We start from the raw sequence: 57,671 nt of genomic DNA, 5'->3' as shown, positions 1-57,671 counted from the left end.
TGCTTGCGAATGCGGGTTCGCCTGCCGCTGGCAAGGGACAGGCTATGTATGATCTCGGCGTTAAATACGGCATTGATCCTGTGTACGCTCTCGCTTTCTATCAGCATGAAAGTACCTTCGGCACGCGGGGCGAGGCTCAAGCAACTCTTTCGCTGGGAAATTTGCGCTGCATTCCTGACCGCGAATGCATCGATCAGGATCGAGGTGGCTATGCCAAGTTTAGAAGTTGGGAGGATGGCTTCGAGTCCTGGTATAAATTGATTCGCAATCTCTATATCGCACAGTGGGGCCTGAATACGATTGATAAGATCATTCCCAGATACGCTCCAAGCGCTGACAATAACAACGAGCAAGCATACATCTCATCCCTAAAGACCGCTGTCAATGCCTGGCGCGCTGGCAAGCTATAAGAAACCTTTTCCTATGTCTCAATTAAGCCCTGGGCAAGCGCTTTGCTCAGGGCTTCAGTACGCCCTGAAACATTTAGCTTCTGATAGATGTTGGCAAGATGGAAATTCACCGTACGCTCGCTAATGAAGAGATGGGCTGCTATCTCCTTGTTCCTTAGTCCGCGCGATAGGAGGCGCAAGACCTCTAGCTCTCTCGCCGTGAGCATTTCACCTCGCGCTCCCCGTTCGCGTCCCACCCGCGCCAGAATACGCCCCGCCAGTTGCTGTTGTACAAGAACCTCACCCCGAGCTACGATGCGAATGGCCTCCGCCAGGTCATCAGGAGTTACATCTTTGAGCAAGTAGCCATCAGCTCCAGCGCGCAACGTTTCATAAAGATAATCCTCGCGCTCTTCAATAGAGAGTAGAAGCACATGTGTATTGAGGTTGAGTTGCTTGATCTGACGCAAAGCTTCGAGACTCTGGCCTTCGGGGAGTTGAGCATCCAGAAGCACAACTTGAGGGCCCAGTTCGAGCGTTTCGCTGACGGCGTGCACTCCATCGCTAGCTTCGCCTACCAGCAGCAAGTCGGGATAGGCATCGAGCAGGCGATGCAGTCCAGCACGAACTACTGGCTGACCGTCTACGATGAGGACGCTTGTGCGCTGTGGATGCACTTCTTGATTCTCCAACTTGGCACGCGCCTGGAGAGACGGAAGTCCGATCCCAAATGTGGTGCTATCCAGCTCTGGAGACTGATAGGGCACGCGCACTTCGACCCGCGTTCCATGCGGAGCAATCTCGCGTATGAGTGAGCCCCCCATATAGGTAAAGCGAGCACGCAGGTCATCGTATACCGAATCAGAGAACGCAGTATTTTCACGGGTATTCTGAGCAAAGGGTAAGATGTTCTCGCTGGCTGGGGTCCTATCGTCGGAAGCAATATTGGAGGCAGGCACACCGTCATCTTCAATGACCAGACGTACCTCATCGTGACCATAGGCAAAGTTGAGGCGCAGGCGCCAGGCATGTTGGTGCTCGCGGACCTGAAAGAGCGTCTCCTGAGCCAGGAGGAAGAGCAGATGCTCAGCCTGAGTAGACAGATGAGCCGCCACTTCTGGCTTTCCCTGCTCATCAACACCAGAGAAAGAGACACGACTGGAAAGCCCTAGCTCTTCAGCTGTGGTGTCGATAAGATGCGAGAGAGCCTCTACGAGAGTGCTATTCTCTAATTCGGGTAGAGGCAAATGCGCACCCGATGTCCGCACAATGTGCAGGGCTTGCCGATTCATCTGCTCAAGGCTTGCCAGACGCTCAACCTGAGGTCCCTGCAAGCCAGGATCGTTACGCAAGGCTTCGAGCTCAATGAGAGTGGCGCTCAGAATCTGTAGTAGCTGTTCGCGCTGTCGCGTCAGTGAGAGCTCATTATCGCTAGCCAAAGACACCTCCTGGTCATCCCCATAAACCTGAGCTTGTATCTATACACCGTCAACACGCCACGAGGAGAGAATATTCCTGCATTGATGAAGGCACATGTGGGCTTGCCATTTTGTGTTATACTTGCCTCATCATGGAAGAGAATGAGCATCAAACAACGACCGGAGTAGCCTCCTCTCATAACATATTTCCAGAGGATGCGCAAATGGGCGCGGCTATAGAAAGTCTGCTCTTTGTCTCCGGGCGGCCACTGGAACGTACAGAGTTACGCAAACTACTTGGAGTCGATGATGCGCGCCTAGATAATGGTCTTTACGCGCTTGAGCATGCTCTGGCAAACTCAAGTCGAGGCATCCGCCTACAACGTCTGGGCGAACAAGTGCAATTAGTAACCGCGCCAGAAAACGCCCAGTATGTTGCAGCCCTATTGGGACTTCCCATGAGCGCCAAGCTCACAAATGCGGCCCTGGAGACTCTGGCAGTGGTTGCCTATCGCCAACCTATTACACGTGGGCAAATTGAGGCGGTACGCGGCGTGAATAGTGATCGCGCCCTGGCAAGCCTGCTACAATATGGGCTGGTGGTCGAGGTTGGGCGCGCGCAAACAGTAGGACGCCCGGCACTCTTCGCTACCACCCCCGATTTTTTGCAACAGTTTGGCCTGACCAACCTGGAAGAGCTTCCTCATATGAATCTTACCGCCCAGCAAACTGAGAGCACTTCCGAAGAGACACCAGCCCCAAATAACAATCATCAGGCCAATGTCCGCCAGCCAGATCTGCCAAATTTTCAACCATCCCAGGACGCAAGCTAAGATCTTTTGCGAACAGGAAGAAGATATTATGCGTATTGGACGACATATGCCCACAGGCTCTAAGCCTGTAAAAGCGACAGAGCTTGCTGAGCAAATTGGCTGCGATGCCATTCAGATCTTTGCCAGCAACCCTACAGGTTGGAAACCACCTGTAATGGATGAGCAGAGTGGGAGCGCCTTCGCCTCTGCAGCCCGTGAACATCACCTGGACCCAGTTGTGCTCCATGCGCCCTATTTGATTAATCTGGGCACTCTCGATGAGACCATCTGGGAGAAGTCAATTCTCCTGCTGAGTGGTACGCTGCAACGTGGAGCGCAATTGGGGGCTTCCTACGTGGTCTTCCACACTGGCAGCCATCGTGGCGCGGGCGTGCCAACAGGACTGGCGCGTATTGCTCAGGGAATCGAGCGTGTCATGGCTGAGACGCCAGAAGAAGTCATGCTACTCCTGGAAAATGATGTAGGCGCGGGTAACTCGCTGGGGCGAGATTTCGAGTCCCTGGCGACAGTTCTGGCCCACCTGCCGCAATATCGCGGTCGCCTGGGTGTCTGCCTGGATACAGCACATCTCTGGGGCGGAGGGCATGATATTGGTAGCCCCGAAGCGGCGCAACAGGTTCTTCAACACTTCGATGAGACAGTTGGATTACAGCGCTTACATGTCCTGCACCTTAACGATACCGAAAAGGCATTGGGTAGTCATCGCGACGTACATAAGCGCCTGGGAGAAGGGATTATTCCCACAGAGGGTCTGCGTACCCTGCTCCGCGACCCACGTATGGCACACGTCGCGCTCATTCTCGAGACTCCTATTCAAACGGATGAGCAGGGCAAAGAGGATTGGGAACACGACGCGGGCCAGATCGCCTACGCTCGAAGCCTGTGCGCTATAGAGCCATCACCCACCCACAGCAATTAAGGCGCCTTTGACACATTCAACCAGATTTTGTGAGGATCTTCAGCAGTAGCTTCACTCAGGGGGTGGGGCTGCTGCCGGGCGTAGTAATGTCAGGAACAGTGAACGTTACAGTGAGCGTCTGGGGGTTGCCTTCTATATATGAGCCTCCTGTTGAGGCATCGAGTTGAATGGTAGCGGTATAAGTACCAGGGCCTAGCCCAGTAGCGTCGACGGTAAGCATAAACGTCACACTATCACCAGGCGCGACCGAGGATGTCGGCGACATAATGGTGAGCCAACCGTTGCCATTATCGCTGTAAGCCACTTCAGGCATAAAGATAACATTGCGCATACAGGTATTGGAGACGGAGACAGTAAACTGCCCACTCGCATTCTGCGGCGTAAGATCAAGCCTGGATGGTGTTGTAGCCTTAACGCTACAAGGAGCCCCAACCATCAAAGTGACAGTAATTGTGTTCGCAGCCCCAAGATCCTGACCGGTTTGACGGTCGTAGCTCGTTACGGCGATACTACCTCGATAGGTTCCTGGCGCGAGTTGTGAACTTGTCACCAAAGCTCTTACCACATCTGATTCCCCCGGCGTAAGAGTCCCATTTTGATCGCTCACCTGAAGCCAGTTTCCACCACTAGTAACGCGAGCACGCCAGGCTAATTTTGCATCACAGTTTTCTTGTTCACTCAAAGTAAAAGTTCGTTCGACCGCTGTAGTTTGATATGCGCTCGTTGTAAATGTTAACGAGCCAGAACCCACACTCAGAGCGCAGGAGGAACGCACAGTCAGACTAATAGGAATTGTGCGCATGCCACCTGCAAGTTGGGAGCCAATACTATCAGTCCCACTAAGGGTTAGCGTACCATTGTAGACGCCTGATCCCGAGTTTATGGGCAGCATCGCACTAAGTGAAAGTTGCTGCGATGCACCTGCCTCCAACGTTCCAGAAGCTGGAGAGACACTCAACCAGGAACCACCTGAGGTTGTTGTGGTCGTAGCCTTCCAAGTGAGCTGTCCTTTTCCAGTATTGGTCAGCACAATGCTTTGTTGCGCCGGGCTGTCCTGGCTGGTAAGTGCCGAAAGCGAGACATGTGTTGACGAGAGTGTCATAGCTGGCGATGGAGTAGCATTCAGAGTCAGAGTCACAGGCAGTACCTGCACGCCTGTGGCAGAGCTCAAAGAGAGCGCGGCGGAATAGGTTGCAGGCAGAATCGCGGGTTGCAACGCAGACGTGTCGACGCTTATCGCAAGTGAGCTAGGTGTTGTCCCATTTGAAGTACTCAAGTGCAGCCATTTCGCATCCGATGATACGCTCCAGTTCAGCGCACCAGGGCAACTGTGTAGAGCACTTATCTTGAGCGTCTGAGTGGCTGGGAACGTTCCACCCTCCATACCAGAAAACGAAAGGGTATTAGGGACAGTTTGTAAAAGACAGCCTTGTGTCACCGTAACAACCACATATATCTTCTGTATGCTCCCTGGAACCTCCTGCCCATCCATACCGAAGCCACGCACTGTCACTGTCGCGCGATAAACTCCGGGCAACATAGCATGTGAGTCCACAGCGAGGCGGAGCGGCTTACTCTCGCCAGGAACGAGCGTATTTGTAGCGGCCAGAACTTTGAGCCAACCGACATCTGCTGATGCATCCCATGTCAACAGGCCGACACCGGGATTGAAGAGAGTCACATCTTGCGGCGAGGGCGAAGCCCCTCCATCATGAGCGATATAAGAGAGCACAGGAGGCGTAACTCCCAGCGCCCCCATGTTAAGCGGGCGTAAGTTTCGGGCCTCCATCCGTACCGCAAGCACATTGTTGCCAGCATTCGAGGTAAAGGTAATCTGGCCCATGTAGACGCCTGGTGAGGCATGGGAACGATCAACCGCAACCGAGATGTGCATATCCTGCCCGCCCACAAAGGATCCGCTGGTAGGGCTAATCTTGAGCCAGTCATGATTGCTACGGGCCTGCCAGCTGATCTGCCCGCCTCCAGTATTCAAGAGCATAAGCGTCTTCACACTGTTGGTAATGGTATCGCCCACGCCAAAATCGAAGCTTTCGCTCGAAGTACGCAGATGCGCGGGTCGTAGAGCTTGTCCATTTCCTGTGAGCTTGATCGAAAAGGTCGCAGCCTTGTGAGTGAGAGAATCTTCGGCATGCAATGTATGTGAACCGCTATGCCAATCGGCCAGCGCTACAACAGTATCGGTAAAATTTCCTTGAGCGTCAGTACGAACGACAGAAGACCCCGCTGTATCCAGAATGGGGATGCCACGGTCGATGGAGAGGCCGACAAAGCTATGTGGCGAGAAATGTGTACCACGTAATGTGATCGTCGCACCAATCGCGACCACACCTGGCGATGCCTGCAAGGCCATCGTGGTATTGCCTGCTCCGAAGGCCGAAAAAACGCCAAAACCTCCCCCTAACACTAATGTAGCGATAATCACGCAAGAGAACCAGAAGAAAGTCACAGGAGGCACACGTCGGTACCAAGCAAGCGATGGTTGCGCAGGTGGGCGTGGAACATAAAATGGCTTGGAGTCCCCCGACGCAGAGTGCACTTCTTTATACCACGTACTAGAATGGATATTTGTGGGCAGGCTAGAGGTTGATGAAAGATCAGAGACTACAGCTTCGTCTTCTGGGCGCACATCCAACATGGCACCAGGAGCAAGCAGCGCCTTCAGAGTAACGGCCTCACTCTCATCGAAGTTACCTGCTTCGCTCAAAACTGGAGGGCAGACTTCGCGCAACGGCAAAGTCTCTGAGGGGCTCCCCTGATGTATATGCTCACAAGGCACAACTGATCCCCCACAGACAGGGCAAAAGATAGCATCTTCCCCCACCTCGGTCGCACAGTGAGGACAACATATCTGCATGCGTAGAAGCCCCTCTTCTTCCAATCTTAGAGCGCAGACGGTGTATATGTATCTTTATGCATGTATTTCTGACCAAATTGTAAGGGACTGAGTTTATTTCTGTCAATATACCCCATACAGCTAACACACCTTGATGAAGCGTGGGTTAGAAGACATAAGAATCGCGTCATTCCCCTGGTAAGTACCGTCAGACGCAAGCAGTACCCATGCGGAAATCCCCCACTAATAAAGACGTACAAAGCCTGGATTTGTTACGCCCAATTTCTCACCCCATCCACTTCTCTTATTATTGTATGCACACCACGGTTCAGGAGGGCCATTAGCCATATCGCTTCGTAGCTTTAACATCATCCATATATCTTGGACAAATACCTCGCGGTAGCAATATATACCCCTGGAAACATAGCCTATATATCTGAGGACATATGACTTGACAGAATGGATGAGAACAGGGTGATGTCGCTATTTTAGATATGGTGCAAAATTCTTTGTCGCCTTCACGCATTGCTATTCTTGGGTATAGCAGTCTACAATAGTAGTGTATTCCCTATATATTGATCGCGCTCAGTCGCGATTTTGCATGAAGGAAGGCGCACCCACCGCCTACTGGTCTATTTAGCAGAAGGAAGGAAGCACAGCACGATGATACGAGTTGCAATGGCGAGTTTCTGGCATGTCCATGCGCATGATTATTTGCGCCAGGCCCAGGAGCACCCATCAACCCAGATTGTAGCTGTCTGGGATGAAGAGAGCGAACGAGGACGTCGCGAGGCTATGGAGCTAGGAGTCCCCTTCTACGACAACTTGGAGGAGATGCTTAGCAAGGACGACATTGACGCAATCATTGTCGATACTCCGACCAGTATGCACCGCGAAGTCATGGTTGCCGCCGCACGCGCGGGTAAACATATTTTCACCGAAAAAGTTATCGCGACTACGGCTCACGAATGCAATGAGATCATACGCGTAGTCGAAGAGGCACGTATCAAGTTAACGGTTTCGCTCCCCCGACTTTATGAAGGCTATACCCTGGCAATTCAAGAATTGCTGGCCCACAACGCTCTGGGACAGCTAACGCTGGTCCGCACACGCCTCTCACATAATGGCGCACTTCCAACAGAGCAGCGACCTAATGGCTGGTTGCCAGACCACTTCTTTGACAAGGATTTGTGTGGTGGCGGAGCACTGATCGACCTGGGATGCCATCCCATGTATCTCGCACGTCTCTTCCTGGGCATGCCAGAGAGCGTAAGTGCCAACTTTGGCTATGTGACCGGAAAAGAGGTCGAAGACAACGCGCTAGCCACTCTACATTATGCTAATGGCGCTATTGGCGTCGTCGAGGCAGGCTTTGTCAATCGCTATTCCCCCTTCACCATTGAAATTCATGGAACCGAGGGAAGCCTTTTCTTTGGCACACCAGAAGAGAAACTCATTATTCGAAGCGCCACATATGGCGATGGCAAAGATTGGAGCACCGTCATCGACTTGCCGACCAGTCAGCCGCGTGCCTTCCAACAGTGGGTCAAGCATATTGAAGAGGACACCATCGCCTCCACGAATATTCAGATGGCTGTAGACCTGACAACGCTTATGGATGCCGCTAATCAGGCTGCACGTGAGCGCCGGGCTATTAACATCGCCGACCTGGCACGCTAGAACAAAGAACATTTCTAGTAGACACTGTGAGCAATGAAGCAAACCTTCCATTGTTCTAAGCATCGCAGCAGGAGGCTTTTATGGCAAAAACGGCCCAAGAAATGAAGCAGAGTGCCATCCTGGCCTTTCGCAAGAATAGTAGTCCTTTTCTCTTCGCGCCAATGCAGGCTGAACCCGATGCGCTTGACCGTCTTGACATCAGCTTCCGCTGGGGTCGTTACGGCATTCGCTTGTTACGCTGTCATCTGGCAACCTTCCCGGCGGGTAATATCATTCCCAACCACAAACATCGCGACTATGAATTTCATTTCATTCCGCGAGGCCAGGGAAGTGTGACGCTAGCAGATGGAGAATATCCCCTGCACGCTGGCATGTTCTATCTGACCGGCCCACAGGTGATGCACAAACAGGAGGCGAGCCCACAGGAGGCGATGTACGAACTATGCCTGCATATCGACATCACCCCTTTGGACGAGATAGAACATGCACCCCAAGGGGAATGGAGCGAGCAATGGGAGATCGCTGAAGCCGAAGCCTGTATTCAGCAACTACGAGCCATGCCCGCTACTCCTGCCCTCGATAAGTATAACGCCATGAACTGGTTTCTGGTGGCTTATCAGACATGGCAAGAGCGTGAGATTGGCGCGTTCACTACTATTCGCCAGGCAATCATTCAAATCCTGCTGCGGGCAGCACGCGTCTATCATCATTCATCGCAAGCGCAACCGGCACTACCCGCACGCGATATGAATATGCACCGCTATCAGTTAGCGACACGCTATATTCGCGACAACTACGCGCGTGCGATTACGCTGAACGAAGTAGCCGAGACCTTGCATATCTGTGGACGACAGCTCCAACGCATTCTAGATCAATATGCTAATGATACCTTCAGTGGTTACCTGGAGCGCTACCGTCTGGCTCAGATCTGCCTAGCTCTCACGCACTCAGAGCAAACAGTTGAGCATCTGGCGCTTAACCACGGTTTCTCTAGCGGCAGTTACTTGCATTACGTGTTTAAGAAGCGATTGGGTATGACACCAGCCCAATATCGCCAGCGCCAGCAAGAAACATTGCTCAGTCAGCACGCCTAGAAGTAAGGAATGCGCAGGAAAGACCCGCTCTCTCGCCAGGGAGCGAGATGTGCCCTCCATCCCGTTTGTGAATGGCATCAATTACTCTATCAGGAGATATAAATATGACTATCAAAGTAGGACTCATCGGTTGTGGCGGGATCGCCGCTGTACATGTCAACGGTTATTCTAAATTGACCGACGCCAAGATAACCGCTGTATGCGATGTCGTCGAAGAGAGCGCACGCGTTCGCGCCGCAGAGGCTGGCGGGGCCGATGTGTATACTGATCTGGCAAAGATGCTCAAAGAGGCAGACATCGACGCCGTTGACATCTGCCTTCCACATCACCTGCACAAAGATGCCATCGTCGCAGCCGCTCAGGCAGGCAAACATATTCTTTGTGAGAAGCCACTCTGTCTCACGCTGGAAGAGGGCGAAGAGGTGCGAAAGGCCGTCGAGGCAAACGGTGTCACGCTCATGTGCGCCCACAACCAGCTCTATCTTCCTGCAGTACAGTATGCCAAGCGCCTGATTGCTGGTGGTACTATCGGTGACGTCTATGAGATTCGCACCACTGATTCGTTCTATCACACCTTCGACCCCAAAACCATTGGCTGGCGCGGCAATCGCCAGTTTATCGGCGGTGGTGAATTGATCGATACAGGCTACCATCCCTCCTACCTGCTTCTCTACTTGGCGGAAAGCAAGCCCGTTGAAGTCACAGCGATTCTGAGTAATCATCGTCTGAACTTCATGGATGGCGAAGACTCAGCTCAGGTCCTTGTACGCTTCGAGAACGGCGTCGTCGGTAACATCGTCACAAGCTGGGCCTACGAGCCAAGCGACAACACTGAGAAGTTCAGCATTGTTGGTCAAAGAGGCTATGCCTATAGCAAGGGAGCTGATCTCACCTATAAGATGCGTATGAACAATCCGCCTGTCGTCAATACAGTTCAGCTCAAATCAGTAAACACCTTCGAAGCTGAGATCGCGGATTTCATCTCCTGCCTCAAGGAGAACCGTCGCCCAATCAACAATCACGAAGACGGTATTGATGTACTCAAAATCATCCTCGGTGCCTACCGATCAGCCGAAGAGAAGCGCACCATTACATTCTAGCGCTCTCAACAGCAAAGAATTCCCCATTATGTCAAAAGAGGCTCGCCAGATCTCGTCCTGGCGAGCCTCTTTGTGTCTGATATCTGAAGCGTGAAGGTACATTCTTTGCCGCTATGAGAAAATATGGGCTATAATCAAATCAGGTTTATAGGCAAGTCACCCAGACAACTTTAAGGTCCTATGCAAACCAGGGTAATTGCCCGCCATGCCTTCCTCAGAGGATCACAACGCCACTAGCGGAACGCACACAGCAGGCTAAGGTTTTCGGATAAGAAGTAAGTAAGAAACGGAGCACAGTGCAGAAACGACGACTTTCTCTTAAGGCACGCTTCTGGCTACAGCAGGCACTAGCGATCCTCTCATTGATAGTTAGTACTCTAGTGTTGGGAGTTATCTTCCGTTCCTGGCCTATTGCCATCGCCTTTATGCTTCTACTTCTGGTACATGAAATGGGACATCTGTTAGCCTTACGAGTGAAGAAGCTTCCCGCCCGCGGTCCTTACTTCATCCCGCTTATTGGGGCTTTCGTTACCATGCCACGCCTCCGTAAACCAGTGGATATCGCCTTTATTGCGCTGGCAGGGCCCTTTCTCGGCGGCCTGGGAGCGCTGATCTGCTATGCGATAGCCTGGTTCGCAAGCGCGCGAAGTTGTCCAGGCATGATCATCCCTGGCGCAGATATACTCGATCTACGCCTCTGCTTTCTCTTTGGCGAAGGACACTTCTGGCTGGTTCTGGCGAATATCGGCTTCTACCTCAACCTGCTCAATCTCCTCCCTATGCATCCACTCGATGGGGGGCGTGTCGCGCCACTCATCTCCAAATGGCTTTTTCTTCTTGGGATTCCACTCGGGATCTATCTTGTATTTGATACCTTCTCAGCCAGAACAAGGCTTGAGAGCGCCATCAGCCTCATCACCCTGGTTCTGGTCATTGCCAGTGTCATCATGACCATCATGAACCTGCGCAGGCCAAGTTACCGTATACTCCCGGCAAGCGGCAAGACAAAACTAACGATTAGCCTGGTATACCTTCTTATGGTAGGTGTGCTAGGTGCTGGCTGGTTCATGACCTACCATTTAATGAATGCCGTCAACGGATTCCCAAATTAAGTAGTGCATCCCCTCCATCTCAGTTGAGAGTCCTAATCAAGAATGGGGAAAGGAGGCTGTTCAAACGAGTCGCGCCACTCATCTTCCAGGACGCTATAGACCAGGGTATCCCACCAGCGCGATCTCATCCAACCATTCTGGCGTAGACAACCCTCGTAGCGCATACCAATCTTTTCGAGCACATGAGCCGAAGCGGTATTCTCGATGACACAGTGAGCATATATGCGATGCAGGCGAAGTTCCGTGAAACCAAACTCCAGCAAGGCATGTGCGGCCTCAGTAGCGTAGCCATGGCCCCAGTGAGAACTGGCAAGCTCATAGCCAATGTTCGCCTCCCAGGGATGGGCATGAGCAGAACGAATACCACAATTACCAATCAGCGTATGATTGTCTGATAATTCAATGGCGAATTGATAGCGATAGCGCGGTCGCTCTTCACGCCAATCGGTAAACATACGCACAAATTCAAGCACGTCTTCATCTGTACGATAGGTCCAGGGTGTATAACGCAGATAGAGAGGGTCGTTCTGATAAGCCTGTACAGCACGCCAATCCTCCTCTGCGAACTCACGCAGGCGAAGGCGAGCGGTCGATAGAAACATTACACGATCCTTTACTCAACACCGATATCCCATGCCTGCTGCAAATCAGTTCGCGAGAAGCATTTAAAAGCCATCAAGGTATGTGTCTTCTCAATTGAGGCTATTTGCTGCATATGAGCTGTTACCACTGTCGACAAATCGTCATATTGCTGCACACGTACCAGCGCGACCAGGTCATATTCGCCAGTCACGGAATAGACGTCAGAGATGCCTTCAATCTCCAGTAGGCGTTGAGCGGTCTCGTTGACCTGTCCACGCGCCACATTGATTAACACAATTGCGGAAAGCATTGATCTTGTCCTTTCTAAGGTCTTATGCGAAAACCAGCGTCGCTATCGCTGAGCACCCAGATTTTCAGGAGTCATCAGATGACCTGTGAGGATAGTCGTGATTACTCCTATGCGCTCTCAATTGTATTCACTCTACCATGCTACACATCTCGAGACAAGGTGGGTGAATCAGTGTTACAGCCACTGAACGTACTAATGATGATAACACCTATCAAGCGTCGATAGCTCATATGATAAGGAGAGTCAACATGCCTTCTACCGAAACGTTCTCGCTCGGGGTTGAAGAAGAATATCAGCTCATCGATCCAAGAACGTGGGATCTCTGCCCACTGGCGGAGGAGGTGATGCAGGAAGCTCAGAAGACGCTGGGCAAGGATGTACAATTGGAGATCCAGCTCTCGCAAATTGAGGTCGCGACTCCTGTATGTACCAGCCTGGCAGAGGTCAGAGCCAACCTGGCACGCCTGCGTAGTTCTGTCATAGCCGCTGCCACCCGGTTCGGCGCTGATATCGCTGCCAGCGGTACACATCCTTTCTCACAGTGGCACAAACAATCCTTTACACCCAAAGATCGTTATCTGGCACTTGAGCGAGACTTTCAGCAACTAGCACGCGAGCAGGCAATCTTCGGCTGTCATGTCCACGTTGGCATCAGTAATCGAGAGTTGGGTCTACAGATTATGAATCACGCGCGTACCTGGCTCGCTCCTCTCATCGCCTTAACCGCCAACTCTCCCTACTGGTGTGGGCGGGATACAGGTTATGCATGCTATCGCATCCCCCACTGGGGTCGCTGGCCCCAATCGGGTCTACCAGGCTATTTTAAAGATCTCGCAGAATATGATGGCCTGCTCAACTTGCTCACCCAAACACATAGTATTGACGATCCAACCAAGATTTATTGGGATATTCGCCTCTCCGAACGTTTCCCCACCATAGAAGTACGTGTCACAGACGTCTGTACGACACTCGATGAAGCTGTTATGGCTACAGGTCTTGTCCGGGCACTCATCCATACCTGTTACAATCTTGTAATGAATGGAAAACCAGCCGAGCCGATACGTGGGGAGTTATTGAGGGTAGCTCATTGGCGCGCCGCTCGCTACGGGCTGGGAGGGGATCTACTTGATGTTCATGCACAAGAGGCTACACCTGCACCTCACTTAATTGAGCGTTTTCTGACCTTCCTACGTCCCGCTTTGCAGGATGCAGGTGACTGGGATGAAGTGTCAGGGCTCGTCAATCAGACGCTTCGTGAAGGAAATGGAGCCATACGCCAACGGCGCGCTTTTCAGCAACGTCAGCGTCTGGAAGACGTGGTAGAGTATGTAAGGCGTGAGACCGCCAGAGGTGCCGATAGCGGAAGTATTGATCCATCGATCTATCGCTATCTTGAGCATCCTCCAGTGAGTGGAGCCGAAACAGGTCCTATGTGACGCATGGCTCACATCGATCAGATCAGTAGACCTACATCAAAGCAGAGGGCATCATCGTGCGCCAGGGGGTTGGAGGCGAAACGATGACAGCAGGCTCCCAACCAGGCTCGCCGAAGAGTAACGACTCGTTCCAGGTTTGGTTCTTATGGAAATAGTGATAACGAACCTGCCAGTGTCGCCCGATCTGCTTCTTCTCATGGCAAGCTGTCGCTATGTTGAGATGAAAGGCTAATAAACGTGCATAATATGGTTGCAGGTTGTATTCCATCTCGTCAGTATCCAACGAATGTTCGGTAAAGGATGATTGGAGATTGAAGCAGTAAGGATACTCTCTGACTTCAGGGTCACGTTCATCCTCTTCGGTACGCTGCACAAGCACAAACATACCTAGCGTCTCAAACTGACAATAAGGCGCGCCCACCAGGGATTGATTGGTGAATGGTGGCAGGTTGAGAAGCGCACGTATCTCCGTAGCAAGCTGCTGCAATGATTGGTGCGTTTTGATACAGATCTGCAATGACATAGAACGGCTCCTTAGCGATACGGAGATTTACGTATACGTTCCATGAAAATATGTATTCAACATCTTACGACTGATAAGGAGCGGTGTCAAGCAGAGAAAGAAGAGGATACAAGAGGATTAGTGGATGACTTTTGAGCAGTACCTCACCAATCGCAACAAGCAGTTGCGGCAAACTCCTGAGACTGCTATACTCAAACGACACGCGCGGTTTATGCCGTAGATAACGACTGGTTGTTACTCCCTATGCGAAAACCTGAGCTCGTTTGTTGCAACGAACATCAACACTGCTGGTTTTCGGTTAAGACCATAAGACCTTAGAACGTAAAGCGAGTTTGTAATGGGAAGCACACATAACAACAGGCAGGACAGTAAGAGCGTGCGCCCCAAAAGCCGTCGTCTGCCAGCTCCTCCAGAGATGAACGGCTCCTACCTGATCCACGGTGACCAGGAAACCTTAACTCACTGGTTACTCCACTATTGGCCCAAATTCAATTTGCCTATGCAGGAGCTTGACCATCTTGCCATTACTCAGGATCGTCAGGAATATATACATTGGATGGGCAAACGCATGCAGCATATGGTTATAGGGTGTTATTGTTACATAACGTTGGACCGGGGCAAGAGTAAGGAATACTGGCACATCATCTTCATTGAGCCGAATATGCTACCCAAGGCTACTGAGGTCACACTGGCACATGAGCTTATCCACATGGCTGATCGTGTCAAAGGTATTCCCCGCAAACATCACCACCATGGCTATGACTCCATCGCTGTCGACGAGGCTGCCCTCACAGGCAATAGCATGGAAGAGTTGCGCGCGCTGGTAGCCGAGGCAAGCAAGAACCGCGAGCAATCTCTGCGCAAGCGCAACCCTATTCGCTATATTTACGAATGCCCTGGCTGCGGCATGCAATACCCACGTACCCGGCGCTATAGCGCTCCTGTCTCATGCAGCCAATGTGATAAAAAGGATTACAACCCTCTCTATCGCCTCAGAATAAGCAACGCTGAGCCAGCATAGCCGCACACTACCAGGATCATTTAGCCCACTGCATGAGCTGGCTACTCGTCCAGCTTCATTTGTGGGAAGTTCCACGTATGTATACTAAGAAAGGATGCCTTGGTAAGATTGACAAGCCGGGCACCAGCCTGCTACGCTAAAGTTAGAGTGTAATGCTGGTGCCGATACAAATTGAGCGTTTACCTTCCCCTCTCCCCACATGGAGATACAGATAAGGAGCGAGAACGATGGACCTGCCTCTCAAAGCCATACGAGTCCTGGACCTGTCGCGCCTCCTTCCCGGGGCCTACGCCTCTCAGATGCTGGCAGACTTTGGAGCGGATGTCATTCGCGTGGAAGAGCCTGCAAGCGGAGATTACACCCGCACCGTTCCCCCTTATGGACCAGACAACATAAGCCTCTATTTCCTAGCCATCAATCGCAATAAGCGCAGCATCGCCCTGAATTTGAAATCTGAGCGGGGGCGAGCAATCTTCTTACGTCTGGTACAGGATGCAGACATCATACTGGAAAGCTTTCGCCCCGGAGTCATGGAGCGCCTTGGGTTAGGCTACGAGCGCCTCAAACAAGAGAAGAGAAACCTCATCTATTGCGCGATCACGGGCTATGGCCAAAATGGCCCCTATCAGCAGCGAGCTGGGCACGATCTCAACTATGCTGGCTATGCTGGACTGCTCCACTACCAGAGGGATAGTTCCGGTAAGCCCCTGATGCCTGCCACCCAGTTTGGTGATCTGGCTGGAGGAAGCTACATGGCAATTATGGGTATCCTCACGGCGCTGGTTGGGCGGGCAGCAAATGGAGAGGGTCGCTTTGTAGATGTCGCCATGAATGAGGGCGTCATGTCATTGATGCCACTGTTGATGGCTGCTTATTTGAATACGGGAAAGCTTCCTATACCAGGGCACTCCTCACTGGATGGCGGCTTACCCTGCTATAACATTTATGAAACCAAAGATGGTGAGCACATAACCCTCGCGGCTTTAGAGCCAAAATTCTGGCACACCTTCTGTACTCGCATTGGACATCTCGAATTGTTGCCTTTCCACTCGCCTGTTGGACGAGGAGAACGTGAGCAAGCCATGGAGGTGTTGAGCTCCATCTTCAAAACCAGAACACGCGACGAATGGCTAAGCGAGTTCAGTGATGTGGATGCTTGTGTTGGCCCCGTCTACACACCAGAGGAGGCACTACGCGATCCCCAAATCCAGGCTCGAAAGCTCATCCTTGATAATGATGGGTACAAGGCACTCACAAGCTTGCCCCATATCTTAGGCATAGAAGTTGAACAACGCTACTCGCCGCCAACCCTGGGCGAACATACTAACGTGATCCTGCGTGAAGCGGGTTATAGCGGTGAAGAGCTACAGCAGTTACGAGGAGAGGGAGTCATTGAATGAAACAGCACTCGCGTGAAGAGCAGGCTGAGCAGACACTTCCAGCACTATTACACGATCTGAAAACCATTGTGAATATCGACTCTGGCACATACAACAAAGCAGGGGTTGACCGAGTGGGAGCTTATCTGGCTCGTCGCTTCCACGATCTAGGCTTCAATACCACCTTCAATGAGCAAAAGGAATACGGTAATCACCTGATCGCCACGCGCAAGGGCGGCAACCCCTCGGGAGCACGTGTACTACTAATTGGACACATGGACACAGTCTTCCCAGATGGCGAGGCTGAGAAACGCCCTTTCTCGCACACCGTACAGGATGGTATGCAGATTGTCAAAGGGCCGGGCGTTCTGGACATGAAAGTGGGACTGCTCATGGGCATGTATAGCGTTGAGTTACTGCATCAGAACGATTGGAACGCCTATCAGAGCATTACCTTCTGTTTCAACAGTGACGAAGAGGTTGGCTCACCCGCCAGCAAAGAGCTTATCATACGCCTGGCGGAACAGTCCGACGCGGCAATTGTACTGGAACCAGGGCGGAAGCTAGAAACGGTTACATCATCACGCAAAAGTTCTGGGCTCTATCGCATCGAAGTTTGGGGGCGCTCGGCCCACGCAGGCGTCGAGCCGCACCTGGGACGAAACGCCATTGTCGAGCTAGCTCATCAGGTGCAAGCCATGCAGACGCTACATGAAAGCATACCGGGCGTCTCGCTAAACGTGACGATCATTCATGGCGGCGACCGCGCCAATGTCATACCAGACTACGCCTACTGTGAGATGGATGTACGCGCGACTAATATGGCGGGCGTACATGCCATTGAAGAGGCTATGCAGCACGTTAGTCGGGAACGTCTGATCCCAGAGACGGAAGTCAGGGTTAGCGGCTCCATGCTTAGCCTACCCTTTGAGCCCTCAGAGACCAATGCTCCTCTAATCCAGATGGTGAAAGAGGCCGGCGCGGAACTGGGCATTGAGGTTCGGGATCTTCCCAGCGGAGGTGCCTCGGATGCCAACAATACCTCGCCTGTTGGTGTACCAACCATTGATGGGCTTGGCGCGGGTGGTGGACTAGCCCACAATCCCGATGAATACGTTGAACTCGATTACCTACCCAAGCGCATTGCATTGCTCGCGGGACTGCTTGAACGAGTCTGCCAGCAAAATAACTCTAAATAGCTTTATTGATGAAAACCAGAGCGCGTCAGCGCTCATAGGATCCCTAATACGACCACCCAGGCAGCATTAGGGATTCTATAAAACCTAAGCACTAGAAACCAGGAACCAGTTATGAAACGTGGGACAGAAGCAACCTTTACCATACCAGAAAACGGCTTTGGTATCGTCAGCGCATACGCACGCCAGTTGGAGCTAGAAGCCCAGGCACGCGGGGAGCACCGACCAGCACCGAGGCCTCTACAAATGGGTGAACCAAATTTTCTCACACCAAAGCACATTCGCCAGGCAGCTATCGAGACGCTTGAGCAAGATATTATTCCCTACGGACCATCGTCAGGCTGGCACTGGCTCCGTGAACTACTCGCGGAGAAAATTGAGCGCGTCAATGGATATCATGTCGGCGCAGAGAATGTGGCCGTCAGTATGGGAGGCACCAACGCGCTCCAATCTATCTTCCATGCGATTGTGGGGCATGGCGACGAAGTGCTGGTCCCCGACCCATGCTGGCCGCTCTACTATAACCAGTTGCTAACCTGTGGCGCGACTGCCGTGCCTTATGTACTGGATGCCGCCAACGAATGGCTCCCCTCAATCGCGGATCTGGAGCGTCTTGTCACGCCACGCACACGCATCCTACTCATCAACACACCGGGCAATCCCACAGGGGCAGTCTTCCCACGCGCACTGATTGCCGACTTACTGGAATTCGCGCGACGGCATGACCTTTATCTACTCTCGGATGAATGCTATGATCAGATTGTCTTTGAGGGTGTGCATGTCAGCCCTGCGACAATGCTTAACGAGGAGGAAATGGAACAGGGACGCTTTATCGGAGTTTATACCTTCTCGAAAACCTATGCGATGACTGGCTGGCGCGTAGGCTATGCGGTCGCAGGCAAAGCTCTAATTAAGGATATCATCGGCGTACTAGCTGCCAATCATACCAATGTTAGTCTGATTGCTCAACGCGCGGCAGGAGCTGCACTTAAGGGACCTCAGGACTGCGTCAGCACCATGCGCGACGCATATCATCGGCGTCGGGATCTGGCGACAGACCTGCTCAAAGCTCACGATCGCTATATTTACACTCCACATGGGGCATTCTATGCCTTAATCGACGTCCGTGACAGAAGTGGGCACACCTCGCGTAAGGGAAGTCAGTTTTCGCTTGACCTGTTGCGTGAGTATAACGTAATGGTCACACCGGGCAGCAGTTTCGGGGCTACAACGGGTGACTTTGTCCGAATCTCGCTTGCGGCTTCTGATGAGGATGTTGCGCACGGTGTGCGAGCCATTTGCGAGTTCGCCGAGCGATAACATTGAAGGTGTGGGGAATCCCCCGCACCCCATCCCTACTTATATGCCAGAATGCCAAAGGCTTCGGGGCGACGCACCACGCGCTTGAAACCCGCCTCTTGTAAGCGCTTGAACGCGCCGCGTGCCACAGTGCCGCTCGACTTACTCTCCAAGTTGCCGATGTAATGGAAAAGGCGTCCACCCTTCTTGAGTACGCGGTAGAGTTCGCGGTAGAATGTCGCAGAGTAAAGTTGACCCGCGAGGCTGAAGACAGGAGGATCATGGACGATGCGATCAAAGCTATTCTCCGCGAAGGATGGTACGATCTCATAGGCATCACCCATCATCTGCTGAATCTTCGGATTATCAAAGAGCTCACGCGACCAGGGATTACGCCGCGCGATGTATTGTGCGCCCGGATCAAACTCAATCGTAGTGACATGCTCAGCAGTGTGAGCGGCGGTAATAGCCGTATACCCCAGGCCCGTGGTGGTATCTAGCACACGACCCACAACAGGCTTAAGGGTCTCCATCTTCTTGCGCGTATCTTGCATAGGATCAATATCCACAATACGGTGCATGGTAAAGCCAGCGATGAGCATGGTTGGTGCCCCACGGGTAGGCATCAGGCTACACATGCGGCTGGTATCCTCCGAGAAGTACTGGATAGCATGGATATCACCATCCTCAAGCTGAAAACAATTTATCTCTGATCTCGCGATCTTCTCAACTCGCGCCCAGTCCAGATGCTCCCCTATCGCGAAGGTCACCCCGCTATCAGATAGTTTGACTGTCTCATGCGAGATTCCCAGGTCTGGCGAAATTGTGGTCTCAGGCATACCACTCGCATGCGCCGCGAGCAATACTTCTGCCTGGGCAGAAGCCAGGATCACAGGTGTAGAAACCATATTTATTTACTCCCAACGAAAATCACCTGGCACTGTAGCATATTAGCCACCCCGGCGCAACACGGAGCCGCCCCCCAAAGCGAAGGCAAGTACATAGTCTATGTACTATAATGGCGGTGTATTCTTTGTCGGAGGAAGTTACATGCAGATAAGTGAGCCAGCGGAGTATGCGCTCCTGGGACTGCTTCAAAAAGAGCCAATGCATGGCTATGAAATGTTCCAGCAGTTCGAGCGAGCAACGCTAGGCGAGATTGTCCATCTTGAGATGAGTCAGATGTATGCTTTTCTCAAGAAGCTTGAACGCCTGGAGTATATCGAAGCGGAAATTGAGGCGCGGGGAACACGCCCTCCACGCAAGGTCTATCATTTGAAGGCTCAGGGGAGAGAGGTCTTTCGCGACTGGCTCCTGGAACCAGTGGAGAAGCCACGCGATATTCGCATTCTCTTCCTAATCAAGCTCTACTTTCTCCAGCGCCATATGCCTGAGCAAGCCGCACCTTTAGTACGCCGCCAGGAAGAGGCATGTCAGCGCTTTCTCCTGAACCTGGAACAGCGCCAGCAAGAGAGTGCGCAAACAGAAGAAGGCGAACGCTTCCTTGAACATGTCGTCCTACGCAGCCGTATCTACCAGACTCGCGCCTTGCTTGCCTGGCTCCAAGAGCTCTCTACAGAGATGTCTCCTCATATCCCTTGACCCCGCGAGCCACCACAGAGAGGTGGTGGTACCTGAATCATAATCAGAGACACTATCTTAAACAGACACTAGAGAGGCAAACGTTATGACACTAGCAATCGCTATTCATGGAGGGGCAGGTAAGATCGGGAAAGAACGGATAGGCATTGGCATGGAGGGATGCCAGGAGGCGGCGGAGATTGGCAAGCAAATCCTGAAGCAGGGAGGCACTGCGGTGGAAGCCGTAGAGGCTGCTGTCAGGGCCATGGAAGATAACGCAAACTTCAACGCCGGGACCGGATCATGTCTGACTTCAGAGGGCAATATCGAGATGGACGCAGGCATGATGGAGGGACACACCCTCCAGGTGGGAGCTATCGCAGGTATCGAACTGGTCAAGAATCCTATTACGCTGGCACGCCATGTTCTTCGGAGTCGACACGTTCTACTGATCGGACAAGGCGCGCGCCAGTTCGCGGAAAAGGAAGGCTTCGAGTTTTGTCGCCTGGAAGATTTGCTTACTGAACGCCAACGCACCAACTGGCAACGTGCGCAGGCACTTACAGCGCATACTACTGAAGCGGAAGATGTAACGGATGAGAAGAAGCATGGCACGGTTGGCGCGGTAGCTATCGATGGCTATGGACATCTGGCAGCAGCCACCTCAACTGGCGGCATTATCAACAAGCATCCAGGACGTGTGGGTGATTCACCGCTCGTTGGCTGTGGCTTCTATGCCGATAAGAACGCAGCTATCTCCTGCACAGGCTATGGTGAAGACTTTACACGCCTGCTGATCGCGAAGCGCGTTGCGGACGCAGTGGGCCAGGGCAAAACAGCCCAGGAGGCCGCAGACGAGGTTATAGCCTTCCTGGGAACCCAAACAGAAGAGACTGGGGGGCTCATCGTCGCAGATAGGCACGGTAACACCGGATATGCCTGGAATAGCGAGAATATGATGTACGCCGCTCTTCAAAATCAATAACATCTTATTTGCCACGCGAGTGGGCAGAGGAGGTCAGGCAATATTTCAATGCCATCCTCTCCCACTCACATCAAACAAGATCTCAATGCAAGAACATCTGTGCCAGGAAATACCCAATTACGAAAAAGAGGGCAAAGAGCAGCAAGCCTGCGACAATCAGTACGGGCATATTCACACGCCTGGGGGCCGACTGAGCCATTGGAGTGTAACCATATGCCTGATCGGGGAAAGATGGGTTCACTAGCTGCGGGTCTGATGATGTTGCTTCAGCTACACGTCCCGGAGCATCGGAGACTGCCAGTCCAGCATCCGGACGATAATGAGAGAGTAAGCCAGATTGGGCGCGCTCCTGAGAGACCATGACCGATGCCGCGCTCAACTTCCCAGTCCCACCCGTGGGTAGCATCTGATGCGGCTTCATCACATCCTCTGACTTGAAAGAGGTAACAGGCTCGTAGGGCTCCAGGGCGTCAGCAATAGCCTTCAGTTCAGCATAAAGTGCGTCGGGTGTTTCAAAGCGCTGTGGATGTTGACGAATGAGAGCACGAGCCACAATATCACAGAGTTCAGGAGGCACATTGCGATGAAAACGCAGGCGACCGTCGGAGGGTGGCTCCACTGACGTTGCCCCCTGGGGGCGACCCGAGAGTAACTGATAGAGCAGAATACCAATGGAGCGAGTATCGTCAGCGAGGCGTAACTCACTCATCTGGCCCCAGGGCGTCTCGCTATCGGCAAGCGCAACTCCATCGCCTCCCACAACACTCCAGCCATTGAAATAGGTAAGATCAGAGGGAAGAGCGAAGTTGCTGACACGAATAGCGCCACGCCGATCACGCAAAATAGAGGATGGAGTCAAATCACCATGACAGACTTTGCGTGAAGACGTATTAGCATACATGAGGGCCTGACAGATCTGTCGGCCCATATCGGCAATCTGGTAGATTGTAGGTTGCGAGAGAAGCAGAGCGGCAAAGTCCTCGCCCTCCACATGTTCCTGGACAATATAGAGGCCGTCGCTTTCAGGAATGACATCATAGACCCCAATGATATTTGGATGGGAAAATTGGGATGTCAATCGAAGAGCGGCGCGATACGTGGAGACCTGCTCGGCAGGAACAACCTTGATCGCAACAATACGCTGCAAGACCTGGTCGAATCCCTGATAGACAACACAGACCTGGCCCTGCTTCACCAGATGTTGAAGCAGGTAGCGCCTTTGTATGACTCGACCTGTTTCTACCATAAGCCCCTCAAGATTCTGCATTATTCCCTATATGTCATAGATCCTGGAGAGCCAGAGTGACAGCGCCCATCAGGTTAGCGTCAACACCCAGGCTTCCCTGCACGACACGCAACTCACGTCGAGCCTCAGGCAGGCATAGCTTCTGGATCTGCTGTTCCAGTGGTTGAACGAGGAGATCGCCCGCTTGGGCAACCGACCCTCCCAGGATAATCATACTAGGATTGATTACATGAACAATATTCGCAAGCGCAATACCCAGATAGGTATGCACGTCGTTCACGATATGTCGCGCAACCTGATTCCCCTCTGCGGCCAGGTGAAAGACCTGAGCGGGAGTGAGGCGTTCTATGTGCCCATCCGTCATGCGCTCCATAATAGAACGAGCTTGAGCGTCTTCCGCCGAATGCTCAATCATAGCGCCAGTAATAGCACGCGCGGACGCGATAGCTTCAAGGTGACCATAGCCACCACAAGAACATCTGGGGCCGCCCTCCTTGACCAATATATGGCCTATCTCGCCAGCCACAGAAGTCACGCCATGATAGACTTTCCCATTGATGACCATCCCCCCACCAATACCGCGCCCCAGACCAACATAAAGCACTACACGCTCACGGACGCCGCTTCCTCTATGATATTCCGCCAGAGCTGCGGCATTCGCATTATTATCGATAATGCAAGGAGCATCTAGGCGTTCCGTGAAATAGTCCTGAAGTGGATAGTTATCCCATCCCTGAGCATGGTAGAGGGTGCGTACAAGACCTTGGGAAGCATCAACCAGACCTCCAACAGCAACTCCCACTCGCAGAATACGCCCATCTACAAGTCGCTCAGGCGAAGTCACCTCAGCGATCATCGCGTCGATCTGCTGCAAAACAGTCGTACTATCAGGAACAACCTCAAGGGGCCGGCTCACTCGCAGCAAGATCTCGCCATCCAGATTCGCTAGCGCAACAGATTGGCGCAAGCCGCTACTGCTGATCTCGATCCCTACAACGTGACCATGAGTGGCAAGAAGCTTCTCTGTAATCCTTTGAGGATTTACCTGTCCTGTCACCAGGGCTCCTGTCGATACATTGGAAGAGTGCTGTCTAGACATGGCCGTTCTCCCTTTCACGCTATCCTAACTGCTTAGACACGCCCTACCTACATTATGCTTTACATGAATCAATACACGTGCACATGGGCAGCAAGGAATACTACCTTACCGGGACAACGTGTTCAGTATATCATACTGATAGGGCAACGCAAAGAGCGCTAGGATGCCTGTCCCAGTTTTTGGCTTTCTCCTTATTCGAAACCCTGAACACGCTCGGGTTGATACAAACATCAACCCCATCTGAACGGTGGTTAGCGCTCATGCGCTCGGATGTTTGCATCATAAGGAGTTCGTGCTGACCTCAATAGCAGTATTGGGTTTAGCATAAAACCATGTTGCATTGTTTCCTCCCTGTTGTTACAATACCTGTTATAGCAAAACCTTGTGAGCATACGTCAATGTATGGGGAGCATTTCTCATGGCATCATCTCCTGCATCCCAAAAGCAGGTCTTTATAGGACCCGGTCTCAGTCGCTTTAAGCTTGTCGTGACCATTCTGGGCCTCATCGCTATCACAGGACTGGTACTCTGGATTGCCATCCATCAGGGAGCCTCGGTGATCGTTAGCACGATCCTGGCTATCCTATTTATTTTAGGTTTCGCGGGCTATCTGCGCATTGTAGCTCCGATCCCTTTTACAATCGCCCTGGAGCCAAATGCTCTGGTCAAGCATAATAAAGGCGGCGAGGACATTGTCATTCCCTGGGAAAACCTGATTAAGATCCGTGAGGAGTTCTTTCCCAATGGGAAACGCATCGCAGTCCTGGCGTATCGCAAAGTCACCGAACCGGGACAGAAGCCCAAAGCCTGGGCAGTATATCGCGATGATGTAAACGACCTGGACGCGCTGGCAGAGGCGCTCAAAAACGCTCGCCCGGAGACCTGTGAGTGGGAGAGTGAAATCGTCCACGAATAGGTTACAAGAAAAATAACAGATTATACAAAAGCCAAAAGATCTTTTGGCTTTTGTATATGGAGGGGACACAGTCTATATCTTCATTACGTAGAAGTTGCGCTTTTGTCAATGCCAGATCCTGCAACTCAATCCATCCTCAATTCTGTTTTAGAGATAGGCATGTGTGGCAGAGGCTTTAAAGGAGGCATAGACCAGTTGCCCCTCCTCAAATGCCAGGCGGGCGGCGGAGGTGCCTGTAATCTCGGCAGTCAGAGGGGGCAGAGAGACCCCATCCAGGGCGATGCTGACACGTACCAACCCACCCGATGCGGAAGGTAGATTTAAAATTTGTACAATGCGGCCTTGATAACTATTGCGCGCTGAACTCTCTGGTGGCGTGAATTGGAGTGTGATATCACGGGGATCGATGACCACACAGACATCAGTGCCAGCAGGAAGCACCTCAGAACCATTTTCCCCCTCCTCAAATCTTACCGTCATCTCAAGTGTGGGCTGTGTCTGTGAAAGCTCGACAATACAGGAGCCATCAGGAGCATAACGCATCAGGCAGGCATGAAAAAAATTCATGCCCACCAGTTCCGCGACATAGGTTGAGCGTGGATGCAACGCCAGATCAGATTGTCCTCCTTGCTGAATGACTCGTCCCTGATCCAACACCAAAATATGCTGTCCAAAAACAAGAGCATCAATATAATGATGAGTAACCAGCACGGTCGTAATACCCGTCTCGGCGAGAATGCTCCGCAGTTCCTGGCGAACTTCGCGGCGCGTTTGCACATCCAGGGCAGCCAACGGCTCATCCAATAACAATAAAGATGGTCGCAAAGCCAGCGCGCGCGCCAGGGCTACCCTCTGCTGTTGCCCACCTGAGAGTTGGTGTGGTTGACGCTTCTCGAAACCGCTCAGATGTACCCGTGAGAGAGCCTCGCTAACGCGCTCACGGACAATAGGGCGCGCGAGATGCTGAGCACGCAAGCCAAAGGCGACATTCTCAAAAACCGAGAGGTGAGGAAAGAGCAGATACTCTTGAAAGACATAACCAATAGGGCGATCCTGTGGAGAGAGAGCAATCCTACGCTCGCTATCCAGGTACACGATTCCATCAAGGGAGATATGGCCTACGCGAGGCTGCAACAACCCTGCAAGCAGGCGTAACACAGTGCTTTTACCCGCTCCACTCTCACCGAGCAGCACCGTCGTGGTTCCCGAGGCAACAGAGAAACGCATGTCGAGCCCAAAGGTATTTAGTTGAGTCGAGAGGAATACATCCAGCATAACCATAGTGTAGCACAGGGCAACTCAAATGTCGTGCTATAGCCCCTCAGCTCACTTACTTACTTTTTAAATGTAGCCATCCTTGCCTTAGAGAGCAAAACATGGTATACTACCATGTAATTCGAAATAAAAGGCTCTGTATACCTATTGGTACAAAACAACGTACCTGTGAAACGGCAGGTAAAGCAAAATGGCAATGAAGCAAACATCTTCCATAGCATCCACTCAGGAATCGCTACCACGCATGTGCCCACGTTATGAACATGCGATTCACATACTGGGAAAGCGTTGGACTGGCCTGCTCTTGAGCGCGCTACTCAGTGGACCACGACGCTTTGGTGAGCTTACAATGCTCGTCGAAGGACTCTCTGACCGCGTGCTCAGCGACCGCTTGCGTGAACTGGAGAGCGAGGGTATCATTAAACGGGTTGTATATCCTCAGATACCTGTACGTGTTGAATATGAACTGACAGAGAAGGGCAATGCCCTCAAGCCCGTCGTTGATGCTATCCATGCCTGGGCAGAAGGCTGGATTCCCGTCGAAACTGCGGAGAAAGCCTGCGAAAAGGCCCAAGCCCTTCAGGAGACAGACTGCAACGAAGCGTAAAGCGACCGCGAGCACATTTTCTGACGGCCTCTTTACGCTTTTCTCACATCAACATACCCTCTCCTTTCCTGTTAATTCAGGAAAAGGCTTGTCTCGGCGTCTCTATATCATCTTCAGCCCTCCTCCGTAACTTCTCTTCAAACGCTATAATAATTAAAGATAACAGTTCAAAGCTGTCGCGGGTAGCGGCGGCTCGTCAAGATCAAGGGATATATGCAAACATAGTGTACTAATACACTATGTTTGCATATATCCCTTGATCCTACAAAGTTCTTGAGGGCCGAGATAGGTCTAAAGATAATATTGGTCCAATCAATTATATAGAGGATTTTGTATGAAAAATTTATGGGCACCATGGCGTATGGCCTTTATCCACCCCAAAACCGAACCCAAACCCGGCTGCATTTTCTGTACGCAGCCAGCAGAGAACCGGGATGAGGAATATCACATCCTCTATCGCGGCGAGCGCTGTTTTATGATGCTCAACTTATATCCTTATAGCAATGGACACCTGATGATCGCGCCCTATCAACATATTGGCGAACTAGAGAAGCTCGATCCAGAGACATTAGCAGAGATGATGGCACAGGCTCAGCTTGCGCTCAAAGCCTTACGCCAGGCGATGAATCCCGAAGGCTTCAATATGGGCTTTAACCAGGGCAAGGTCGCGGGCGCGGGCTTCGCAGAGCACATCCACTTCCACATTGTGCCACGCTGGAATGGCGATACAAACTTCATGCCCGTGCTGGCGGATATTAAGGTCATGCCGGAACACCTGGACAATGTCTATCACCAATTGAAAGAGGCTATAGCCCAGGTACAACAGGATGAGGTAAGGTAGCCATAGTTATTGGTTACGCTCCAATCCAGAAAAACCGTCAAAATGGTGCAAAAAAATGTTGTGCACAACATTTTTTTGCACCATTTTGACGGAATGGGGAAGCATTAGCACAATGTAACTCATTGCGCTATGATTTATCAGAAATCGTCAGGTTGTAAGAACAGATGAAAGGTGATGCCAAGAAGCCATATGCCGGACCTCTGGGACAAAGAGCATGAATTAGAGGACAGATTTGTCGAGATCGCGGATCTCAATGACGAATCGCAAGGTAGAGACCACAAAGCAGAGAACAGCAATCATAGTCAGACGCGCAGACTCTGGCTCGGTTCGAAACTCACGCGCCAGCAGAAACGACGACGCCTCCTATGGACGATTGGTACCATATGTTTGACACTAATCATCTTCCTTGCCAGTCTACCTTCAGTTCGTGTATTGATCACAGATAGCCTGAGCGGAGAGAATAAACCTGCTCCTGGCGCGCATAACCTGTACTTTGTTCAGGTCTTACCGGGCTGGGGAACATTGACCATCGATGGCAAAACGTATACACCTCTTCCAACCCTGTTCAACGACCACCCCATTCAACTCACAGCAGGAAAGCATGATGTCAAGTGGCTCGGTGAGCCTTTTCAGGAGCTTCAATGTACCTTGATTGTCGCCTCTAGCAACCAGGCGACGACCAGCCAGCAAACCTGTCGTACCTCAACCGCGAACAATGATCAGTATCAGGCGACAATGATTATCTTTCCCCAGGCAGCCAATTTAGAGCGCCTGCCAGGGCATGAGCAAAAAGCACTGCGGTCAGCAGTTCAAAGCTTCCTTACAAAGATGCGTACCGGCGAAACCGTCCAACCTGGCGAACGTTACAAGCTGGACTACGACGCGAAGGAGACCTTTACTGCTCGCCAGGAGCTTCAAGCTACGCGTAGTTTCCAGCTTGATACAGACACCCATCAATCTGGACAATGCCAGGGACCAACTGTAGGACCTGGCTGTATGCTGGAGATGCAGGACTGCCGCCTCTTCTGTAGCGTCGGCGTTGGCAATGATCATGGTGTCAGTAGCCCGAGGCGTTGGGATACTTTCGTCGTTGTGCGCGAGCACTGGGAGTTCCAATCCACATCCAATCCAGAGATCAGGCAGCAGTCGAAGCTTAGTGAACAGTTCTTGCTTCTGCTACGCATTACGCGAGAGCAAGGACAGTGGCATATCGCCTTCCAACCACAGGGTTATAGTGGCTTCAATAATCCGTCCTGCACGCTGACCATGGGCACCATCTTTGGTGACGACATTTATCGCAAGATAGCAAACAAACAGCAAAGTATAAGCTGGCAATTCGTCAGCAGTGGAACCGCTGGCTGCGTAGGGGCTGGTCATTTCACGGGCAATGGCGCTAACGCCTCGGATCAGCAAGAACTACAAACCTCTGACGTCTACCTTCTCACGCGCTTCAATGTCCTTCTGGTCGGAAATGACAAGGCTCATGCTCTCTGGCCTAAACTTCCGCAAACCAGCAAGCACACCTATCAGATCATTGAGGAGATCCTCCAGCACCCCCAAACTATTTCGTGAACAAGACTGCTTATACCCATGTAATTATGCCGCCACTCAACTTCAAAGAGAACCCATTTGACAACGGTTGTACCCCAGGGCTATGATGGCTAGTAAACGAGTCTTTTGCCTGTAGAAGATGCAAGGCACAACATAAGGTCGTTCGGAGGCGAGGCTTCACGTGTAGCGGGGTGGCGCAGCCGAATGAAAGGAGCATGACATGTCAGAGAGCCAGGCAAACGCGAATGGCGCTGTCTTTCATACCCACCAATTGAGCAACGGCCTACAAATTGTGGGCCAGCCAATGCCCGATTTTGAATCGGTTGCAATCGCGTATTATGTGCGCACCGGATCACGGGACGAGTACGATCCCACTATCGCGGGCGTCTCGCACTTCCTGGAGCATATGGTCTTCAAAGGCACGCAAACCCTGGACTGGCAACAGATTACGCTCGAATTCAATAAGATTGGAGCGGAGCTTAACGCCTTCACCTCACACGAGGCGACGGTCTTCTATGCGCGCGTCCTGGGTGAGCATCTGGAGAAAGCGATGGGCCTGCTGAGCGATATGATGTATCCCCGCCTGGACGAGAACGATTTCACGATGGAAAAAGAGGTCATCGTGAACGAGATCGCACGCTCAGAGGATCAGCCATACAATCTGACCTACCGACGCATGATGCAGACTTATTTCGGAGATCACTCTCTGGGACATGATGTGCTGGGGACACGCGAGAGCATTCGCAACATGCACATCGAACAGATGCGCGAATACTGGCAACGGCGCTACGCTGCCAACAACCTGATTCTCACGGTAGCGGGTAACTTCGACTGGGATCACCTGGTCGAATTGGCGGAGAAGCATTGCTCTAGCTGGCGCACAGGTGATGCCAGCCGCGACGCGCAGCATTACGAGCCAGCCCAACCCATCAACAACATCGTGATTGATCCTAAACTCAAGCAGCAGATCATGATCCTGGCGATGCCCGCCGTCGATGTCAAGCACCCCGATTACTATGCCGCGATGCTCGGTGGCAGTATCCTGGGAGATAGCGATGGCTCCCGACTCTTCTGGAACATCTACCAGCGCGGACTGGCAGAGTCCGCGAGCGCGGGCCTCTGGGCAATGGAGGGCACCGGCATCTTGCTGATGGAAGCTAACTCTACCCCGGAGAACGCGCCACGCGTGCTCAAAATGCTGGGTGAGGAGATCGATAGCCTGCTGGCCGATGGCGTGCATGAAGATGAGCTGCGCCGCGCGAAAGATAAGCTCATTAGCAGCATGGTCATCAGCAATGAATCAACCTTTGTACGCATGCGCTCGCTCGCCAGCGATTGGGTTGTAGAGGGTCGCCTGCTCAGCATCGAAGAAGAAGTAGAGCGCATTGAAAAGGTAACTCCTGAAGATGTCATACGCGCGCTGCATAACTTCCCCATGAGAGAGAAGCAAGTGCTCACTGCTCTCGGACCTCTAAGCGAAGAAGAGCTACTCGCCGAGGTGCGCTAAACAGCTTCATTAAAAAGGACGAGGTGGACGGAGTTACTACACTATGACTCCATCCACCTCGTCCTTTTTCTTATGAATGCGGGACACGCCAGATGCAGAGTGTAGAGGCGCTACAGGATGCAAGGCAGGCACTATCAGGAGACCAGGCCAGAGCTCGAATCCAGACACGATGCATGCCCAACGTACGAAGGGTCGTGCGCGGCTCAGAAGCGAAGGGCGAATGCACATAGACCAGAGCATCATGCCCCGCAGAAGCGAGGCATGTTCCGTCCGGGGACCAACGGAGAGCCTTGATGGGGCGAGTGTGTAAGTCCAGAATCTGGGGAACCTGAGAGGGCTCAGGTGCATTCACAGATGGGGGCGTCCAGAGATGCAAGGTAGCATCCTCTCCTGCCGAGGCCAGGTAGCCATGCCTTGCTGACCAGTCCAGCGCGTATATAGGAGACCTGTGCGCCTGATAGATATGCACGGGCTCACCGCCAAGCGCGGACCAGACATGCGTGGTCCCATCAAAGCTAGCAGAGGCGATATATTCACCATCCGGCGACCAGTCCAGTGCGAAGATGCGATATTGCGCGGTATATGTATAGCGAGTCTGCCCGGAAGTTGGTGACCAGATCTGAACGGTACTATCGCCCAGGTCACCGCCTGAAGCAATAGACATTCCATCTGGCGACCAGGCGACGGTGCGCACAAAGCGGCGATGTCCGCGATAGGTCAGAATGGGTGTCTCGCTTCTCGTCGGCACGTCCCAGAGATAAACCGGGCCAGCAGTACAGCCCGCCGCCAGGTAGCGCCCATCTGGCGACCAGGCCAACGAGAGGAAACAGGATGAGGCGGGATCATGATATGTTGCCTGAAGTGTTCCGGTCGTGATATCCCAAAGGCGTACCGTACTATCACGCCCAGCAGAGGCCAGGAGGTCGCCCTTAGGGGACCAAGCCAGAGCAAAAATGTTATCGCTATGGCCCTCCAGCCGTGTACAGCTCACTGATTGCTCATGCATAGCGCGTCCTCCTCATTGACGACGCCTTTCACGCTCACTCTTGATACGAAAACCTGAACACATCAACAGCATCGATATGCATTGGCTTCTTAGTGCTCTCTGGGACCCTCAGTAAGCAAATTCATGGCATGGGGAAGTACTTCTAGAATATACTCCAGGCATTCTTTGACGGCCTTCGGGCTACCCGGCAAATTGACAATGAGCGAACGACCACGCACCCCTACAACACCACGCGAGAGCATCGCCATCTTTGTAAACTGTAAACTCTGAAAGCGCATAGCCTCAGCAATGCCAGGAGCCTCGCGCTCAATCACGGAGCGCGTCGCTTCAGGGGTCACATCACGCGGAGCCAGGCCTGTACCCCCAGTCGTCAAGATCAGATTGAGATGTCGTATATCGCACCATTCACGCAAGATCGCGGCAATCTGCTCTTGCTCATCTGGAATAATCGCGCTCGTACTGATAACAGCCTCAGGCAGTTGAGAGGCCAGTGAGCGTACCCGTTCGCCGCTCAGATCCTCACGCTGACCGCGCGCAGCCCCATCACTAATAGTTAAGACACCTATCGTAATCATTATGCCTCACATACCTCGACATAGAGCTAAGAAGAAACTCTGTATTGCTCTTACCCTCCAGGAGCAAGTTCGCGCATGAGCGCACCGATCCGGCGACGTGAACCATACAACCAGACAATATATTCGTCTGGAAGGCTCTCAACTTCTACGCTACAGTTCATCTCAGTGGCGAGCTTACGCGCGATGCTATAGAATTGCCCACGCTCGGCATCGTTGCGGCTCTGCGTACTCAAGGCGAGTCTGCCCAGGCGCTCTTCGGGGTCCAATACGCCATTAACAAGAACCGAGAGTTGATCAAGGCCAAACACCACCTGGAGCGGAGGGAGATCCTGTGCCTGCTTCGGCGAAAGTGTAGCAACATGCTCACTCTGACCATCAGCTCCATCCCGCGCATTGAGCAGCGCCTCCACGTTATCATAGGCCGAGCGCAAATTCTCAAGGATCAGCAAGCGAGCCTCTTCGGGTGCATCTGAACGAGGATGCACATATGCCAGCAGATTATGGGCCGAGTCCGAATAGATGAATGGGATAGAGACAGCACCTTTCTGCCCACAATTTGGACAAATGGAAACATTGAGGAGTCCCGCGAGCACGGTATAGCGCAGACCGGGATCTTTCGCAACGTTCACATATTCGTATATTGAACTGGAAAACACCTCCCCACAAGGGCAAGTGAATGTTTGTGTGGTTGAACGAGACATATGCGTTATTTCTATGTGCGTACTCCTTATTCGAAACCCTGAGCGCCTGGCGCTAGCTGCCGATCAGGCGGTGTTGGATTTCGCCTAAAAGTCTTATATTCCTTTTCTTACCTCGCTACACGTAAAACCCATCTTTTACACCTAAAGCGGCTTATGCTACTTTGTGAGTTCAAGTTCCTGGTACAAGTATAACACATGAGCGGGGGCGGGATTTATCTGAAGCAAATCCCGCCCCCGCTCATGTGTTATCGCCTCACAAGCAACATCAAGCATTGCGTCGTCGCGTCTTGCTCATGGACTTTTGCGAGTAGTTAAAGATAATCCCCTGCTGGCGCATGAATTCCTGAAACTGGGCATAGAATTCGTCTCGATCTCCCATACGAATGACAGAAACCTGGTCGGCAGTCTCAATAGCATAGGGATAGCCATTACCAATCACAGACTCTGCACGTACCACATCCATGACAGGCTCTACCAAACCATCATCAAGCATCCAGCGAGGAAACTCTAACCGGGCTGGAGGGCGTGTCGACGAGGTTTGCAGATAACAGAAGGCTACCCGATCTCGGTAGGGACCATAGCTATCGAGGATGTCATTACGCGAGCAGAGCATGGCAGGTGTACGATCACCCCAGCCTAAATTTCCTTGCCAGAGCAGAGCATCATGAATGCGCTTGGTATCGCGCAAAATCGGCTGGCGCTCAACACCATCCACACGTCGCAACATAGTAACCATGTCACGCGCATAACTGGTATCGATATAGCCAATAAGAGGAACACGCAATTCTTCAGAAAGTTTAAGTAAGGTAACGGCGGAGTCGACATAGCGCTGGCGGTATTGGGGCAACATGGTCAGGGCGAAGGAGACAACAAGCGAGCCGTCAAAGAAGACAACCGGGCTATGCGCCGGGTCATCGGCTCGCCGAGCGCGCGCGTGCTGCTCCATCAAATTGCATAGCGTCTCAATCTCAAGCAGATAGCGACGCAACGTCACCTGCATATCTGAATAGGGGTAGCTATCGGGATCGTCACCCTCTTTGCGTGTTTCCTCCATGATGTCGTCAGGTGCGAGCACTTCCAGACGCACATCCTTCGTATATGGTCTCTGGCGCGAGTGAGGATTCACAAAAAAGCCAACCTGGACCAGGGCGACTGGGATTGAGGCATCACGCCAGGGCATCAACTGGCTCCCATCCACGGCTATCGTAGTCACACCTTCAATACACTCGGCCCACTGACGAGCCTGCTCATGGTTAGCGAAAGTGTTGCCAAAGGGATAGTATGGCGCGTGATACTCGCGTAGGGGAGCCTCAGCTAGCCAATGATCGAACTCTATTGTAGGACGCGCCCCGGCGGATGGCATACCGGGCTCGGCGGGTGGCAGAATGCGCTCAAGGGCCGTGCTGGATGGGTAGCGATGGTACAGGTTTTCCAGCACATGGCGATAGGATTTGAGCTGATCACTATAATTGCCATCATAGAGTGAGAATTGGCCTCGCTTGAGATTCAAGGCCGCCAATAACTTGCCTTTGTGTAGCATGGACACGCTCCTTGCGCATATGACCTTATACGCGTTCCATAGGTTGCTCTGGCGCGGTATCTCGGGCGAGCATATCATCACCAAATTGTGATGACGCGATATCATCCTGTTGCAGTTGCGTCTCTCCGCCAACCTTGCGCAGGCGCACCAGACTATCCAATCCCTGCTCGAAGGTATCGTCATGACTGATCACGATCAACTGCTCGAATCCGCGTACGCGGCGAATCTGTTCAGCCAGATTCATACGACGCAACTCGTCCATGTTCTGAGTAGGCTCATCGAAGAAGGCCAGATTGAGTGTTGAAAGCTTCTTGAGTAGAGCCAGACGCACGGCAAGAGCCGCACTCATCTGCTCGCCGCCGCTTAACTGCGCGAAGCTGCGCGTTACGCCCTGGCGACGCAACACGACCTCATAGTCATTCTGCCAGGTCAGTTGCGCGCTGCGGTCTCCCATAATCTCGCCAAAGATACGGTTGGCTTCAGCTGAGATATCATTAAGCATAGCTTTGAGCACATAGGGAGCCGACTCCTTGATCACCTTACGGAAGTACTCCATCATGGTGTGTAGATCCTCAAGCTCACGGGCCTCCTGGCGCACGCCTTCAAGCTCCTGAAGCTTCTCTTCAGCGATGGCAATACGTTGCATGGCATCGTTGATATCGCGTTGAATTTGCTGCATGCGCTCCGCAAGACCACGGATCTCGCCATGTAGATCGCGTAGTCGCGCGCGCACTTCCTGTAACTCCTGCTCATTAAAAGAGGCCAGAGCTTGCTGATAGGCTTCCTCGGCGGCATGCATCCGTTGCCGGGACTGCTCATTCGCTTGCTCCTGCCGCTGGCAATTCTCTTCATGGTGAGGTAGGGCACGCGCCTGTTCGATATGCTTGAGATAGTTCTGATGGGCCGCAAGTGTTTGCTGGCGTGACTCTTCCTGAGCCTGAATATCTATGTCCAGGTTCTGGAACACGGCTAGCCGATCTCCAAGGGATGAGAGGCGCTCATCCAACAATTGTAGCTGTTGAATGGCCTGACCACGCTCCTCCTGGAAACGTGGCTCCTGCGATACAATGTGTTGCTGCGCGCGCAACTGGGCACGTGGATCATTGAGGCTCGCTATTTGGGTCTCGACCTGTCGCAAATGGGTCTCACTATCGCGCAACTGTGTGACACGCTCGCGCAGAGTTTGGAGGTCGGCCTCATACTGTGCGATAAGCTGCTGAGCCTGTTGGGCTTGCTCACGCAGATTAGGAAGCGTATGGGCCTGCTCACTCGCCGCCTTGCTCTCTTTGTAGGCAGCCTCGGCCTCGCGCACACGCTCTTCATGATCACGCAACAGGTCGAGTTGTGCCTCTAGCTCAGCGCTCTCCTGCTCAAGTGATGCGATATCGCTTGCCAACCGTTGCGCTTGCTCCGCCAAAGTATCGTGCCTCTCGACATATAGGCTTTGCTTGTCCAGGGCATCGGCGTACTTCTGAATCTGAGTAATCTGGTTGACAACGACCTTCTGTTCCGTGAGAACTTGAGAACGCTGGTTCCGCTCCTCATCGAGCAGATTCTCGAAATAGGATTCCAGGCTGACCATGCCCCGATGCTTGATATTCAGGCAAGGTTCACGTAAGAAGGGACACTGTCCACCAGCGGACTGCGCCAGGGAATCAGTATAGGCTTCGATATTGCCGTCCAAACGGTTCAGGCGCGCTGTAATATCTTGCAAGCTTTGCTGCAAGCCAGGCATAGCCTCAGCCTCCTGGCGATGCTCTTCGATAATTTCTAGATTGCGCTCGGCCTTACGCAGACGTTCGAGGAGTGGAGCCTGTTGCTCGCGTTTCTCTCGTAGAGCACGGCTTTTTTCCTGGAGTTGCTGAAATTTATTCTTGCGCTCGATACTCTGCACATGCAAGCGAGTCCGGGTCTGTTCATGTTCCGTAAGATGCGCGGCGATCTCCACCAGGGGCTCAATGCGAGCGATACGCTGCTCTAACGTAGCCAGAGACTGTATCGTTTTTTCCAGGCGTTCACGCTGGGCTCGCCCCTCTTCACGCATTGAGTTGTATAGCCTGACATTTTGGAGTAATTCATCACGGCGCTGCTCAAGCTCTTGTTGACGTTGGACTTCGGGCGCAAGAGCTTCGATACGCAGGCGCGCCTGCGTCACCTCGTCCAAGCGTCCATCCAGGCTCTCCATGGTTGAACGAATAGAAGAGCGCTGGCTACTCAAACTAGCCTGCTCTTGTAACAGACGGTTACGTTGCTGCTCCTGTGAGCGCAACATGACTAGCATCTCTCCCGCCTGAAGGTGGCGCTGATAATCAGATTCAGCCTCTTGCACAATGCGTTGAGCAGCACGCGCCTGCGCAAGCGCCTGCCGTGTGCTTGCCAGCAGTTGTTGCGTGATGTCATACTGGTTGCGCCCAGATTCGGCGGCACGACGAAGCTCTTGCAGATGGTTGTAAGCCGCATTCAGGGCTTGCTCACGTTCCTCATAGTAACTGAGCGAGCTTGTAAGTTCAGTATTGCGTAGCTTCTGCTGCTCATCTTCCTGCCGTGCATTGTGTAAACGCTCACGCCAGTCCTCAAGCTCACGTGTCTCATACTCAAGCTGGTCGATGCGCCCCTGGTGCTGCTGCATCTGCTCCTTATAGTCTTTCTGCGAATCGAGCAGGTAGTCAGCGGCGGCCTTATAATCCTCGATCTGGAGCAGAGCATCAAAGGTCTGCTTACGCTTGCTCGCCACATCCAGAAAAATAGAGGTAAAGGTACCCTGTGGTACACCTAGCGCATCACGGAAGAGTGATGCCAGGGGGCGCTCACGGTCAATGCCAAACAATTCATGCAACTTATCAAGGACATCCGTATTCTGCTCAATGCGCATGTTGGCCTCTTCGTCGTGAATCAGCCAACGGGCACCTGAGCCACAACGTCGTTCCACAACATACGGGCGCTCATCGCCGCCGATGAGATGCACCAGTACACGTCCCCACTTCTCGCCCTCACGCACAAAACGTACCTGACTATAGGGCAGATAATCAAAGAGCGCAAAGCCAATAGCTTCAACCAGGGTGGTCTTGCCTGCACCATTGGCACCACCAATGGCCGTCGTTCCACGGCGGAAATCCACCTGAAAGCGGCGATAGCTTTTGATATTCTCTAACTCGATCCGTGTAATGAGCATTGTGGTTTCAGCCAGCCTTCCCAACGAACGACACAGGTAGATATACTCTCCCACCTTGCTTTTCTTCCCTGATAGGGCAAAAGTGGAAAAGCGATGAGATATTCAGGGCGCATTATAGCATACCGTGCGCTGACGCTGAACACCATCTCGTTGTTGCGCCAAAATCCCTTTCCGCCTGCGCTTATTCACGATGATAGAGATGCCTTGTGTAGTTAATGAACACATGCTATAATTGACCCATACCCCCCGGTACGGGGTATGGGAAAAGGAAATTTCAAGCAGGTCGACGGCGGAAACTTATCAGTCATATTGATAATGAGCAGTCACATTGCTGATAGTATTGCATCAGGAGGCAGAGGAAATGCAGGCGGAGAAGCAGGATGTCCTCAAGCGGCTCAACTACATTGAGGGCCATATCGCGGGAATTCGTAAAATGGTGGAGGAAGATAAGTACTGCGTCGATGTCTTACGCCAGACTCATGCCGTACGCAAAGCCATCGAAAAGCTTGAGCTCCTCATTCTGAATGGGCATCTGCAATCATGTGTCATCGAAGGGATTAAAGAGGGGCGCGAGGAGGCAGTAGTTGAAGAACTGTTGCAACTCTATGGTGTCGCGGGCAACAAATAGAGTTTGCATAATCGCGAGATGCGTCTCACATTATCTCTATTCGATATATCTCTTTAAGATAGAAGGACCAACTAATGAAAGAAGTAACTCTTTCCGTGCCTGATATGAGCTGTGAGCATTGTGTAAACGCCATCAACAACGCCCTCAAGAGCCTGGATGGTATCGAAGGTGTCAACATAGATCTCTCCAGCAAGACCGTCGCCTTTGGCTATCAGCCAGAACAGGTCACCATGGAAAAGATCGAAGCGGCCCTTGACGACGCGGGTTATAGCGTCGCAGATGTCAAGTAGAGCAACCATCTATCAAACCGATATATACAACATGAGGCTGATACCAGAATTGCCTAGCAACTCCTGATATCAGCCTCACATTTGAGTTATCCACAAGTTATCCACATATTTCTCCACAAAATCTCTTATACTACCTTTCACAATAAAGCTAGCAACAATTGTTACCACGATCTATCAATTTAGAATATTGGAAATGATACCAAAGAATGTATAGACAAACATAAAAACCCTCCGCCTGCTTTAAAAGCAAACGGAGGGCTATCTGGTAGCGGCTACTGGACTCGAACCAGTGACACAGGGCTTATGAGTCCCTTGCTCTACCGCCTGAGCTAAGCCGCCATAATCTCGAAAATCATCATACCATAGGCTGTCAAGAGGCTTGGTAGACGAACTGAGAAAGTTCCCTGACAATGAGCCAGAGAACTTCTCTTAGTAGCGGGAACAGGATTCGAACCTGTGACCTCCGGGTTATGAGCCCGACGAGCTAACCACTGCTCTATCCCGCGTCAATACGCATACGCGATATAAGGCTAAATAGCCTGGTAGCGGGAACAGGATTCGAACCTGTGACCTCCGGGTTATGAGCCCGACGAGCTAACCACTGCTCTATCCCGCGTTAAGAGAAATGCGCGAATAATGATGCGCGAACAACACAGGTTTTTTGACCTGCGATAGCGGGAACAGGATTCGAACCTGTGACCTCCGGGTTATGAGCCCGACGAGCTAACCACTGCTCTATCCCGCGTCAACGTTTTACATAATACTACATCCTTTGTGCCCTGTCAAGTATCCTGGACAAATCGGCATATGTTAGCCTTAGAAACACTCAGCACAGGCACCTATGGTGTGCCCGATTAGTATACTCCAATCCTGGTGGACAGGCAAGCTCTTTAGGAATACAATATGGATTGATAACTATGGGCTCTTGTGGGGATAGGCTAACACAGTACTGTAACCTTTGCTTGAGCACAACGTATCACAATTAAGAGATCCTTCTCCACACGGAACATCTTTGCCGGTACATCCACTCAGGATAGCAGCGGGACTGTATGATTATCCATAGGAGAGTTGTCGGGTAGTAGACGAAAGCTTGTCGTCCGTGTACTATGCAGAATACGACGCTTCATATCTACCTACCATCACCCGATTAGAGAGTTGATGGAATATTCACTCAAGGTGGCCTACGCAACTCATATACAAATTGGGTCTCGTATCGTCTTACATATTATTCCTTATTCGAGAGCCTGAGCGTGGCAGCACTAACCACGTCCCCGTACAGGGTACAGCAGCGCGTTGGTTTTCGGATAAGGTGTTCGCGCCAGTCACGATAGTGGCATTGGTTTTCGTAGAAATCCTAAACTCTGTCAGGCAGCTTCAAGCAGAGGTCTGAACCTTTCAGGCGCTGAGGATGCGCTCCTCACATTATCTCTAAGGTGGTTGTATGACGAAAGGAAGTCCATATGCTTAGAAGGTCTCGTCAGACAAAGAAAGTAGGTCTGAACTAGATGGACGCTCAGGCTATATATATGTATCAGAATAATAATTCCAATGAACCACGCACCCCCGGTTCCGATAATGGAAATAATGGGAATACCCCGGGTGGTCCGCGTGATGGCGGCACCTCACTCCTGATCCGTGCCGTCCTGCTTATCGTTTTGCTGCTAGGAATCTGGTATTTGTTCCAGTTTTTTGTTTCTGGCTCGAACACCAACGCTAACGCCAATGCGGTTGAAGTTCCCTACAGCCAGTTCTACCAGCAAGTGCAGGCTCAGAATGTTAAAAGCGTCACGTTCCAGGGGCAGGACGCATATGGCACGTTCAAAAACGCGATTACCGTTATTGATGCCAATGGGCAGGCAAAGAAGAGTGATACTTTCCACTTTACCCAACTTCCCAATGGCGATCCACAGCTTACCGAGTTACTAATCAAGAATAACGTCGCGTTCTCAGCTAAACCCAATAGCGATAATAACCTCTTCTGGAGCTTCATTATCAATATTGGCCCCTGGATCGGCCTCATTATCATCTTCTTCTTCATTCTGCGTCGAGCCAACCAGAGCCAGCAGAACATCTTCAGCTTCGGCAAGAGCCGCGCCAAGATGGTTCTGGAAGATCGCCCCAGCACCACCTTCGGGGATGTCGCAGGCGTAGATGAAGCGAAGAACGATCTGGTTGAGGTAGTTGAGTTCTTGCGCACGCCTCAAAAGTTCCAACGCCTGGGCGGTAAAATTCCGCGTGGTGTACTATTGGTGGGCCCTCCTGGAACTGGTAAAACGTTGTTAGCACGCGCCGTAGCAGGTGAAGCCAGTGTGCCATTCTTCTCTATGAGTGGCTCCGAGTTCGTCGAGGTCCTTGTTGGTGTTGGTGCCAGCCGTGTACGCGACCTGTTTGAGCAAGCTAAGAAGGCCTCGCCCAGCATCATCTTTATCGACGAGATTGATGCCGTTGGTCGTCAGCGCGGTTCAAGCATTAATAGCAATGATGAGCGTGAGCAAACTCTCAACCAGTTGCTCGTCGAGATGGATGGTTTTGACTCTCGTCAGGCTGTGGTAGTCATCGCTGCGACAAACCGCCCCGATGGGCTAGATAAAGCCTTGCTCCGCCCTGGTCGCTTCGACCGCCGCGTAACAGTGGATCGCCCAGACTGGAATGGTCGCTTGGCAATCCTGAAGATTCACTCACGTGATGTTCCTCTGGCACCTGATGTTGATATGATCACTATTGCGCGTGCCACTCCGGGTATGGTTGGTGCTGACCTGGCAAATCTCGTCAACGAGGCAGCCTTATTGGCAGCGCGGCGCAATCTAGATGCCGTCAATCAGCGCTGCTTTGAAGAGGCCCTGGATAAGATTTTGCTCGGTGCTGAGCGTCCACTGATCCTGAGCGAAGAGGATCTCAACGTGGTCGCCTATCATGAGGGCGGGCATGCGCTAACGGGCATTCTGACCGATGGAGTTGATCCCGTTACAAAGGTCACGATTGTTCCACGCGGTCAGGCACTGGGCGTCACCCAATATACTCCGCTCGATGATCGCTACAATTACGCCAAAGATATGCTGGAAGCGCAGCTGGTAACCGCGCTCGGCGGACGAGCTGCCGAGGAGGTCGCTATTGGACGCATCACGACAGGCGCGGAGAACGACCTGCAACGCGTGACTGCCATCGCTCGCCAGATGGTTACTCGCTGGGGTATGAGCGAACAACTGGGGCAAATCTCGTACAGTGAGCGTGAGGATCCATTCTCTGGTACCGCCCTGGCGAGTGGTACACGCGAATATAGCGAACGCACCGCGACTGTCGTTGACGCAGAGGTGACGCGTATCGTGAACAGAGCCCATCAACAGGCTGTGGCACTGTTACGAGATCATAAAGAAGCGCTGGATCGCATCGCCAAGGCACTCCGACTCTACGAGACGATTGATGCCAAACAATTACGCGACATCATGGTTGAGACTGGTTCGATCAACTCAGCTCCTGAGTCATATCGCTCGCCAGCCAGCGCCAGCGCATAAACATCTAGCCTTTTATAAACCCCGCCGCACTTGCGGCGGGGTATTTTTTTGTCGCAAGCCCTTATCCCTCCAATGGAACTATTGATGCTAAAGGTGAACATTCCATTGCTGATGTTGGCCAACTTGCCTCTGGCACATCATACATCTGAGTTGGCTAGTGTGACAGGCTACAAGTTAAACACACGACCACAACTACAATCACCACGCGAGGGACACTTCTTCGGACCTGATGACGCAACGCGATTCTCCGACGAGGCAGCGCATAATCAGCTTTAGGTAGTACCACTTTCACCCACCGGGTCAGGGACTTATTAGAAGTATCCCTCGCAGATTGGGGTATAGGGGAATGTGTGGGCAATAGAAGTAACTCATCCGTCATGGCTTCGCGTTGCTTCTCGTCCTCAGCAACCGCCTGTACATCCGGGCTATATGCGTATCGGACATCATCATTGGTGTGAGCCAGAGGGTGATCCTGCGCAATGCCCAAAGTATCAGCAAGTTTGTGCATCTCCATGCGCAATTCGTTCAGTAGAATTGCCATAATAGATGCATCAAAGTGCTCTTCAATACGAGTTTGAAGGGCCGCGCCATTTGCGGGAAGAGGACGGAGAATACTAAACGAGGTCCCGGCCCAGCGCGTCTTGCGTAAGACTACGGGAAAGACGCGCGTGTCTCCATGGCGAGCACTATTCAGAATATGCTCCATAGCCCTATGCTTGTCATCACCAAAGCGCTTGAATGCATCGCTGACCAGCAAGAGAATGATGTGCGCCTCGCTAATCGTTACTGAAGCTTCCGCTAAGCCTAACGAAGCGGCATCCATATCCAGAGTCGCCAATCTGACACAAACGCGTTCATCTGAAAGCGAGACAAAGTAGCGCTTGAGCGACGAAAGTTGTTCTTGATCTTCCGCAGCATAACAACAGAGAAGCGTTAGCTGTTTGGCATTTGCCGATGAGTTATAATGCTGTTTCATAGTACCCTTCCCTTCGAATGTATTCCTACTCCATTAGCTTCTCTATCTTCAGCGACAGACAAGCAGCCTTCGACATACCATGTAAAGATATGCGATTTGACGGTCAGGGTAATCCCATAATGAGGCAGCGTTTTATACCAATCTCTTACTCCTTATGCGGCAACCTGAGCGCGTGTGCTACAACGAACATCAACGCTGCCTGAACGGCAGCTAGCGCTTCGCGATCAGATGTTCGTATAAGGAGTGCGCGCTCGCCGCGACCAGCGGCGCCGTGCCCTCGTATGAGGGTTGATTTTCGCATAAGATCTTAGGAGAACAATACCAGGAATCTCTCCATGCCCAATATTTCTTCCTGAATTGATACTAGAACGCGCTCAGACCTGAGCTTAGATAGCGCGTATCATACTTGCGTGATACGCGTGGAGCAGAAATAATCAGAGCCTATTGAAAACAGTTTCTCCGCCTGAATACGCTTCAAAACCGGGGAGGCTTTTCATAAGTGATCGGTTATACCATCTAGACGTACAAGAACCTGGATAGATAAAAGAGCATGGTACTTAATCCCCAAATTGTCTCCCAAGGGAGACAATTTTTATGCTGTCAACTTCCATACAAAGATACACATATATAGGGCAAGACGCGAATATGCATCGAATTTGGCCCCAATAGCGTAATTAGATAATAAAGAAGGCCGTACACAAACCATCATGGAGGAAAAACAAGATGGTCCAAGAAAGGGTTACCTACAGACATCGATTGCGCGTTTTCTATAGCGCGATCAGAAGTAAGGTCAACAAATATACATGGAGCGGGCTCTTCATCTTCGTGTTGGGTATCGCATTCATTGGGGTTGGCATTACTCTAAGCCAGGGCATCTACTACTCAACGCCTGGTCTGTTAATCGGCCTGGGGGCGATTGTTGCCATTGTCGGCCTAATTCGTATTCTGATTGGCTTTATCAATCCACAAAATCCCGAAGATCTGCCGCCACTTGAAGAAGACCTCAAAGAAGGTGAATCTACAGTCTCAGTCGATGATCTCTATCATGAATAAAGATACTCAATGCTTAAGCACTTCGAGAGGAGAGCGAGTAGGCGCGATTGATGGTAGCAATCGTGCCTACTCGCTCTACAAAAAAACTATTTCTGAGAGATGGTAAGCTAGCGAGTCATCTTCCCTTTATCAGCTGCAGCCGCGTTTGAACGCGCCTCGCCAGGTTGTTGCATCATTTCATCGACTGAACGTGTATGCAGACGGGCCGCCCCTACCGTCTCGCGCAGGGTAACGCGGGTCCCATTGACGCTAGCTGTCTCTAGACGCTGGCGCGCGACAGCAATTTCGGACTGATATTGTGGTAACCATGCGGCCTGCGCGATCAGCATGTCATCTGTCATTTGCCAGACCTCTTCGGGATTACAGACAGCGCCGACGAGTGGATCATGAAGCATGGCTTGTTTGAGCAAGGTAACATCGCCACGTACGGCTGCTTCCATACCCATCTCCTGTACCCGAACACTGGCTGAACAGGTCGCGGCACACGCCAGTGGCAAATTCCCCACGACAGGCATATTGATTCCGTTCTTGTCGACATAGCCAGGTATCTCGATGACACATCCATCTGGCAGATTTGTGATATGTCCCTTGTTGACGATATTGAAGTGACCACGATAGACACGCCCAGTCTCCAGAGCCTCAATGATATAAGACCCGTGTTCCTCACTTCGTGTCTCCGGCGTGAATGTATCAGGCTCTTCTCGCAACCAGTTGGGAAAGTCAGTTTCAAACCAGTTACGACCCTCAGTACAGACACGGAGATACCCCCCGGTCTCTCCGTGAATCCAGTTCGAAAGATCAATCCACTGGGGAATTTCGGCAGTCCGTTTGCGATACCAGGGTAGGTATTCACTCAGATGACCATTGGATTCGGTGCTGTAGTAACCAAAGCGTCGAAGCACATCAATACGCACTTTCTCAGTCTCGGCATACGTGGGGTGCTGCTCAAACAACTCAAGAAGACGAGGGAGCATATCCATACCACGCCACTGGACTTTGACAAACCAGGTCTGGTGATTGATGCCAGCGGCAATAACATCCACATCACGACGATGCAAAGTCTCCTCGGCGTCCAGCAAACCCTCTTGTTTAGCCCAGCGCTCAATACAATTGGTAATCTGCCAATGGGCACCTTGAACGCCATGACAGAGCCCTACCGTTGGCACTCCACCGTATTTATTGCATGCCCAAACATTCATCGCCATAGGATTAGCGTAGTTCAGCAACAGAGCGCCAGGCTTGGCATACTTGCGAATATCCTGACAGAAATCGAGCAGGGCAGGAATAGTACGCTGTGCATACATAATGCCACCCGCGCAAATGGTATCGCCGACACACTGATCGACCCCATATTTCAGAGGTATGTCGATATCCATCTGAAAGGCATCCAGCCCCCCTGGCGAATGGTGCAGAGAATATAATCAGCATCCGCGAGTGCGCGCGTGCGATCCAGCGTTGCTTCAATCGTCGCGGGTAGCTGATTATGCTCAATATCACGCCGACAGAGCTGAGTAACCATATCTAGGTTTTGTTGTGATATGTCGGTAAAGGCAAAAATGGTATCCGCTAACTCTGAAACAGTCAAGATATCACGCATCAATCGGCGCGTGAAGCCAATAGATCCCGCACCAATGACAGCTACTTTGATGGGCATATGAATGGTCCTTTCAAATACAACCTATGTTATACTCTCTCTGTGAAGAAGAGTAGCTGACAGAACCAACCTGATACAAGGTCTACATGTGTTTCCATTGGTCTATTTGTGAAGTAAGTTGATCTAAACCTGATGCGACTAGAGGGATCTAGTAGCGTTAATTTTCGCATAAGAGGGTAGGAAAGAATAAACGTTGGAACAACTACTGGATCTCCTGCGCCACATTGACCAACCGGGGGGAATTTCTCGAACACCAAAGATAGACACATTAACCAACCTGGCTCATCACCAATCACACTATTCCGCGCTCGTCTATGGATCGGCCTTGGAGAGCCATGCGACAGGCGAGCATTATTCCTGGCATGGTTTGAAACGAGGGGTGAGGCAGCACATCCATATATTATCTTTCAATATACGCTGTCTGGTTGGGGATACTATAAAGAGAACAAAACGCTCTCCAAGGTCACTCCTGGGATGGCTTTTATCGCTCATGTCCCTTCAAACCATCACTACTATTTTCCACCTGAGTCTGAACACTGGTCTTTCTTCTGGCTTCTCATTCGCCATCCATATATCGTCAGTCGCTTTGTCAAACAGATCCAAGACTTCGGCGCTCTCCTGCATATCGAAGCGGATAGCATACTCATCAAGCGCGCAGTAGAGGTACTAGAACACATATATGCTCCAGTACCATATGATTCTTTCGTGGAAGAGGAGAACCTCTTCCGCTTCCTGATCGAGTATGAACGCAGCCTGTTCAATCAACGTTATCCACAAGCTGAACGAGAGCGCCTGTTACAACATGTGCGTAGCTATGTTTTGCGAACGTTGCCTCAAGCAGTTGGAGTAGAAGCGCTCGCTGAAATCTACAATATGAGCCGAAGTGCCTTCAGCCACCACTTTAAGACCATCACGGGGCATCCTCCCGCTCAATACATGACGCAGGTCCGCCTGGAAGAGGCGACAAGCCAACTAATCTATACCCATCAACGGCTAGAAGATATTGCTCTGGCAACAGGTTTCGCGAACGCGACCCATTTCTGCAAAGCCTTCCGCCGACACTTCCAACTTAGTCCCACTGCCTTCCGTCGGCAGATGCGTTCGTCATCAGAGCGCTCGAAGCAATAAGATATCTGTCGGTCCATGCCCCCCACCCTTTCGTCTCACGCTATGCTACAATAAGCCTGAAGAAATTTGCTTCAGAAGAGAGCTTAGGCAAAAATCCGTCCTCATTCAAGGATGTGCATCTAGCACTTATGCGCCCGATTTTTTATGATGAGAAATTCGAGTTTGTTTAAGGAGAAGAGATGGTATCAGCAGGTGTGATAGGTAGTGGTGCCTGGGGCACAACCCTGGCGTTGCTGCTAGCGAAGAAAGGCATTCCAACAACGCTCTGGGAATATAGAGCCGAACGTGCAAAAGAGATACAAGAACGGCGCGAGAACAGCATGTTTCTTCCTGGCATAACGTTCCCAGAGACACTACAAGTGAGCGCAAATATTGCTGAAGCAGCACATGATAAGGACTTGCTGTTGCTGGTCACACCTTCACAACGCATGCGCGAAAACCTGCGTCTTCTCGCGCCACATCTCTCTCAAAAAACTTTGCTGGTCAGCGCTAGCAAAGGTGTAGAGATTGATAGTTTGAAACGTATGACTGAGGTTATCTCGGAAGAATTGCCGAACGCGATTGGACGCATAGCAGCACTTAGTGGGCCCAATCTTTCGCGTGAAGTCGCGCTGGAGAAGCCGACCGCCGCTGTAGTAGCCTGCTCAAACCAGGCGATCGCGATTACCTGTCGGGATTGGCTCACAACCTCAAACTATCGCGTCTATACCTCAGACGACGTCATTGGGGTGGAACTAGGCGGAGCCTTGAAGAACATCATTGCGATTGGGGCTGGCATGACTGAAGGACTAGGCTACGGCGATAACGCGAAGGGAGCCTTTATTACGCGAGGAGTCGCGGAGATCGCACGCCTGGGTCTCGCCGCTGGAGCAAACCCACTTACCTTCGTTGGGCTGGCAGGTATTGGCGACCTCATCGCGACTTGCGCAAGCCCATTGAGCCGTAATCAACAATTGGGGCGTCGCCTGGCAGCAGGCGAGAAACTGGAGACAATCCTTAAATCGACCCACTCGGTATCAGAGGGTGTGTATACAATTCGTGCCGCCCTCAGACTGGCGGAGCGTTATAACGTGGAGATGCCCATCACAGCCAAGCTCAGTCAGATCCTCTTCCAGGATCTCGATCCACACAAAGCAGTCCCTGAGTTGATGCTACGTGACCCCAAGGGTGAGCTAGAAGGTATCATCTAAGATAAGCATATTGACTAGAGTGTACAAGGAAGGAATGCCCCAACAGAGGCATTCCTTCCTTGTACACTCTAGTCAATATATACGAATGTTTTGTCTGTTCAATCCACTTCTTATGGAGTATACTTTATGGCGTATCACACATTCTAACAGTCATGTATGATGCGTAAATGTGCGATGGCATAGCAGGCGCGGGATCTAAGCAATTCAAAGGAGTGCGCATATGGTGGATGAAGCAGGGGCAGTGTGGATACCTTCTCCTAACTACTTTGAGAACCGCAATGGTTATACTCCCAAATGGGTTATTGTGCATGGAACGGCGGGCTTCAATAGTGCCCGCGATGTTGGCACCTACTTCCAGACAGCAGATGTCAGCGCGAATTATGTGATCGGGCAGGATGGTACCATTGTTCAGTGCGTAGCTGAAAAGGATGGGGCCTGGGGAAATGGGGTTATCAGCACTGGGCATGATCCCTGGTGGACCTCCAGCATAAATCCAAACTGGGTTACCATTTCTATTGAGCATGTAAAGCCACATACTGATAATTCCGATGTGCTTACCGACGCACAGAAAGCAGCTAGTTTTCGCCTGATCAGCCACATTTGCGCGCGCTATAAGATCCCTCTGCGCCGCGCGGACGCCAATGGGGGGATTACTGGGCATTATTCGATGGATCCTGTCAATCGAAGTCGCTGCCCTGGTCCCTACCCCTGGGATGAGTTGATCTCGTACCTGAACAGTGGAGGTTCGAGTGGTGGCTCGGGCGATGGTAGCGGCGGCTCCAATGGCGGCAATCCCCCACCAAGCGGGGCAGGAATCAGCCTCAGCGATGCGCTAGTCGCACGCTACTTTGAGCAAGCCAGTAACGGACGCTGGCGCTGCAAGACCAATGGGTTTTATCTCATGGCGAGCATACTCAACTTCTACTGCCAGTTTGGTGGAAGCGCCAAGAATGGTCTAACCTACCTGGGTCTCCCACTCATGAACGAGTTCTATCCAAACCCTGGTAGCCAGTGGTCCTATCAGCGCTTTGAGCGAGGCATTCTAGCATACGATCCCACACACCATTTCGATAGGCCACCAGGGGGCGGCTCCGTCTACCTGATGCATATAGATCAGCCTCTGCCACAGGGAACAGGTGCGAGCATCATGCAGCAAGCACCTCACACGCCAATATTCCCACCCTCGGGACAGGGTCAACAAACCCCTTATACAATAGCCATCCCAAGCTCAGGAGTGGGTCAGCAAGCCGTCTCTATGTCAAGCAACGCACCAATCCCAATATCAGGACAGGGTCAACAGGTTCCCTCCACACCACTCGATGAGCCTTCTCCGGAAGCGACATCTGACGCCGCAAAGAGTGACTCAGCCGAAGAGGAGCAGCCTGAAGTGTCCACTGATAGTAGCATGCCTGAACAAACTCCGGTATATAAGAGCTTTCCCAAGAACGCGATACCAAGATCAGGTCCGGGACAGCAGATAGCTCCAACGCCAGTCAATAAATCCATTTTGGGGCCGAATCAGGAACACATTCAGTATCAGCAGAACTCCTATCAGCATCCAGACAATCCTGAGCAACATGAATCTGAACAGTACCAACCCAATCCTTATCGGCCTGGACCACAAGCCTCGAATTTCCCATCTTTGGACACGCCACCACCCAAGTCCTCACTTGGCGAGTTTATTAGTGGCGCAATGGATGGCGGAGTTACGGCTATTCTCAAGCGTATTCTCTCTCGCAAATAGGAACAATAGATACTCTACTCACTTTCAGAAAAGCCAGGCATTGGTGCTTTGCCTGGCTTTTCTTTATAATCCCAAGCTTCAGATTCCGCTCTACCGCAGGCTTCTCAACATTGTAGGAGAAGAGAGATCATAAACAGTCACACTATAGTATTCAGGAAGGGAGACGAGTTTGCTACTTCGCCTTTCTTGGTGCTACAATGGACATGTCCCATCCGCTAAGGTCGCTTCGCGCCATAGGTGGGACATGCTGCTTATTCGTCGTAGCGAAGCTAACCATCATAAAGGCATTTTACTGCCTCCAAATGAGAATGACGAATGTACTTCCAGCATGCCATGCTATGGCCTTATACGAAAGTCCACGCCGCATCAACACGCTCGGGCTTTCTAAATAAGGAGAGTATGATAGATAACGCCAGCCAGGATATAGAAACGTGACATCATTTCAGATTGAGGTACGCGCAACTTCTGAGCGTCATGATGTGAACGCTCGCAAGCTTGCTCGCGAGATACTACAATTACCTATCGATACACTTCCTTCGCTTGCAGCTATTTCTGATACGCCACTCTACCTCCATACAGCTCAACTGTACCAGCTTACGGGCTCACTGTCACCGCAGGATACCGAGCGACTTACACAGGAACTGCTAACTGATCCTGTTATTCAGGAAGCACACCTATCGACCTATGCCAACAATGCGCATACGGTCGATGTCTTTTTTCACCCCGGTGTGACTGATACCCTGGCTGAAAGCGTTCTGGAAGGAGCGCGCATGCTGGGCCTGAGCGGAATTGAGCATGTGGAGACAGGACGGCGCTATCTGCTCGACGAACGTTTGAGCGAAGCCGAGGTACATACTATCGCTGAAGCACTGCTCTTTAATCCAGTTATTCAGAACTATGAACTGCATCTCGCGCACGGCAATGGTCTGGCACCAGCCACGCATAGCCCGCTTGAGGCGCAGGTCGATAATGGAAATACAGCCACTCAGGTAGCGACGATTCCACTGACATCGATGAGTGATGAGCAGTTGCAAGAGGTAAGTAAGCAAGGGCTTCTCTCGCTTAATCTGAGCGAGATGCGCGCCATTCAGCAGCATTTTCGCGAGCAGGGGCGCGAACCAACCGACGTGGAACTGGAGACACTGGCTCAAACCTGGTCTGAGCATTGTTCGCACAAGACCTTTAAGGCGACCATTCGTTATCATGAAGTTGACGCTCAGGGCAATGAGCTTGAGCAGGAGACCATTCGCGGCCTGCTCAAGAGTTATATCATGCGCGCGACCGATGAGGTACAGCACCCCTACTTGGTCTCGGCCTTTAGCGATAATGCGGGCATCGTGCGCTTCACCGAGACACATGACATAGCCTTTAAGGTCGAGACACATAACCATCCCTCAGCCATCGAGCCATTTGGTGGTGCGAATACAGGAGTTGGTGGTGTAATTCGCGACGTGGTCGGAGTCTCGGCTCAACCTATTGCCTGTACCGATATCCTCTGCTTTGGTCCCCTCGATACCGATAGCAAGACATTGCCAAAGGGCGTGCTCTCTCCACGGCGGATCGCAAGTGGCGTGGTGAGTGGCGTGCGCGATTATGGCAACAAAATGGGTATTCCCACCGTGAATGGCGCGGTACTCTACCACTCAGGCTTTACCTATAATCCGCTTGTCTTCTGTGGCTGCCTGGGCATGCTTCCACATGGAAGCCACCCCCGCCAGGTAGAGCCTGGTGACCTGATTGTGGTTTTAGGTGGACGCACTGGACGTGATGGTGTACATGGCGCGACCTTCTCCTCGGGCGAGATGAGCCATGAGATTAATACACAGGCAGGTACCGCCGTCCAGATTGGCGCACCGATCACCGAGAAGAAAGTAACCGATGTTATCATCCAGGCTCGCGATCTGGGACTCTATCACGCGATTACAGACTGTGGCGCGGGTGGCTTCTCCTCAGCTGTAGGTGAGATGGGCGAGAAGACTGGCGCACGCGTTGAGCTGACCAATGCTCCATTGAAATATCAGGGGCTCGCCCCCTGGGAGATCTGGCTCTCCGAAGCTCAGGAGCGTATGGTGTTGGCCGTTCCCCAAGAGAAGTTACAAGCGCTACTGGACATTTGCGCGATTGAAGAGGTAGAGGCTAGCATTCTTGGCGAGTTCACCAACGATCAACGCCTGACTATCTTATACCAGGGTCAGGAGGTCGCGAACCTCTCCATGGAGTTCCTGCACGATGGCAACCCTGTGAAGGAGCTTGAAGCTTCCTGGGCACGTCCAGAAGCCAGCACACAGGTGGCAGGATCCTGGACACCAAGCAATTCCGAAGCAATTACTCATTCGTTCACGCCAACGCTGCTGACACTCCTGCGCCACCCTAACATTGCCTCTAAGGAAGATGTTGTACGGCGCTATGACCATGAGGTGCAGGGCGCGACCGTCCTCAAGCCAATGGTTGGAAGGTCCGGCAATGGTCCCGGCGATGCCGCCGTGCTTCAGCCCATTATAGATAAGCCAAGTCAGGCAGGCATCGTGCTTTCGAATGGCGTCAATCCTCTCTATGGCAGAATTGACCCCTACCACATGGCATTGAATGCCGTAGACGAGGCTCTGCGTAACCTGACCGCAGTTGGCGGCGACATCACACGCACCTCTGTGCTAGACAACTTCTGCTGGGGTAACCCGAACGACACAGAGCAACTTGGTATGCTGGTGCGGGCTGTAAAGGGATGTTATGACGCCTCAATAGGCTTCAAGGTCCCATTCATCTCAGGCAAGGATAGTCTCAACAACGAGTACCGCGCCGATGGACAGCGGATGCCGGTGATCCCTACACTGGTCATTTCAGCGGTTGGCGTGATTGATGATGCCAGCAGGACCGTTGATATGTCCTTAAAGACACCGGGTAACCTGCTCTATCTGGTAGGCACGACGCGCAATGAGCTCGCGGGTTCGCACTATACAGAGATCATCGATCAGGCCTCATTCGCGCAATTTGTCCCCCAGACGGCGGTCCCCCAGGTCCAGATCGAACACGCATATACCACTATGAAGGTTCTGGGCGAAGCCATTCGCCTGGGAATGGTACGTGCCTGTCACGACCTCTCAGAGGGTGGACTTGCTGTCGCAGCCTCCGAGATGGCACTGGCGAGCTTGCTGGGCGCGAAACTTGACGTATCTCAGGTCGCGCGCACAGACGCGGCTCTGGATGAAGTGCATCCACATGCGCGCAATATCGTACGCCTCTTTAGCGAATCGCCTTCGCGTTTCATAGTTGAGATAACACCCGAGCAATTGAACGCCTTCGAGCAGCATTTGCGTGCCGCTGGCGTTGAGGACCTAGCCTATCTGGGTACAGTCACCAATACACCACGCTTTATTGTCCAGGATGGCGATGAGGAGCTCATTAACGTCAGCGTTGAAGAGTTACAAGAGGCTTGGAAGGGAGGACAGGCATGACCGGAAAACCACGCGCGCTCGTCTTGCGCGCCCCCGGTATTAACTGCGACCGGGAGATGGCCCAGGCCTGTAGCCTGGTTGGCTTTGACACCAAACTGGTGCATATCAATCAGCTCCTAAAGCAACCAGAATCGCTTTTGGACTATCACTTCCTGGCCCTACCCGGTGGCTTCTCATATGGAGATGATCTGGGAGCAGGCACGCTACTGGCAAAGAATCTGACAATCCACCTGGGTGAGCAGCTCCGCCGCTTTGTAGCGGAGGGGCGCCTGGTACTAGGTGTCTGCAATGGCTTCCAGGTCCTGGTACGCTCTGGCCTTTTGCCTGGTCGCCTTGCGAGCGATGGAGAGGGCGGAGTAGCACACTCCACCCTGACAGAGAACGAGGCAGCCCAGTTTGAGTGCCGCTGGGTAACCCTGGCCTTCCAACCGAGCAATTGCATCTTCACGCAGGGTTTAGAACAGCCTATAGAGCTACCCGTTGCGCACGGCGAAGGGCAGTTTGTGTATAACGGCGAGTTAAGCGAGCTACACACCAGCGGTCAGATTCCCCTGGTCTATGCCACGGCCACAGGCCGGGTGGGTGATGCCGTTGCCTATCCGGCTAACCCAAACGGCTCTATGGATAATATCGCGGGTATCTGTAACACACAGGGTAATGTCTTTGGCCTCATGCCACATCCAGAACGTTTTGTAGCAGCACTTCAGCATCCACAGCGCCGTTCACAGAGTGGCGACTTTGGCGATGGCCTCCTCATCTTCAAGAACGCCTATGAGTGTGCCCTGAAACTCGCCAGTGGTGAAAGTACACCCCAGCCAGTAAGATCATTCAAGGCGACAGCGAGCGTACAGGCTGCTCCCAGCAGAGAGCAAGCACCACACACCTACGCGGATAGTGGTGTGGATGTCAAGGCTGGCGAGCAAGCGGTACGCCTGATGAAAAAGGCGGTACAGGCCACGCATGGTCCTCAGGTACTTGAAGGCCTGGGCGCGTTCGCGGGAGCCTACAGCCTACAAGACGAGCGTAAGCTTCAGCAGCCTGCCCTGGTCGCGTCGACCGACGGCGTGGGGACAAAAACGCTGATCGCTTCTCAGGCCAAACGCTTTGATACCATTGGCTATGATATCGTCAACCATTCTGTTAATGACCTGTTAATGATGGGCGCGCGTCCCCTCTTTTTCATGGACTACATCGCCGTAAACAAGCTGGACCCAGTCCAGGTAGCTCGCATTGTCCAGGGCGTCGCTGATGCCTGTAAAGAAGCAGGGTGTGCCTTGCTTGGTGGCGAGACCGCTGAGATGCCAGATGTCTATCAGCCTGGCGCATTTGATCTGGCAGGTACCATTGTGGGAATCGTTGAACAGAATGAACTCGTCAATGGCAGCACCATCAGCCCCGGCGATGTGATCCTGGGTCTCCCATCCAACGGTTTACACACCAACGGCTACTCGCTGGTGCGCCGCCTCTTCGAGCAGACATCTCTTGATACAGTCTATCCTGAGTTAGGAGAGCCCCTGGCTGATGCGTTGCTACGTCCGCACCGCAGCTATCTACGCGAAGTGCAGCAACTACGCTCGTATCTCGCGGACAGAGGGCGCTTCATCAAGGGCATGGCACATATTACCGGTGGTGGCTTCCAGGGTAATATCGCGCGTATTCTTCCTCCTGGCATACAGGCGGAAATTGAGAGTGGCTCCTGGCAGGTACCACCACTCTTTGATCTCCTGGCTCGCCTGAGCAGCCTGCCGCAAGAAGAACTCTATCGGACTTTTAACATGGGAATCGGCATGGTTGTTGTGCTGGCACCCAAGAGCGCGCTTGAGGCACGTAGCCTGCTTCCAGAGTTGGTGCAGATTGGCACGATTCGGGAGGGTCAGGGTGGTGTACTCATTCGCTAGCAATCAAAGATTCACCCGGAAGCAGGGCAACGCAAATGCTTGCAGTTGCCCGCTTCGCCGTTCCCTGGAGAACATCAAGTCATGACAGAACATGCGCAGCCTGGTCCCTTGCTGGCTGAGGGCAAAACCAAACGCATCTACAGTTATCCACTGGATAAGAGCCTGGCCTACATGGTCGGCAAAGACCAGATTACCGCTGGTGATGGTGCACGCCATAATGAGATTGAAGGAAAATCGCGTTGGAGCACCTTAACGACTGCGAATATCTTTCGCTTGCTTAACGAAGCGGGTATCACCACACATTTCGTACGGCAGGTCGACGAAGTCACAATGCTAGTCAAGCGTTGTCAGATGCTTCCCATTGAGCACGTACAGCGCCGTCTCGCAACTGGCTCATTCCTCAAGCGCCATCCTGAGGTAAGCGAAGGAGTACGCTTTGATCCTGTATTGATCGAAACATTCCTCAAGGATGATGCGCGCCACGATCCCCAGATTCAACCCGAGGAAATCATTCAGCAAGGTATTGCAACAAGCGACGAAATTGACTGGATGGCACGCGAAGGACACCGCGTCTTTTCGGTTCTAGAGCAAGCCTGGGCCAGAATTGATGTGACCCTGGTAGACCTGAAAATCGAGTTTGGGCGTGATCCGGAGGGGCATCTGCTGGTCGCGGATGTGATTGATAACGATAGCTGGCGCCTCTGGCCCGGTGGCGATAAGAGCCGCATGCTTGATAAGCAGGTCTATCGTAATCTGCAAGAGGTAACGCCCGAGCATTTGCGCGAGGTTGCGGACCGCTACGCACTTGTTGCCGATCTCACCAGTAAGCTAAGTAATTAATGGCATCTTGCCAATACCGGATTTCTGCCGATACTATTAGCGTGTGTAACAAGAGCAAATAGATCATTGGAACTGGCAACGCCCAGCCAGAACAGGATTTATACCCTTGATCAGGACTGGCAAGCAAGAGGAAACAAAACCAGGAGCGCCACGCTTTTGCGAAGCCAGCGCGGCTTACCTGACCGATCACCTTACCAGAGAGGATTTGAGCATGGAGCGACTTCATGACGCGTGCGGAATTGTGGGAATTTATGCGCCACAAGGCGATGAGAACCTGGACGTTCGTCGCTATATAACACTGGCCTTGACCGCCCTACAGCACCGAGGGCAAGAGAGCGCAGGCATGGCGGTTTATGACGACGAAGGCAAGATTGTCCATCGCATCGGTATGGGGAAGGTACGTGAGGTCTTCGCCGATTCGGGCACCAATCTGCCCTTTTCCAATCTCGGCATCGGCCATGTGCGCTATTCCACGACCGGCTCAAGCTGCGTTGAGAATGCCGGCCCCTTTGTTGTTGGCGAGCGCGCAGGCCAATATGAATCGCTCGCCATCGCGCACAATGGCGATCTGGTAAATGGGCCAACGCTCCGCGCAGCCCTACCCGCCGAGGACTTCCGGTCAACCACTGATAGTGAGGCCATCGCCTTGATGCTGCTCAATGCGGAAGGACACACATTCACCGAACGCCTTGCGGATACCTTAAAAGAGTTGCGTGGCTCCTTCAGCCTGGTAATCATGGCTGGTGGCAAACTGTACGCGACACGCGATCCCTGGGGCATGCGTCCACTCTGCATCGGCAAACTAGGCAATAGCTGGATCGTCGCCTCAGAATCATGCGCGCTGGACCGTACTGGAGCCCAGTTCATCCGCAAGGTAGAGCCCGGCGAACTGGTCACAATCGATGAAAATGGCCTGCATTCAGAGATGCTCTTTAATTTGCCTCGTCAATCTCTCTGTGTCTTTGAGTATATCTATTTCTCGGATGCGACCTCGCGCATGAATGATAGATATACCTATGACGTTCGTGAGGCATTGGGGCGTGAACTGGCACATGAACATCCCATTGATGCGGACCTGGTAGTACCTGTACCAGACTCCTCGATTCCCTCGGCTCTGGGCTATGCCGAGGTCTCTGGCATTCCTTACAGTCAGGCGATTATCAAAAACCGCTATAGCGACCGCTCATTTATTAAGCCAGACCAACGCCTTCGCCAGCTTGAAGTCGACCTGAAGTTTGCCTTTGTGCGTCCCAAGCTTGAGGGTGCGCGCCTGATTATAGTTGATGACTCGATAGTACGAGGCAATACACTCAAACGCCTGGCCTCAGCCCTGCGCAACTACGGTGCCAAGGAAATTCATCTGCGCATCAGCTCGCCGCCACTACGCCATCCTTGCTATTTTGGTATCGACATTCCGCGTGACAAAGAGCTCATTGCCGCGGGACGCACAGTGCAGGAAGTGGCCGATTACATGGGCGTGGATAGTCTTGGCTACCTGAGCCTGGAGGGATTGGGGCGTGCGATTAATACCGCCAACCTCGACACCAGCACCAACATCG

Annotated in this window: 45 protein-coding genes, 4 tRNA genes and 1 pseudogene (2 of these 50 cut by a window edge); 30 read left to right on the top strand and 20 right to left on the bottom strand. The window is 52.2% G+C overall.

Annotation, left to right across the window (positions count from 1 at the left end; genetic code table 11):
* Positions 1-410, top strand: the final stretch of a protein-coding gene (locus K3T82_RS12800; protein ID WP_220193836.1) for a glucosaminidase domain-containing protein. 553 nt of this gene lie to the left of the window's left edge; 410 of the gene's 963 nt are visible here — the last part of the coding sequence; its start codon lies off the left edge, out of view; the stop codon is at positions 408-410.
* Positions 411-421: 11 nt separating this feature from the next.
* On the opposite strand, the gene K3T82_RS12795 is transcribed toward K3T82_RS12800, so the two are convergent.
* Positions 422-1,828, bottom strand: coding sequence for a LuxR C-terminal-related transcriptional regulator (locus K3T82_RS12795; RefSeq protein ID WP_220193835.1), 1,407 nt, complete (start codon positions 1,826-1,828; stop codon positions 422-424).
* Positions 1,829-2,031: 203 nt separating this feature from the next.
* Between K3T82_RS12795 and scpB the strand changes: the two genes are divergently transcribed.
* Both scpB and K3T82_RS12785 read left to right on the top strand, forming a co-directional pair.
* Positions 2,032-2,640: an SMC-Scp complex subunit ScpB gene (gene scpB / locus K3T82_RS12790; RefSeq protein ID WP_220193834.1), complete on the top strand. Its 609-nt coding sequence runs from the start codon at positions 2,032-2,034 to the stop codon at positions 2,638-2,640.
* 28 nt (positions 2,641-2,668) lie between these two features.
* Positions 2,669-3,559 (top strand): deoxyribonuclease IV, encoded by an 891-nt coding sequence (locus tag K3T82_RS12785; RefSeq protein WP_220193833.1) that lies wholly within the window; start codon positions 2,669-2,671, stop codon positions 3,557-3,559.
* Positions 3,560-3,614: 55 nt separating this feature from the next.
* On the opposite strand, the gene K3T82_RS12780 is transcribed toward K3T82_RS12785, so the two are convergent.
* Positions 3,615-6,314: a BACON domain-containing protein gene (locus K3T82_RS12780; protein ID WP_220193832.1), complete on the bottom strand. Its 2,700-nt coding sequence runs from the start codon at positions 6,312-6,314 to the stop codon at positions 3,615-3,617.
* 762 nt (positions 6,315-7,076) lie between these two features.
* Between K3T82_RS12780 and K3T82_RS12775 the strand changes: the two genes are divergently transcribed.
* The 4 genes from K3T82_RS12775 to K3T82_RS12760 all read left to right on the top strand — a co-directional run bounded on the left by K3T82_RS12775 (position 7,077) and on the right by K3T82_RS12760 (position 11,399).
* A complete protein-coding gene (locus K3T82_RS12775) occupies positions 7,077-8,093 on the top strand; it encodes a Gfo/Idh/MocA family protein (RefSeq protein WP_220193831.1) in 1,017 nt (338 codons plus the stop codon).
* 80 nt (positions 8,094-8,173) lie between these two features.
* Positions 8,174-9,187, top strand: coding sequence for an AraC family transcriptional regulator (locus tag K3T82_RS12770; RefSeq protein WP_220193830.1), 1,014 nt, complete (start codon positions 8,174-8,176; stop codon positions 9,185-9,187).
* Positions 9,188-9,291: 104 nt separating this feature from the next.
* Complete coding sequence (locus K3T82_RS12765) at positions 9,292-10,287, top strand: Gfo/Idh/MocA family protein (protein WP_220193829.1); 996 nt, start codon at positions 9,292-9,294, stop codon at positions 10,285-10,287.
* 296 nt (positions 10,288-10,583) lie between these two features.
* Positions 10,584-11,399: a site-2 protease family protein gene (locus K3T82_RS12760; protein ID WP_220193828.1), complete on the top strand. Its 816-nt coding sequence runs from the start codon at positions 10,584-10,586 to the stop codon at positions 11,397-11,399.
* A 32-nt stretch (positions 11,400-11,431) separates the two neighbouring features.
* Here the strand turns inward: K3T82_RS12760 and K3T82_RS12755 are convergent, their stop codons facing one another.
* A complete protein-coding gene (locus K3T82_RS12755) occupies positions 11,432-12,001 on the bottom strand; it encodes a GNAT family N-acetyltransferase (RefSeq protein ID WP_220193827.1) in 570 nt (189 codons plus the stop codon).
* Between the two features lie 11 nt (positions 12,002-12,012).
* On the bottom strand, positions 12,013-12,291 hold the full coding sequence (locus tag K3T82_RS12750; protein WP_220193826.1) for an Lrp/AsnC family transcriptional regulator: 279 nt from the start codon (positions 12,289-12,291) through the stop codon (positions 12,013-12,015).
* 248 nt (positions 12,292-12,539) lie between these two features.
* Here K3T82_RS12750 and K3T82_RS12745 point away from each other — a divergent pair, with 248 nt between their 5' ends.
* Entirely contained in the window at positions 12,540-13,727 is a 1,188-nt protein-coding gene (locus K3T82_RS12745; protein WP_220193825.1) for a carboxylate-amine ligase, read from the top strand.
* 31 nt (positions 13,728-13,758) lie between these two features.
* On the opposite strand, the gene K3T82_RS12740 is transcribed toward K3T82_RS12745, so the two are convergent.
* Complete coding sequence (locus K3T82_RS12740; protein ID WP_220193824.1) at positions 13,759-14,250, bottom strand: hypothetical protein; 492 nt, start codon at positions 14,248-14,250, stop codon at positions 13,759-13,761.
* Positions 14,251-14,587: 337 nt separating this feature from the next.
* Between K3T82_RS12740 and K3T82_RS12735 the strand changes: the two genes are divergently transcribed.
* The 4 genes from K3T82_RS12735 (at position 14,588) to K3T82_RS12720 (ending at position 19,166) form a co-directional block, all read left to right on the top strand.
* Positions 14,588-15,271 carry a hypothetical protein gene (locus K3T82_RS12735; RefSeq protein ID WP_220193823.1) on the top strand — a complete coding sequence of 228 codons (684 nt, stop codon included), beginning with the start codon at positions 14,588-14,590 and terminating at the stop codon, positions 15,269-15,271.
* Positions 15,272-15,498: 227 nt separating this feature from the next.
* A complete protein-coding gene (locus tag K3T82_RS12730; RefSeq protein WP_220193822.1) occupies positions 15,499-16,671 on the top strand; it encodes a CaiB/BaiF CoA transferase family protein in 1,173 nt (390 codons plus the stop codon).
* Positions 16,668-17,849: a M20 family metallopeptidase gene (locus K3T82_RS12725; RefSeq protein WP_220193821.1), complete on the top strand. Its 1,182-nt coding sequence runs from the start codon at positions 16,668-16,670 to the stop codon at positions 17,847-17,849. Before K3T82_RS12730 ends, K3T82_RS12725 begins: the two co-directional genes overlap by 4 nt.
* 111 nt (positions 17,850-17,960) lie before the next feature.
* Complete coding sequence (locus K3T82_RS12720; RefSeq protein WP_220193820.1) at positions 17,961-19,166, top strand: pyridoxal phosphate-dependent aminotransferase; 1,206 nt, start codon at positions 17,961-17,963, stop codon at positions 19,164-19,166.
* 35 nt (positions 19,167-19,201) lie between these two features.
* On the opposite strand, the gene K3T82_RS12715 is transcribed toward K3T82_RS12720, so the two are convergent.
* Complete coding sequence (locus tag K3T82_RS12715; protein ID WP_220193819.1) at positions 19,202-20,053, bottom strand: class I SAM-dependent methyltransferase; 852 nt, start codon at positions 20,051-20,053, stop codon at positions 19,202-19,204.
* 142 nt (positions 20,054-20,195) lie between these two features.
* Here K3T82_RS12715 and K3T82_RS12710 point away from each other — a divergent pair, with 142 nt between their 5' ends.
* Entirely contained in the window at positions 20,196-20,747 is a 552-nt protein-coding gene (locus tag K3T82_RS12710) for a PadR family transcriptional regulator (RefSeq protein WP_220193818.1), read from the top strand.
* Positions 20,748-20,832: 85 nt separating this feature from the next.
* Positions 20,833-21,711 (top strand): isoaspartyl peptidase/L-asparaginase family protein, encoded by an 879-nt coding sequence (locus K3T82_RS12705; RefSeq protein WP_220193817.1) that lies wholly within the window; start codon positions 20,833-20,835, stop codon positions 21,709-21,711.
* Positions 21,712-21,793: 82 nt separating this feature from the next.
* On the opposite strand, the gene K3T82_RS12700 is transcribed toward K3T82_RS12705, so the two are convergent.
* Together K3T82_RS12700 and K3T82_RS12695 are read right to left on the bottom strand one after the other, a co-directional pair.
* A complete protein-coding gene (locus K3T82_RS12700; protein WP_220193816.1) occupies positions 21,794-22,957 on the bottom strand; it encodes a protein kinase domain-containing protein in 1,164 nt (387 codons plus the stop codon).
* A 34-nt stretch (positions 22,958-22,991) separates the two neighbouring features.
* Positions 22,992-24,056 carry an ROK family protein gene (locus K3T82_RS12695; protein ID WP_220193815.1) on the bottom strand — a complete coding sequence of 355 codons (1,065 nt, stop codon included), beginning with the start codon at positions 24,054-24,056 and terminating at the stop codon, positions 22,992-22,994.
* Between the two features lie 418 nt (positions 24,057-24,474).
* Between K3T82_RS12695 and K3T82_RS12690 the strand changes: the two genes are divergently transcribed.
* Positions 24,475-24,972, top strand: coding sequence for a hypothetical protein (locus K3T82_RS12690; RefSeq protein WP_220193814.1), 498 nt, complete (start codon positions 24,475-24,477; stop codon positions 24,970-24,972).
* A 147-nt stretch (positions 24,973-25,119) separates the two neighbouring features.
* Here the strand turns inward: K3T82_RS12690 and K3T82_RS12685 are convergent, their stop codons facing one another.
* Positions 25,120-26,247, bottom strand: coding sequence for an ABC transporter ATP-binding protein (locus tag K3T82_RS12685; RefSeq protein WP_220193813.1), 1,128 nt, complete (start codon positions 26,245-26,247; stop codon positions 25,120-25,122).
* Positions 26,248-26,443: 196 nt separating this feature from the next.
* Between K3T82_RS12685 and K3T82_RS12680 the strand changes: the two genes are divergently transcribed.
* From K3T82_RS12680 to K3T82_RS12665, 4 genes are all read left to right on the top strand, one after another.
* Positions 26,444-26,854: a winged helix-turn-helix transcriptional regulator gene (locus tag K3T82_RS12680; protein WP_236031127.1), complete on the top strand. Its 411-nt coding sequence runs from the start codon at positions 26,444-26,446 to the stop codon at positions 26,852-26,854.
* Positions 26,855-27,188: 334 nt separating this feature from the next.
* Positions 27,189-27,695 carry an HIT family protein gene (locus tag K3T82_RS12675; RefSeq protein ID WP_220193811.1) on the top strand — a complete coding sequence of 169 codons (507 nt, stop codon included), beginning with the start codon at positions 27,189-27,191 and terminating at the stop codon, positions 27,693-27,695.
* A 189-nt stretch (positions 27,696-27,884) separates the two neighbouring features.
* Positions 27,885-29,267, top strand: a complete 1,383-nt coding sequence (locus K3T82_RS12670) for a hypothetical protein (RefSeq protein ID WP_220193810.1) — start codon at positions 27,885-27,887, stop codon at positions 29,265-29,267.
* 199 nt (positions 29,268-29,466) lie between these two features.
* On the top strand, positions 29,467-30,753 hold the full coding sequence (locus K3T82_RS12665) for a M16 family metallopeptidase (protein ID WP_220193809.1): 1,287 nt from the start codon (positions 29,467-29,469) through the stop codon (positions 30,751-30,753).
* Positions 30,754-30,823: 70 nt separating this feature from the next.
* Here the strand turns inward: K3T82_RS12665 and K3T82_RS12660 are convergent, their stop codons facing one another.
* From K3T82_RS12660 to K3T82_RS12640, 5 genes are all read right to left on the bottom strand, one after another.
* Positions 30,824-31,759 (bottom strand): WD40 repeat domain-containing protein, encoded by a 936-nt coding sequence (locus K3T82_RS12660; protein ID WP_220193808.1) that lies wholly within the window; start codon positions 31,757-31,759, stop codon positions 30,824-30,826.
* Positions 31,760-31,848: 89 nt separating this feature from the next.
* Positions 31,849-32,334: a MogA/MoaB family molybdenum cofactor biosynthesis protein gene (locus K3T82_RS12655; protein WP_220193807.1), complete on the bottom strand. Its 486-nt coding sequence runs from the start codon at positions 32,332-32,334 to the stop codon at positions 31,849-31,851.
* 50 nt (positions 32,335-32,384) lie between these two features.
* On the bottom strand, positions 32,385-33,035 hold the full coding sequence (locus K3T82_RS12650; RefSeq protein ID WP_220193806.1) for a CpXC domain-containing protein: 651 nt from the start codon (positions 33,033-33,035) through the stop codon (positions 32,385-32,387).
* A 265-nt stretch (positions 33,036-33,300) separates the two neighbouring features.
* Complete coding sequence (locus K3T82_RS12645; protein ID WP_220193805.1) at positions 33,301-34,575, bottom strand: DNA double-strand break repair nuclease NurA; 1,275 nt, start codon at positions 34,573-34,575, stop codon at positions 33,301-33,303.
* A gap of 25 nt (positions 34,576-34,600) precedes the next feature.
* Positions 34,601-37,801: an AAA family ATPase gene (locus tag K3T82_RS12640; protein ID WP_220193804.1), complete on the bottom strand. Its 3,201-nt coding sequence runs from the start codon at positions 37,799-37,801 to the stop codon at positions 34,601-34,603.
* Positions 37,802-38,108: 307 nt separating this feature from the next.
* Here K3T82_RS12640 and K3T82_RS12635 point away from each other — a divergent pair, with 307 nt between their 5' ends.
* Positions 38,109-38,375: a metal-sensitive transcriptional regulator gene (locus K3T82_RS12635; protein WP_220193803.1), complete on the top strand. Its 267-nt coding sequence runs from the start codon at positions 38,109-38,111 to the stop codon at positions 38,373-38,375.
* Positions 38,376-38,449: 74 nt separating this feature from the next.
* Positions 38,450-38,665, top strand: coding sequence for a heavy-metal-associated domain-containing protein (locus K3T82_RS12630; protein ID WP_220193802.1), 216 nt, complete (start codon positions 38,450-38,452; stop codon positions 38,663-38,665).
* Between the two features lie 263 nt (positions 38,666-38,928).
* Here the strand turns inward: K3T82_RS12630 and K3T82_RS12625 are convergent.
* The 4 genes from K3T82_RS12625 to K3T82_RS12610 form a co-directional block, all read right to left on the bottom strand.
* Positions 38,929-39,004 (bottom strand) — tRNA-Met (locus K3T82_RS12625).
* A gap of 94 nt (positions 39,005-39,098) precedes the next feature.
* Positions 39,099-39,171 (bottom strand) — tRNA-Met (locus K3T82_RS12620).
* A gap of 34 nt (positions 39,172-39,205) precedes the next feature.
* Positions 39,206-39,281, bottom strand: a tRNA-Met gene (locus K3T82_RS12615).
* 56 nt (positions 39,282-39,337) lie between these two features.
* Positions 39,338-39,410 (bottom strand) — tRNA-Met (locus K3T82_RS12610).
* Between the two features lie 781 nt (positions 39,411-40,191).
* Here K3T82_RS12610 and ftsH point away from each other — a divergent pair.
* A complete protein-coding gene (gene ftsH / locus K3T82_RS12605) occupies positions 40,192-42,177 on the top strand; it encodes an ATP-dependent zinc metalloprotease FtsH (RefSeq protein WP_236031123.1) in 1,986 nt (661 codons plus the stop codon).
* 154 nt (positions 42,178-42,331) lie between these two features.
* Here the strand turns inward: ftsH and K3T82_RS12600 are convergent, their stop codons facing one another.
* Positions 42,332-43,153, bottom strand: coding sequence for a hypothetical protein (locus K3T82_RS12600; protein WP_220193800.1), 822 nt, complete (start codon positions 43,151-43,153; stop codon positions 42,332-42,334).
* A gap of 723 nt (positions 43,154-43,876) precedes the next feature.
* Here K3T82_RS12600 and K3T82_RS12595 point away from each other — a divergent pair.
* Positions 43,877-44,206 (top strand): hypothetical protein, encoded by a 330-nt coding sequence (locus K3T82_RS12595; protein ID WP_220193799.1) that lies wholly within the window; start codon positions 43,877-43,879, stop codon positions 44,204-44,206.
* A 107-nt stretch (positions 44,207-44,313) separates the two neighbouring features.
* Here the strand turns inward: K3T82_RS12595 and melA are convergent.
* A pseudogene (gene melA, locus K3T82_RS49885) lies at positions 44,314-45,860 on the bottom strand (alpha-galactosidase).
* A gap of 267 nt (positions 45,861-46,127) precedes the next feature.
* Between melA and K3T82_RS12585 the strand changes: the two are divergent.
* From K3T82_RS12585 to purF, 7 genes are all read left to right on the top strand, one after another.
* Complete coding sequence (locus K3T82_RS12585) at positions 46,128-46,988, top strand: helix-turn-helix domain-containing protein (RefSeq protein ID WP_307811075.1); 861 nt, start codon at positions 46,128-46,130, stop codon at positions 46,986-46,988.
* A 179-nt stretch (positions 46,989-47,167) separates the two neighbouring features.
* On the top strand, positions 47,168-48,178 hold the full coding sequence (locus K3T82_RS12580) for an NAD(P)H-dependent glycerol-3-phosphate dehydrogenase (RefSeq protein ID WP_220193797.1): 1,011 nt from the start codon (positions 47,168-47,170) through the stop codon (positions 48,176-48,178).
* Between the two features lie 220 nt (positions 48,179-48,398).
* Positions 48,399-49,922: a peptidoglycan recognition protein family protein gene (locus K3T82_RS12575; protein ID WP_220193796.1), complete on the top strand. Its 1,524-nt coding sequence runs from the start codon at positions 48,399-48,401 to the stop codon at positions 49,920-49,922.
* Between the two features lie 431 nt (positions 49,923-50,353).
* Positions 50,354-53,374 (top strand): phosphoribosylformylglycinamidine synthase subunit PurL, encoded by a 3,021-nt coding sequence (gene purL, locus K3T82_RS12570; protein ID WP_220193795.1) that lies wholly within the window; start codon positions 50,354-50,356, stop codon positions 53,372-53,374.
* Complete coding sequence (purM, locus tag K3T82_RS12565) at positions 53,371-55,272, top strand: phosphoribosylformylglycinamidine cyclo-ligase (protein ID WP_220193794.1); 1,902 nt, start codon at positions 53,371-53,373, stop codon at positions 55,270-55,272. The genes purL and purM overlap by 4 nt, the downstream gene beginning before the upstream one ends.
* A gap of 81 nt (positions 55,273-55,353) precedes the next feature.
* Complete coding sequence (locus tag K3T82_RS12560) at positions 55,354-56,112, top strand: phosphoribosylaminoimidazolesuccinocarboxamide synthase (RefSeq protein ID WP_220193793.1); 759 nt, start codon at positions 55,354-55,356, stop codon at positions 56,110-56,112.
* Positions 56,113-56,323: 211 nt separating this feature from the next.
* Positions 56,324-57,671, top strand: the 5' portion of a protein-coding gene (purF, locus tag K3T82_RS12555; RefSeq protein WP_220193792.1) for an amidophosphoribosyltransferase. 158 nt of this gene lie beyond the right edge of the window; 1,348 of the gene's 1,506 nt are visible here — the first part of the coding sequence; it begins with the start codon at positions 56,324-56,326; its stop codon lies beyond the right edge, outside the window.

Origin of the sequence: Ktedonospora formicarum, assembly GCF_016587355.1 — a bacterium.
Classification (GTDB): Bacteria; Chloroflexota; Ktedonobacteria; order Ktedonobacterales; family Ktedonobacteraceae; genus Ktedonobacter; species Ktedonobacter formicarum.
The sequence above is the reverse complement of the archived record's forward strand: the minus strand, read 5'-3'. Positions and strand labels throughout refer to the sequence as shown.

What these genes read in the sequence shown, in the direction of transcription:
- scpB (WP_220193834.1), top strand. Translation starts at nt 2,032, where the DNA reads ATGGGCGCGGCTATAGAAAGTCTGCTCTTTGTCTCCGGGCGGCCACTG.
- K3T82_RS12785 (WP_220193833.1), top strand. Translation starts at nt 2,669, where the DNA reads ATGCGTATTGGACGACATATGCCCACAGGCTCTAAGCCTGTAAAAGCG.
- K3T82_RS12775 (WP_220193831.1), top strand. Translation starts at nt 7,077, where the DNA reads ATGATACGAGTTGCAATGGCGAGTTTCTGGCATGTCCATGCGCATGAT.
- K3T82_RS12770 (WP_220193830.1), top strand. Translation starts at nt 8,174, where the DNA reads ATGGCAAAAACGGCCCAAGAAATGAAGCAGAGTGCCATCCTGGCCTTT.
- K3T82_RS12765 (WP_220193829.1), top strand. Translation starts at nt 9,292, where the DNA reads ATGACTATCAAAGTAGGACTCATCGGTTGTGGCGGGATCGCCGCTGTA.
- K3T82_RS12755 (WP_220193827.1), bottom strand. Translation starts at nt 12,001, where the DNA reads ATGTTTCTATCGACCGCTCGCCTTCGCCTGCGTGAGTTCGCAGAGGAG.
- K3T82_RS12750 (WP_220193826.1), bottom strand. Translation starts at nt 12,291, where the DNA reads ATGCTTTCCGCAATTGTGTTAATCAATGTGGCGCGTGGACAGGTCAAC.
- K3T82_RS12745 (WP_220193825.1), top strand. Translation starts at nt 12,540, where the DNA reads ATGCCTTCTACCGAAACGTTCTCGCTCGGGGTTGAAGAAGAATATCAG.
- K3T82_RS12740 (WP_220193824.1), bottom strand. Translation starts at nt 14,250, where the DNA reads ATGTCATTGCAGATCTGTATCAAAACGCACCAATCATTGCAGCAGCTT.
- K3T82_RS12735 (WP_220193823.1), top strand. Translation starts at nt 14,588, where the DNA reads ATGGGAAGCACACATAACAACAGGCAGGACAGTAAGAGCGTGCGCCCC.
- K3T82_RS12730 (WP_220193822.1), top strand. Translation starts at nt 15,499, where the DNA reads ATGGACCTGCCTCTCAAAGCCATACGAGTCCTGGACCTGTCGCGCCTC.
- K3T82_RS12725 (WP_220193821.1), top strand. Translation starts at nt 16,668, where the DNA reads ATGAAACAGCACTCGCGTGAAGAGCAGGCTGAGCAGACACTTCCAGCA.
- K3T82_RS12720 (WP_220193820.1), top strand. Translation starts at nt 17,961, where the DNA reads ATGAAACGTGGGACAGAAGCAACCTTTACCATACCAGAAAACGGCTTT.
- K3T82_RS12715 (WP_220193819.1), bottom strand. Translation starts at nt 20,053, where the DNA reads ATGGTTTCTACACCTGTGATCCTGGCTTCTGCCCAGGCAGAAGTATTG.
- K3T82_RS12710 (WP_220193818.1), top strand. Translation starts at nt 20,196, where the DNA reads ATGCAGATAAGTGAGCCAGCGGAGTATGCGCTCCTGGGACTGCTTCAA.
- K3T82_RS12705 (WP_220193817.1), top strand. Translation starts at nt 20,833, where the DNA reads ATGACACTAGCAATCGCTATTCATGGAGGGGCAGGTAAGATCGGGAAA.
- K3T82_RS12700 (WP_220193816.1), bottom strand. Translation starts at nt 22,957, where the DNA reads ATGGTAGAAACAGGTCGAGTCATACAAAGGCGCTACCTGCTTCAACAT.
- K3T82_RS12695 (WP_220193815.1), bottom strand. Translation starts at nt 24,056, where the DNA reads ATGTCTAGACAGCACTCTTCCAATGTATCGACAGGAGCCCTGGTGACA.
- K3T82_RS12690 (WP_220193814.1), top strand. Translation starts at nt 24,475, where the DNA reads ATGGCATCATCTCCTGCATCCCAAAAGCAGGTCTTTATAGGACCCGGT.
- K3T82_RS12685 (WP_220193813.1), bottom strand. Translation starts at nt 26,247, where the DNA reads ATGCTGGATGTATTCCTCTCGACTCAACTAAATACCTTTGGGCTCGAC.
- K3T82_RS12680 (WP_236031127.1), top strand. Translation starts at nt 26,444, where the DNA reads ATGAAGCAAACATCTTCCATAGCATCCACTCAGGAATCGCTACCACGC.
- K3T82_RS12675 (WP_220193811.1), top strand. Translation starts at nt 27,189, where the DNA reads ATGAAAAATTTATGGGCACCATGGCGTATGGCCTTTATCCACCCCAAA.
- K3T82_RS12670 (WP_220193810.1), top strand. Translation starts at nt 27,885, where the DNA reads ATGCCGGACCTCTGGGACAAAGAGCATGAATTAGAGGACAGATTTGTC.
- K3T82_RS12665 (WP_220193809.1), top strand. Translation starts at nt 29,467, where the DNA reads ATGTCAGAGAGCCAGGCAAACGCGAATGGCGCTGTCTTTCATACCCAC.
- K3T82_RS12660 (WP_220193808.1), bottom strand. Translation starts at nt 31,759, where the DNA reads ATGCATGAGCAATCAGTGAGCTGTACACGGCTGGAGGGCCATAGCGAT.
- K3T82_RS12655 (WP_220193807.1), bottom strand. Translation starts at nt 32,334, where the DNA reads ATGATTACGATAGGTGTCTTAACTATTAGTGATGGGGCTGCGCGCGGT.
- K3T82_RS12650 (WP_220193806.1), bottom strand. Translation starts at nt 33,035, where the DNA reads ATGTCTCGTTCAACCACACAAACATTCACTTGCCCTTGTGGGGAGGTG.
- K3T82_RS12645 (WP_220193805.1), bottom strand. Translation starts at nt 34,575, where the DNA reads ATGCTACACAAAGGCAAGTTATTGGCGGCCTTGAATCTCAAGCGAGGC.
- K3T82_RS12635 (WP_220193803.1), top strand. Translation starts at nt 38,109, where the DNA reads ATGCAGGCGGAGAAGCAGGATGTCCTCAAGCGGCTCAACTACATTGAG.
- K3T82_RS12630 (WP_220193802.1), top strand. Translation starts at nt 38,450, where the DNA reads ATGAAAGAAGTAACTCTTTCCGTGCCTGATATGAGCTGTGAGCATTGT.
- ftsH (WP_236031123.1), top strand. Translation starts at nt 40,192, where the DNA reads ATGTATCAGAATAATAATTCCAATGAACCACGCACCCCCGGTTCCGAT.
- K3T82_RS12600 (WP_220193800.1), bottom strand. Translation starts at nt 43,153, where the DNA reads ATGAAACAGCATTATAACTCATCGGCAAATGCCAAACAGCTAACGCTT.
- K3T82_RS12595 (WP_220193799.1), top strand. Translation starts at nt 43,877, where the DNA reads ATGGTCCAAGAAAGGGTTACCTACAGACATCGATTGCGCGTTTTCTAT.
- K3T82_RS12580 (WP_220193797.1), top strand. Translation starts at nt 47,168, where the DNA reads ATGGTATCAGCAGGTGTGATAGGTAGTGGTGCCTGGGGCACAACCCTG.
- K3T82_RS12575 (WP_220193796.1), top strand. Translation starts at nt 48,399, where the DNA reads ATGGTGGATGAAGCAGGGGCAGTGTGGATACCTTCTCCTAACTACTTT.
- purM (WP_220193794.1), top strand. Translation starts at nt 53,371, where the DNA reads ATGACCGGAAAACCACGCGCGCTCGTCTTGCGCGCCCCCGGTATTAAC.
- K3T82_RS12560 (WP_220193793.1), top strand. Translation starts at nt 55,354, where the DNA reads ATGACAGAACATGCGCAGCCTGGTCCCTTGCTGGCTGAGGGCAAAACC.